A 55,493-nucleotide genomic window follows, 5' to 3' on the forward strand; every position below is an offset into this window, starting at 1 on the left:
CGTGATACATCCTCACAGCCCGCTCACGCGTCTCTGGATCAAACTTCCTCAGTGCACCCATACCGGCATTCTCCTGGTGAGATCACGGTCTCCACCAGACCCAGGACGGTTCAGTAGAACCTGGCGTGCGGCCCGGTCGGTTATGGCCGTACCACAGGTCGTTGACCCTTTCGATCAAACGCTCATGCACGACCAGGGCGAGTTGACGACGGGCGCCCGCTCACTGTCTCAGGCACTTCTCGCGGTCGCCCGCAGCGACAATCCCTGGTCGAAGGGGCCCCACTCTAAGTCGGGTTCGGCGTTCAGGCCATCGTCCTCGGAGCCGCGGGACAGGGTGTCGATCTTGATGATCGCTGGGCTGGGGGCGTCGACCAGGTACACCATGATGTCGCCGGCAGCATACGTTCGTGGGGTCAGCCAGACGAGATCGTCAACATCCGGGTCGTCGTCGTCGCCAGGGAAGAAGCTATTTACGGCTTGCCGCCACGGCTGAAGCAGGCATAACTGCACTCGTCGGCCGTCCGCATTGCCGGTGCCGGCGACCCGTGGGGTTCTCCTGCGGGCTACGATTCGGCCCATTCAGCGAATTCCTTCCACGAGATCGGAATACGCTTCTGCCCGTGCTTGGGTCGCCACTGCAGATTGCCCTCAGAAACGTAAAGGGTGCCGAGAGTTCTCCCGTCGATCGCGACATCGAACTCGAAGTCGATGCCAGCAACGCGCACCCTACTGGCGCTGAATCGCACGTCGTGATCAGCCACGATGATCCTCCCAACAACGGCACAGTCTGGTGTCGATCCCTCTCGCGAACGTAGCGAACGACCATGTCTCGGGCAATGATCTGCCCGGAACCGATGCCAGCTCACCGGGCCAGCGATCGCCGGTTGCTTCCAGACCTGACCAGACCCCCCGGGGCGGATTGCTCATGTAAAAGGAGTGCGGTGAGGGCTGTCAGCGGCCGAACAGTGCTCGTTCGATCACATCCGGGGTGGTGTCGAAGTCGTGGGCCCAGTCCGCAGCCAAATCAAGGTAACGGCCGTACATGTCAGCCGGGCCGTCGATCTCCCACTCTTCGGTGGTCACTCGACGCAGACTGTCTACAACCCTGCTGTCATAGATCAGTGGGCGGCCTGTCAACGCATTGGCGTCGTACCCGCCGAAGTAGAGGAACTTGGTGAAGAAGCCCGCCGCCAGTCCGGTGATTTTCAACCGGTTGCGCCCGCTGAGGGCTTTGTAGGCGCTGACCGGCCCCTCGGTCCGCACGACAGCCAGAGCCTTGGCGAGCTTCTCCGCGGCGTCGGGCTGGCTGAGGGGACGCAGCGCCCGCACCATCGTCAGGCCCGGACTCGTACCCCACACCACACACGCCACGTGCAGTTGCGCCGCTACGATCGGCGACCCGTCCTGCACCGCTCGGGCTGCGACCTCAAAGACATCGCGGCGCGAAACCACTCGATAGCGACCACTGCCCGCCGACACACTGTCGAGCTCGTCAGGCCACATCGCAGCATCCGGCAAGCGTGCGCGCACCGCAGCCGGATCGAACCGAATTGACTGGCCCAAGACCCATTCGCGATCGGGAACAGAACCGTCGGGAAACAAGGTAGTCAACGCGATCGGCATTCCTTCACGCTACCGGCAGATAACCGGAGGTACGCGAACGATGTGTGACATAAGGTCACTTCACCCTTCGCGCGCCGTCGGTGGCGGCGGACTAGGTTTGGATGGCGTTGAGATAGCCGTGATCATGTAGTCGGTCGGGACCGGGTCACTCAGCAAGTCGTGTGACCCCCTTCCGTGAAAGTGAGAGTCACCGTGCAGCCAGACAACCCCGATGCCGTGTTCGTTGACGACAGCGGAGACACCGCCGGCCGGGCATTGATGACCATCGTCTCCGCGCAGCACGAAGAACTGGTGATCCTGACCGTCCAAGGCAGCATCGACGTTCTCACCGCACCACAACTGTCCGAGGAGGTGACGAACGCGCTGCACGGACAACCACGAGGCCTGATCATCGATCTGACCACCACCGACTTCCTGGCCTCGGCCGGCATGGCCGCACTCGTCGCCGCCCACGAGGCGATCGCACCGACCGGACTGTTCGGAGTCGTGGCCGCCGCACCCGCAACGTCGCGGCCGCTGACGCTCATGGGCCTGGACCAGACAATCGTCCTCTACCCCACCCTCGCCCACGCCGTCACCGCCATGACCAGACCCACCGGAATGAGCGGCAGCCCGACTGGGTAAACACGACGGCGTGGACTCATCACAGCACCTCGATGGCGACTCCACCGGTGACTTCGAACGATCGGTCGAGGCCACCGCCGAGGCCGCCCACAGACTGCGCGAACTGTTCACCGTGTGGGTGACAGCAACCGTCGAGGCCGACACCGAACGCCGCGCCGACATCGTCTTGGCCGTCTACGAAGCGATTGCCAACGCCACCGAACACGCCTACAAAGACGCTCGAGAGCCAGGCGCGGTCACCGTGCGCAGCCGCCGCCGCCCCAGCGGCACCCTCGAAATCACTGTCACCGACACCGGCACCTGGGACCTCAGCCCCGCACAGCGCTTCCGCGGCCGCGGACTCGCACTCATCACTGCGCTCAGCGACACCCATGCGCTTACCACCGGACCCGACGGCACCACCGTCACCATGTGCTGGCAGCCGACGCCCGTCCTGACGACATGATATCTAGTATCAGATTTCGAAACTACCTGCGGCAGAATCGAATTAGACGATACTCGCCCGGCAGCACTCACGTGCGGTCTTTCCAGCGCTCGTTGGCTGATTGTCGGGTCATGCCGGTCGCCGCGCCGATGTCGGCCCACGAGCGACCCAGCCGGCGGGCCTTGGCCACCGCGGCGTCGAGCAGTGCGTCGGCGTCCCTGCGGGCCTCCACGGCCGCCCGGATCTCGTCGTCGATGTCGATCGAATCGAGATGCTCACGCCGCCACAATGCTTGGGCGGCCGCCGCGACATCGGGCCGCACGTTGACGTCGAGGTCGATGTCGGGGGCGAACACCTGGTGGCGGGCCAGGTCCTCGAGGGACGCTGAGGGCACCCGCGTCCACTGGACGGGATCGGTCCAGGTCGACACATCAGAGCTGGTTCGCCGGGCGCAATTGCAGGACAACAGCCAGCCGACGATCTCGGCCGACGGCCGCCGACGATCCTCGTCCGGGTGCCGGCCGGTCCCGACGATCTCGTAGTCAACGCCGTCGACCATGGTCGACCCGTGGCTCTCGGCCCCGTCCTCGAAGAACGGCACCAACGCCGCCTCGTGCAAGTGCGTGGCGCTCTCGTGTACCCAGCCCATGCCGATAGGGTAGACCCGCTGTGTCAGGATAACCAGACACAAGAGTCGGGTCGCGTCAGGAGTACCTGACATAACGCAACATTATCGGCGTTAACATGACGGAAGTATCAGTAGCTGCGGTTACTGCCGTTTACCTGCGATAATTCCGCGGGTGTGGCGCGACGGTGAGGTCGTCCTGCTCCGCGCTGAGGACCTGGCGGCTATTCGGGGCGGGCGATGGGTTTGTCGTCCTGATTAGGTGGTGTCGAAGTCGACCTCGACTCGGAACACGTCGGCTCGAAGCCAGGAGATCGTGAGTTCCACGGGGCGGTGGTTGCGTGCGGCGGCATCGGTGCGGGACCGGATAGAGATGACCGGTGGGCGGCCGCTCAGTTCGAGGTGCTCGGCGACGTGGGGTGGCGCGGGGTCGATGGAGACGCCGAACCATCCGCGCTCGGGTTCCAGTTTGTAGTGGGTGGCCAGGGTGTCGTGCAATGAGTCGGCTGGGCCGAGGATCTGGGGTAGGTCGGGGACGAGTTGGGGGTCGAGGTAGGTGTCTGCGTAGCCGACGAGCTCGTGGTTGATGTATCGGTTCCGGGAGAGTGCGAGCAGTTGTCTGCGTGCTCCGACTTTCATGCGGCCACGGATCTCGGTTGGGGGGGTCTCGAGTCGCCATCCGGTGGTGCGAACGTCTGGGGTGAATCCGGCTTTGCGGACGCTTGCGCTCCAGGACGGTGGGATGTGTCGACTGATGGTGTAGTCGATGCGTTGGGACACGAAGGTGCCGCTGCCCTGTCGGCGGCGCACCAGGTAGCGCCTCTCCAGCTCGGTCAGTACTGCTCGGGCGGTGAGCCGGCTGACGCCCAGGATGCGGGCTAGTTCGTCTTCTGAGGGGAGCCGAGTGCCGACGGGCTGGTTGGCAATTGTCTCGGCGAGCGCGTCGGCGGCGGAAAGGTACACCGGTACCCGAGGACTGGTTTTGGTGGGTGCGGCGTCGCTGATGGGCGTGATCATACTGCGGGAACGGAGGAGGTCGACGGTTTCCGCGGGTCGTTGACGGCTCCGTCGGGCATTTTGCCTGCGAGTGATTGCAGGATGGATCTCGCCGCGTGTTCCTCGATCGCCAAGCGTGCCGTCGCGACCGCAGATCCGAGGTGCGGGGTGAAGAGGGTATGGCTCGTCAGTTCCATCAGGTCCGGGTGCAGGCCGCTGGGGCGGTCGGGTCGGGAGAGGTCCTCGAACTCGAACACGTCTGCGGCATATCCGCCGAGGTGTCCGCTGCGCAGGAGCTCGGCCACTGCGCCTTCGTTCACCACTGAGCCTCGTCCGACGTTGACCAGCAGCGCTCCGGGTCGCATCGATGTCATCGCCTCGTGGTCGAGCAGGTGCAGTGTGTCCGCCGTCAGGGGGGCGCAGACCACCACGGAGTCGCTGTGCTGCAGAAGCTCGGCGAGTTCCACCCGTTCCATACCGATCGACGCCGCGGTTGCGGACGGCACCGGATCGGGGTCGTGGTAGAGAAGTCGGGGATTGAATCCGGAGAGCATTTGCGCCACGGCCCGGCCGAGTACGCCGGCGCCCACGATGCCAATCGTGGAGCCGACGAGTGTGCGTCCGTAGAGCACCGGCCGCCAGCCGCGGAAACCGGCTCGCACGGTGCGGTCACCGGTCGCGACGTGTCGAGCGAGGCCGATCAGCAGCCCGACTGCCAATTCCGCGGTGGGTTCGGTGAGTAAGTCCTCGACTCGGGTGAGCCAGATGCCGCGCTCGGTGCAGGCGCGAACGTCGATGTTGTCGTAGCCCTTGAGTGCGCCGGCGACCACCTGCAGTCGCGGGCAACCGTCGAGGAACTGCGCGGTGATCTGGTCGGGCATGAACGCCATCAGCCCGTCGGCGTGTGCCACTCGGCGTTTCAGTTCGGATGCCGGGAGGCTGTCGTCTTGCTGGTTCGGCACCACGTCGCACTCGCGGCCGAGCATGTCGAGGATCTGGGGATGCACCCGGTGGGTGAGAACGACCACCGGGCGCGCGGACGCGTTTGTCATTGGAACCTTCTTCGTAATGCTCCGCCGAGGGCGTCGACCACGGTGACGGTGGCGAGGATGACGAGCAGGATTGCGGAGACTTCCTGGTACTGGAGGGTGCGGAGGGCGGCGATCAGCTCGAATCCGATGCCGCCGGCGCCGACGACGCCGACGACTACCGAGGCGCGGAAGTTGAGCTCCCACCGGTAGACGGTGACGTCGGCCATTTGGGGCAGCACCTGCGGCAGGATGCCGTGCAGGATCACTTGTGCCCGGGTGGCTCCGGCGGCGCGGGCGACCTCGACGGATGCTTGATCGGCGCGTTCGATCGAGTCGGCGAAGAACTTTCCGACCATGCCGGCGGAGTGGATACCCAGCGCCAGTGCGCCGGGAAGGGCGCCGAAGCCGACGGCGGCGACGAACACGATCGCCATGATCAGCTCGGGCACCGATCGCAGGGTGTTGAGGACCAGGCGCGCGACCGCGTAGACGGTGGGGTGCGGGGAGGTGTTACGGGCCCCGAGCAGCGCGAGTGGGACCGACAGCAGGACCGCCAGTGCGGTGGCCGCGATACTCATCGACATCGAATCCCACAGTGGGCCCCACCACCGGTTGATGTGGGTGAAGTCCGGGGGCCACATGTCGCCCAGGAGGTCGGCGATGTCGGCCAGCCCGGTGATCATCCGTTCGCCGTCGAGTAGTCCCACCGCCCAGACGCACACCAGCACCAGGACGCCGACGACGCCCATGGCGGCGCTGTTGCGCCCCCAGCCAATCCACACCCGACGGGAGATGTCCCGGTACTGTTCTTCCCGCCGTTCCTCGACGGGGTCCGGCAAAGTGTCGGCGGTCACTGGTAGTCCGCCAGGTCGATGTCCAGCAGGGGCGCGAGGTCGCGCACCGCGTCGTAGTCTTTATCGGTCACAGGTCCGAAACCGGCGGCCTCGAACGCCTCGAGCACGGCGTCGTCGTCGAGTTCTAAAAACGCCGCCCGCACCTTGTCCTTGAAGTCCTCGGGCAGATTCGTCTGCATAGTCCACGGGTAGTTGTAGTAGGGCTCGGACTCCTGGACGGTCACGACCACCTCAGGGTCAATGGTCCCGTCTCGGACCATGCGCTCGTAGATGGGCAGGCTCATGCCGCCCGCGTCGGCGTTGCCGTTCTGCACTGCCAGCGCCACCGCGTCGTGGGCGCCGACGTGCTGTTCTTCGTAGTCGCCGTCGTCGACGCGCAGGTCCGCTTCCTCGGCGAGCATGGCCTTGGGTATCAGGTGGCTGGAGGTGCTGGCCGGGTCTCCCCACGCGACGGTCTTGCCAGCGACGTCGTCGAGTGTGGTGATGCCGGAGTCGGCATTGGCGAGAAACACCCCTTGGTAGGTGGGGGCAGCGCCTTCTTCCTCCTGCAGCGCGGCGAAGGGCTCGATGTCGGCCTGCTCCTGGGCGAGCACGTAGGACAATGGCCCGAAGTAGGCCAGGTCCAACCGGCCGCGGGTCATCGCCTCGATCATCGAGGAGTAGTCGGTGGTGACGATGAGTTCGACCTCGACGCCCAACTCGTCCTCTAGGTATTCCTTGAGCGGTTCGTTGTCCTGGATCACTTGAGACGCGTTCTCGTCGGGCAGCAGGGCCACGCGGAGGGTCTCAGGCACCTCGCCGGCGGCAGGCTCGGAGGTGGAGCCGGAGCCGCAGCCGGTGAGAACAAGCGCGAAAGAGATCAGCGCCGCCAGGGCGGCAACTGTGGAACGGGCTGGTCTGGTCATTGTGAAGAACTCCAGGATCTGGTGAATGTGATTCGGGTGATGCGAACAGCTTCCGGTCAGCGGACACCAGCAGCGAGGTGGCCGGTGACAGTACTGGTGACGGCGTCGCCGTCGGATTCCCCGTTGGGTTCCTCAGTGACGCCTTCGTAGATGAGTCGGATGGCGTCATCGGTGACATCGGACGCGGGGCTGTCATGCACGATCTCGCCGTGTGCGAGGCCGACGATGCGGTCGGCGTGCTCAAGGGCCAGGTCGACCTGGTGGAGGCTGGCGACGAGTGTGATGCCGTTGTCGTGACAGACACGGCGCAACAGCGCCATCACTCGGCCTGCGGTGGCCGGGTCGAGGCTGGCAACCGGTTCGTCGGCGAGGATCAGCTGCGGCTGTTGGGCGAGTGCGCGGGCGATGCCGACGCGCTGCTGCATGCCGCCGCTGAGATTGTCGACCCGGGTGAGCGCGTTGTCGAGCAGACCCACCTGGTCGAGCGCCTCGAGGGCGATGCGCTCGTCGGCGCGACCAGCGGGCAGGAGACCGTGCCAGAAACTGTGGTAGCCGACTCGGCCGAGCAGCACGTTGCGCAGCGCGGTGTACCGCGGGACCAAATGGTGGTGCTGGAAAACCATGCCAGTGCGCCGGCGATGCCGTCGTAATGCACGGCGCGAGTCCAGTGCCGGGAGACCGGCGGCACGCACAGTCCCGGTGGTGGGCTGCACGAGCAAATTTATGCACCGCAGCAGCGTCGACTTGCCGGCTCCCGAAGGACCGAGCAGCACGGTCACCTGCCCGGCCTCGATCGTCAGGTCGGTTCGGCGCAGCGCCTGCACGCCCCCCTTGTAGGTCTTGCTCACCTCGACGAGCTCGATCATGGAAACCCCTCTATAGGACTTGGTCGAACACCCCGAAACCTATAGAGGACTTACGAACGGGCGATTAGGGTTGAGAGAACGGTGAGTGAACCCCGTCCGACCATCCGATGCCGGTGAACGGCCGATGGCTTCCGCGTTCATGCGACGGCCATAGGGCCCTGTCAGAATGTGTCGTCATGACCTTTGGGAACTCGTGTTGGACGCCGACAGATTTTGTGATCGGCCACGTCACAGCGGTGCTGCCCCATCGGGTGGTGGATAACGCAAGAGTGGTGGTGCGCGAGGGTCGGATCGCCGAGGTGGGCCCACACCCGCCGGGTGCCGGCTGCACCCTGGACGCCCACGGCGCCCACTTGCTGCCGGGCCTGGTCGATGTCCACACCGACATCCTCGCGCGGGAGACCCGGCCGCGACCGGGCGTCGTCCTAGACCCTGCCTTCGCACTGATGTCGGCGGGCGGCCGTCTACGCGCGGCAGGTATCACGACCGCCTTCCATGGCCTTGCGTTCCAGGAGCGCTCCATCGTGGGAACGACGATCGGTTCCCCCGCTGCGGCAGAATTGTCCGATTCGCTGCGTCACGCTGACGACACCCAGGTCGACCACCAAGTCTTGCACCGGTTGGACGCCCGCTGCGAGTACGGCCGGACGCTGCTCGCAACGGAGCTGGCCGCATTCGACGACTCCGCGGATTCTGAAACGCGTCGGAGCATCACCACACCGAATGATCCCCCACACGCACGGGTACCGATCGTCTCTCACGAGGACCACACACCGGGGCAGGGGCAGTTCGCCGACCCCACGACCATGCAGCGGTGGCTGATCACCAACGAGGGCATGGCCGAGGCTGCTGCGGTCGACCACGTCGACCGGTGGCGTTGCACCCGCGCCGAACGTCTCGCCGTGCGCGACCGCACCCTCACGTGGCTGGGCGACCTGGCCCGGACCGGACACATCCGGCTCTTCGGCCACGACCTGGCCACCCCGGAAGACGTCGCGGCTGCCGCCGACCGCGGCTGCACCGTGGCGGAGTTCCCAACGACCCTGGACGCCGCCCGTGCCGCCCGCGACCGAGGCATGCTCGTCGTTGCTGGCGCCCCGAACGTCGTCCGTGGCGGCTCCCACACCGGGAACGTCTCGGCAGCCGAGCTCGTCGTCGCCGGTGTGGCCGACTCCCTGGCCAGCGACTACCTTCCCTCCTCGATGCTCCCAGCCGCAGTGCGACTTGTGCGCGACGGTGTCCTCTCACTCCCGCACGCCGTGCGGCTGATCACCTCAGGCCCGGCCGCCTGTGTCGGTCTCAACGACCGTGGCGTGCTGACCGAAGGCTTCCGAGCCGACCTGGTCCTGACCGACCTCAGCAAGACGTGGCCCGTCGCCCACGTCATTTCGACTCAGTCGCATACCGCTGCCCGCGAGTAGCTCGGATTCAGCGGCAGTAGGCCACGAGGACTGTCACCGCTTCGGCTGTCTCACACCAGTCCGACGGAGGTGAGCACCGATGACCTGATGCAACTCCCCGCCTGACCGCAAGCGAAGGATCAGAAACGAGTTACACCACCACACGGGGCTTGACCGGACTCTCGACTGACCACGGCGTCGAGGGGAGCGAACCTTCCTCGGACGTCACACCGAAAATGACCGCACACGCAGTCCGCGCTGTCAGCGGCAATCGGTCGCCCACTGACCAGCAAGCATGACGGAATATGACATTATCGGCGGAAGTGGACTACTGGACCATGAAGGGTCCAGCTAGCGGGTCTTGAAGGTCATATGTTCCTGCCCTAACGGAAGCGCCAGCGGTTTCTAGTCGATACTTGAGATCGAGCCGACTGTCCCACTTTCCGTCGAGCTTGATCCAGTTGAACCCGGCGATATCTGAAATTTCCCTGGACGGCCCGCTCTTGACAAATATCGTGCGCTCGGGGGCCATGGCGAATGACATTCCAGCTTCCAGAAGTACGTTCGGTCGAGCTTGACCTTGAGGGGTTCGATCCGGATCTCCGGTCTCGGAGAATTCGTCCTTAACTCGGGCGAGGTCGTCTGGGGAGAAAATTACGATCGTGGCTGAGGCATGCAGCATTCCGGCACGGACAATATCGTAAGTGTGCGGTTGGGGTTCCCCGGTCAGTTTTACTGCCTCTGACCACGAGATGTCATGAAGCCCCAGAAACAATAGATATGTTCTAAGGGCAACAAGCGGACGTGCGTCTCGGCCGTGAACTATAAATATCTTGGCGGGATCTCTATTCTCAATTGGCGTGTCAGGGGACTGTATGGCTGTAACCGGCTTAGAGACTGCGGAGCGCTCATTTTCAAGGGCGCCGTTGGATGCACGAAGGTCGTCAACGTCCCGACCATCTGGCAGGGTGTACCCGCTCTCGGTGAGCGATATGCCTCGAGGGTCCAGTACGCGCTTGCGCAAGTTGGCGTATGAAGGATTGCTGTCGGATGTGTCAGCGTAGCTGTTTTCTACGTATAGGAAGTTTAGAAGCTCAATAAGGAGTAGATCAGTGTTCGGACCGTTAAAGATGTGCTGCACTATCTTGTTGCTTCGTTCTCCTTTATTTCCCTCGGTTGTAATGCCAAGTGGCCCCTCGAACGTGTCAATTCCAGAATGGGTTGTGCCCTCGCTTAGGCTGGAAGCGAAGTAGCGGGAATCGGCGCGTTTAAATGTCGCGGAAGGCATCGAGCGATGTTACCGCAGTGGGAGGGGTGAGGCAGGCAGGTGATCCGGCCGTGAACGGGCAACGTCCTGGTGGGGTACACCCGTGCGGGACGATGCGCCGCCGGCAGTCGCTGCTGTGTCACAGGGTCTAGTTTGATACTTATGAAACGTTCTCCCGGGGGGTCTAGGATCTATTGATACAGATTCCGGGCGAAAGGGTCCCCTCATGGCTGATCGGATCGGGACGTTGCTGAATCGTTCGGGTGGCGAGGAGGTGCTCATCGTCAGCCGCGGGAAGGTGCGGACTCGGTTCCGTCGTCGGGATGAGTTGGGTTGGAACTTTCGGGTGGAGTCGACGGACTCGGAGAACGTCATCGAGGTAACGCCAAAGCCGAAGCCAGATCCGAAGCCGGCTCGCCGATCTTCGCATGCGCGTGGGCAGCGGGTGGCGTACGTGCGGGTGTCAGCCGCGGATCAGAACGAGGCGCGTCAGCTCGAGGCGGTGGGGGAGTGCGACCGGGTCTATATCGAGAAACAGTCGGCACGCTCGCGCGCTGATCGCGTAAAGCTCGAAGAGTGCATCAGGTATCTGCGGGACGGTGATGAGCTGGTTGTCGCGTCGATGGACCGACTCGCTCGTTCCCTGGTTGATCTCAAGCAGATCGTCGGCGAGGTCACCGCGAAGGGTGCGAGTGTGCGGTTCGTCCACGAGCGGGCCACCTACGCTGCCGGTGCCCAGGATCCTCGAGCCGACCTGATGCTCTCGCTGCTCGGGGCGTTCGCAGAGTTCGAGCGGGCCATCATTCGCGAACGCCAGGCCGAGGGTATCGCCATCGCCAAGGCGAAGGGCAAGTACAAGGGACGCAAACGCGTCCTGACTGAGGAGCAGATCGACAAGGCCCTTGCCCGTATCGAGGCGGGGGAGGGGCCGTCAGCTATCGCCCGGGATCTCGGGGTGGGTCGATCCACGCTCTACCGCGCACTCCAGCGAGTAAGGAAGTAGGCGCCGCCGACACGTCGCGTTAGCCCGCCCACTGCGCGACGAAGCTGGTGCGACACCCTTACATGACACCGAAGTCGTAGCCCTTGCGTCGAGATGCCGCGTTCGGAGATCCCCGCTACGGCATGGACGACGAGGGTTCGAGCACGCGTCAGTGAGTTCCGGTTGGAATGAGCTCCACCGTCTCGTTCGGCGCGACCTAGTGCGCGCCCGGGTGACCACCACTCGCCAGTGAGACCGCCGCGAAACGTCCGTAGACCACCGCCACCGCCACTTACCCGCGAAAGTCACAATCACAACCCTGCATAGCCACAGGATTTCACGCCAGCCACCACACCGGGCTCCTGCCACGAGGATTGTGCAGCAGTCTCCTAGTAAGCGGGGTGGTCCAGCTCGTCGAGCACGCGCTGGGCGATGCGGTAGGCCGCGTTGGCATCGGGCACGCCGCAGTAGATCGCCGTCTGGAGCAGCAACTCTTTGATCTCGTCGTTGGTCAGCCCATTGGTACGCGCGGCCCGCACGTGCATGGCCAGCTCCTCGTGATGGCCGCGGGCCACCAGGGCGGTCAGCGTGATGAGTGAGCGGCTGCGCCGGTCAAGACCCGGACGCGTCCACACCGACCCCCAGGCGTACTGGGTGATGAAATCCTGGAAGTCGGCGGTCAGATCGGTGATCGCCGCGGTCGCGCGGTCGACATGGGCGTCGCCCAGGACCGCCCGGCGCACCGCCATGCCGGCGTCGCGCACCCCGGCGACGGTCGTGGGAGCGGCAACCGCCTGCCCCGCGTTCGCGTGATCGCGGATGAGTTGGCCGACCTCGGACGGTTGCTCGGCCGGGGGCAGGTGCGCGACGCCGTCGAGGACGACGAGCCGCCCGTTCCGGACTCCGGAGGCGATAGCCGCGAGATCGGCCGGCGGAGTGGGGACGTCGAGCAGACCCGACACCGCCAGCACTCGCGGTTCGATCTCGCCGAGGCGGTCACGGACGTCGAAGCCCGCCAGCGCCTCGCACACCAGCGCATAGCCCTCGTCGTCGGCGTCCCGCAGGTCGTGCAGCAGGGCTGCGCCGATCTCCGGCTCCCGCTCCAGGAATCCGGGTGCGAACCAACGCTGGGCCGACCCTTCGATCATCGACGGGGTGCCCGACGCGCGCACGGACGTGGCCCGTGTCCGCCAGGCATCCGGCTCGCCGATCCGTGCGCCCGTCGACAGCAGGACAGCGGAGTCGATGCGCGCGGGTGCGTCCAGCAGCAGCTGCAGCCCGACGGCGCCTCCCACCGAGTCGCCCGCGTAGGTGAAAGTGCTGGCGAACGTGTCGCGCTGGGCCACCACGTCGTCGACCATCTCGAGGACACCGGCGGCCAGCTCGGCCATCGTGAACGGCTCGGCCGAACCGACATTGGATCCGTGCCCGGGCAGGTCCCACGCGAGGACCTCGAAGCGATCGGTGAGGCCGGCGGCGCAGCGCGCCCACAGTGACTGAGCCGACGTGCCCAACGAGGGCCCGAGGACGAGCAGGGGCATGGCGGGTGAACCGCCGAGCTGGACGGCTGTGATGCGAGGGACGGTCACTCGTTCTCCTCCAAGAAGGTCTGGGCCCGCTCCACGGCGCCCACGATGAGGTCCTCGGAGAACCCGCGGTAGGTGGTCGGGTCGGAATCGGCGGTCTTGTCCAGCAGCCCGGCGATCGTGCGGCGCTCGGCCAGCACGCTGTCGGTCGACCGGTCGAGCGTCGCGCGCATGCGCTCGGCGTCCACGTGCAGACCTTGCAGCAGCTCGGTGGTCTGGGACGCGGCGACGACGCTGCGTCGACCGAGCATGTGCAGGGTCGACCACTCGACGTGCCACGCGCCGTCCGGGCGCTGGTCGCCCGCGGTGGCGGAGGCGAGGTGCATCGTCGCGGCCAGAGCGGGGGCTCCCAGGGCTGCGCGGCGCACCAGTACGGAAAGAATCGGGTTGTTCTTGTGCGGCATCGTCGACGAGCCACCGCGGCCCTCGGCCGTCGGCTCGGCCAGCTCGCCGATCTCGGTCCGCGCCAGCGTCGCGACATCGGTCGCGACGTGTCCCCAGGCGTCCGTGCACGAGACCAGCGCGTCGGACGTCCGGGTGACCGTCGCCCGCGAGGTGTGCCACGGGCGGAGTTCCCGTAGCCCCAGGGCCGCGGCGGTGCTGGCGACCAGGTCGGCGCTGGTCCCCTGGGGATCCTCGTGCCCCCGCAGGTTCGCCAGCTCGGTGGCCGCCGACAGAGTGCCGACCGCCCCGCCGAGCTGCACCGGCAGGAGGGAGCGGGCGTCCTGGACCAGATCGGCGGCGTCGACCAGGCCGTCGAGCCAGCCTGCGGCGACGGCGCCGAACGTCGTGGGGACGGCGTGCTGGGTCAGGGTGCGACCGACCATCGGCGTGTCGGCGTGCTGCGCGGCGAGGCGTGAGAGCGCGGTCACCTGGGCGCGCAGCTCGTCGATCAGGCGATCGAGCGCATCGCGCAGCGCGAGCATGAGGGCGGTATCGAGGACGTCCTGGCTGGTGAGCCCGCGGTGCAGCCAGGTGGCGGCGGGCTGCGGCGCCCGCGAGCGGAGCAGGCCGACGAGCGGGACGACGGGGTTGCCGCTGCCCTCGGCTGCCGCCGCGATGTGCGGCAGGTCGTCGACGGTGACGAGCGGGGCGAGGTCGGTGGCGGCGGCGGACGGCGCGAGCCCGGAGGCCACGAGAGCGTCCAGCCACGCGGACTCCACCCTGACCATGGCGGCGAGCAACGCCTCAGCACTCATCAGGTCGCCGGCGCGCTCGTCGCCGGGCCAGAACAGGTCGGTCATGGCGTTCAGTGTGCCGCCCCGTGGCCCGGGAACGTCAGGAAGACGGTCTCGCCCTGGCCCTGCAGACGGATGTCGAACGCATGTCCCTGCGCATCGGCCTCCGCGACCAGCGTCGCGCGACGGTCCGGCTCGAGGCTGCTGAGAAGGGGGTCCGCAGCGAGGGCGGCCTCGTGTCCCGGCAGATATGCGCGTGTGAAGAGCCGATCGAGCAGGCCACGCGCGAACACCGTGAGCGCGAAGAACGGTGCGCCCCCGTCGACCCCACCCGGCGCGATCGTCGAGAACGAGTAGTGGCCGGCGTTGTCGGTCGACGACCGGCCCCAGCCCGTGAACGTCCAACCGTCGCGGCGCAACGAGCCCGGCTGCTGGACGATCGCGCCGGACGCGTCCGCCTGCCAGAGCTCGACCAGCGCGTCGGGGACCGGCGCACCAGAACCGTCGAGCACGCGGCCGTGGAACCGGATCGCACCCGGGCTGCTCGCAGGCACCAGTTCGGAGTCGCCGTCATAGGGGAGTGCGTAGTGGAAGAACGGGCCCACCGTCTGGCCGGGCGTGGGGTGCAGGCGGGGGCTCATGCGTGGTCCTTGTCGTCGTTGTTCTCGGTCCAGGTGCGGTGGGCTCCGGTGAGCACGATGTCCCACCGGTAGCCGGTCGACCACTCGGGTCGCGTCAGGTCATGGTCGTAGCGGGCGACGAGGCGGTCACGGGAGCCCTGGTCGGTGATCGACTGGTAGATCGGGTCCAGCGCGAACAGGGGATCGCCCGGGAAGTACATCTGCGTGACGATGCGCTGCGTGAACTCGGTGCCAAACAGGGAGAAGTGCACGTGGGCGGGACGCCACGCATTGCGGTGGTTCCGCCACGGGTACGGACCCGGTTTGATCGTCTGGAATGAGTAGCTACCGTCCGCACCGGTCAGGCACCGCCCGGCGCCGGTGAAGTTCGGGTCGAGCGGCGCAGGGTGCTGATCACGCTGGTGGATGTAGCGTCCTCCGGCGTTGGCCTGCCAGATCTCGACCAGCTGGCCCGCGACCGGGCGTCCGTCGCCGTCCACGACCCGGCCGGAGATCGTGATGCGCTCGCCGATCGGCTCGCCCGAGCGCTGAATCGTCAGATCGGCCTCGAGTGGATCGACGTCCCGGTGGCTGAAGCACGGAGACCACAACTCGACGCCTTCCGGATCGACCTGGTGCAGATCCTTGGTCGGATGCCGCAGGAGGCTGCTGCGGTACGGGGAGTAGTCGAGGCGGGGCCTGATAGCGGACGGGTCGGTGCCGGCGGACAGGTCGGCGATCTCGGCGCTGATCTCGGCTTGGGTCGATAGGTCAGGAGTGCTCACCAGCCCGACGGTAGGTGGCCGGGGCGTACGCTTCGAGCTATATCGTTCACTGAGTGAAAGAGGGCGACGATGGCCGGCAACACCTCCGACCCGGGAGCCAGTGTCGCCTCGCGCCTGCTGACCGTTCTCGGCGCCTTTGACGATGAGCACCGGGCGATGACGCTGAGCCAGATTGCGCGTCGGGCGGGTCTACCGCTGCCGACCACTCACCGATTGGTGGCCGAACTGGCCACCTGGGGCGGCTTGGTGCGGCGGCCGACCGGCGAGTACGTGGTGGGTCGCCGGATCTGGGAGCTCGCACTACTGGCGCCGACCCAGACCGGCCTGCGCCAGATCGCTGAGCCGTTCCTCCACGACGTGTACGGCGCGACGCTGGCCACCGTGCACCTCGCGGTGCGCGAGGGCGCCGAGGTGTTGTACCTCGACCGGCTGTCCGGCACGGCGTCCGTCCCGATCGTCAGCACCGTCGGCTCCCGACTGCCGCTGCACTGCACGGCGGTTGGGAAGGTGCTGCTCGCGCACGCGCCCGACGACGTGCTCGCCGAGACGCTCGGCTCGTTGACCCGGATGACGCCGTTCACGGTGACCCAGCCCGGGCTCCTGCGACAGCAGCTGGCTCGGGTGCGGCGCCATGGGTATGCGACAACGGTCGAGGAGATGTCCCTCGGGGCGTGCTCGGTGGCCGTCCCCGTGCTTCGAGACACCGCGGTCGTCGCATCCCTGGGTCTTGTGGTTCCCCGCTTGACGAGGGACAGGACCCGCCTCGCCGGAGTCCTCCAGGCCGCGGCGTTCGGTATCGGCCGGGAACTGGCGTCAGGCGGGTGATGGGAAGGAGATCTGACGCGGGCTAGAGGGACACAGGGGCCGACGCTGACCCATCTAGACCGATGTCCGGCGAAGTCGTACTTGAGGCATGAGAATTCAAAAAATCGAACCCCACGGAATCCGGGGCACACCAATGTGCCCATCAAACCCGGGGCACACCAATGTGCCCATCAAACCCGGGGCACTTCAGAAGCGGTATTGCTCGCACCACAGCCTTGACCTGGAAGGGCAGGAATGCCAGCCATGAACTTTTTACCGCCCTGCCCACGGGTGCGTAAGCGCAGCGTGCCGGAGATGGATGCGGCATCGGATGCCCCGGTGGCAGGTCACAGCGCGTGAGACATCCGGGCCGTGGATTCGCCGCTTTGGCTGTGGCCGTACTGGTGACTGTCTTAACAAACATGCCGGTGTTTCTCCTTGGGGCGCTGGCCACGGAGATCACCGCAACAATCCGCGTCCCGGCCTACGGGATCGGCCTGGCGGTAGGGGTCTACTGGGCTGCGGCCGCCCTCACCTCCGCGTGCACCGGTGTGATTGGTCGTGTGCTCAGCGAGAAAGGCATGGGCATCGCCGCCTTGCTTCTGGCGGTCGTGAGCCTGACCGGCAGCGCGTCCTGGATCTCTGCGTGGCCGTGGCTAATTGTATGGGCATCCCTGGGGGGACTCGGGAACGGTCTCGGGCACCCTTCCTCCAACCACTTGCTCGTCACGCACATCCCAGCCGCCTCGTGCGGGCTGGCCTTCGGGGTGAAACAGGCCGCGGTCCCTGTGACGGGGTTGGTCGCCGGCGTTTCGATCCCGTTGGTTGCGTTGACTCTGGGATGGTCCATGGCCTTCCTGCTGATGGCTGTACTGGGCATGCTCGTACTGGTCCCCGTGGCCCGGACCCGGACCATGCCGGTCGTTATGGGTACGCGCTCAACCAGGCCTGGCTCGTCGCGGTGATGATCGCAGCGGACCTCGTTGCCTGGACGCGGATGCTCGCTTGCACCGGCGAGGCCGCAGTCCTGGCGTTGTGCGAGCCCAAGGCACTGCGCTACCGCTTCCTTCACGTGGCAGCCCGGCTGGTCCGCAGCGGCCGACGGCGAAAAGTGAAGATCCCGGAAACATGGCCCTGGGCCGTCGCGATCGTCGCTGTGTTCAACACGATCGCCGGCCGGCGGGGCAATGGGATACCCAGATGCGTTCGGCGTTGGTGCTGATGGCCGCGATGACGATGTTCGCGGGCGGTGCCGTTACGTCCGCCGTGGCCTTTGCCGTGATCGGCGCGCTGGAGCGGGGGATTGCAGTCGGCCCGGCTGGTGTGATTCTGGCCGTCGGCAGCGCCTTAGGAGCCGCGACCCGTATCGTCATTGGCGGAGTCGTCGATCGAGGCGGCGTGTCAGCACTTTCTCTGATCCAGACAGCACTCATCGTCTGCGCCGTCGGGCTTTCACTCATGGCGATCCCCACCACCTGGAGCTACGTGGTAGGTGTCCTGCTAGCGGTGGGCCTGGGGTGGGGGTGGCCAGGTCTGGTGCACTTCCTCATCTCGCACATGGCGCCTGGGGCCACCGCAGCGGCCACCGGCATTGTCCAGACCGGCACGTACATCGGCAATACCATCGGCCCCGTGCTCACCGGGGTGGCCCTTAGCCCCGCTGATTCACGGGCCGGTGTGACTGCTGCTGTCGGGTGACGGCGGGATCGATTTCGTGGGTGGGCGTGCGTGTGTGCCGGCTGGCGCTGCCGGTGGGCGGGTCCCCGGGTGGTGATGTCGTGGGCGGGCATGTGAGGTCAGGCTGGTTTGGGTCAACAGCGCGAACCCCCGCGAAGGTAGCCGCCCGAGCCCGGTGTCCTTGGCGTGGCGTATCCGGTCCTCGACCCGGGCGTGAGCCCGATGCCTGGCCTCGAGGAATTGCAGCTGACCCGTGGCGGTGGTGTTGGTGACAAAAGCCTGGTAGCGCCATCCATCGATCTCCTCGAACATCGACAACTGAGCACCCGGATGGGGCCGCTCGCGGCGCACGATCACCCGCATCCCGTCTGGCCACTTGGCGAGCATCCGTTGGGAGAGGAATCCGGTCAGCTCCGCGATGTCGGCCCCGTCACGAATGTCCCCGTTGGGGTTGAGCGCTGGTCCCCACGCGGCTTCGGGGCAGGTCGCGATGGCCCGGCGAATCGGGGCAGTGATGGAGAAGCCGACCGAGTACTCCACCTGTCGACCACGGACGCGGTTCTGCTCGGTGATCCAGTCGATCAGGTCGTGGGAGGCGCCGGCACCGTCGGAGCGGATCAGCAGATCACGCCGATGACTGGCGGGGATCTGCGCGATTGCCTGGCCCAGGACGTCGATGTGGTCGGCGGCGGTGTTGGACCCGGCGTTGCCTGGGCGCAAGCTCGCGGCGAGGAACTCTTCTGTGTTGTCGCACCACACGCCGATCGGGTGGTACCCGAACGTGCGCTTATACGTCGGCGCAGCAAGCTCCTTCTCGCTGTGAGTGACCACAATGGTGGCGTCCACATCGAGCACGACCGTCGATCCCAGATCCCGCCCCGCACACGCCGATGCGGGCACTCCGCCGGGCAGGTGGGACCACACGTGCCGCCGCGTGCGAGCCCGCGCCACCTGGATCTTCTTGCGCTTGCCGGCAGTGACCTCATCGAGCGTGCGCCACACCGTCGGCGCCGACGCCACTGGGCCCAGGGCGCCGGACTGGTGGCGCAGGACGCCGATGTCGGAGATGGACTCGCCGCCATCGGCGAGCATCACCGCGGTATCGATCAACACCCGGCCGCGATCGTGGATCGGGATGAACCGGCGGCGAGCCATGGCCCCTGACAGCTCGGCGGTCAGACCGACCTGATCAGCCAGAAGTCGAGGCACGATAGCCCCGGCATGCGAGACCACCCCGACACCATCTGCAGTAACGGACAGACCGGCCGACCACGAAGTACGCTTCACCTACCGAGTGCTTTCTGCTGGAGAACATGGAACCTTAGACAAGTCCCAGTTTCCCCTGTTCAGGAAGCACTTCGGTCTATTTTCGCCCAGCGATCCGCAGATTCCCATGAATCACCCGGGTTAGCCTCGGTAACTCGACACTGACCTGGGCGATGCTCGTCACTATGGCAACCGTCGCCGTGGTCATTTCCTTCTTCTTCGGGCTCCGACTGCGGAGAATCGACTCTCTGGAATCGCCGCTGGCCTGAGGTGGTCCTGTCCACAGCACCACCGTCACCGGCCGTCGAGATCCTTAAACGAGCAAGTTCTGGATTTCTTTGGCGGCTGTCTGGAGCATAGCTCCGAGTTCTGTGCGGAGTTGTTCAGTCATGCGGTGAGCGGGCACGGATACATTGATCCCGTAGTATCCTCCGCTCGGGCTGGTGATGGGAACAGCGACTGACATGACGCCGTCTTCGCTTTCTTCCTGGCTCGTTGAGTACCCGGTTTGCCGAATCGTTTCGAGGGCACGCTCCAGATCGGAACGGGAAATGATAGATCCCTTGGTGAGACCCGGGAGCTCCTCATACGGGTACAGGGCATGCAGTTGTTCCGTGGTGAGTAGGCTCAGCATTGCTTTGCCCGTTGCAGTGCAGTTGGCAGGAAGCATCGCACCTTGACGTGAGGCAACGCGGACGGCACGTTGGCTTTCGATGGCCTCCAGAAAGTGTGCGTTCGAGCCTTTGAGCTCGGCAAAGTGCACCGTCTCTCCGGTTGCCTCGAATACCCTTTCCATTGCTGGACGAATTAGCGTTCCGATGTCGACGTGGCGCCGTATGGCGAAGGCGATGGAGCTGAGTGCTTGTCCGGGTTCGTACGCTTTGGTCTGAGGGTTCTGCCGTACGAAACCTCGGTAGAGGAGCATCCCCATGAGGCGATGGGCCGTAGATGACGCCACTCCGAGGTACTTGCTGGCATCGGTGAGCCGGATGCTCGGCCGAGTCTCGAAGAGCAGCAACAATCGGAGTGCGTTGTCGACGGATTCGATGGGGTACTGCGGAGGAGGGCCGTATCTGGAGTCGTCCTCCGCCCGTGATGCGGACATGAGCTTCATGTTACTGACCGGGGGTTCAGTCTCTGTCCGGCTAGGGCGCAGGCCATCAACGAGGCTCACCAAGTCGTGCGAGTTCATGTCTCCAAGCAGTCTCTGTGTTGAATGCTCCTCCGAGGTCGGGCAGTTCGGCCATATCGGCGTCGGGCAGATCGACGAGGTGCCCACCAGCCGAAGTCACTTGCAGTGCCAACCCGGACAGGCCGTCCACGCTGATGGCCTGGAGAACTGCTTGCTCGACGGTTTCGGCCGCGCTGGTGAGGCCGTGGCCCCGCAGCACAACAACGGGCCTTGTTCCCATAGCATCGGCCATTTCGGTGGCGAGCCGACGGTCGCGGATGAGTACTCCGCGGGGATAGACGGGCACCCCGTTGGCGGCGAGGCGGGCTCCGGGAATGTCGTACGCCCCTACGATGGGGCGTACTGCAAGCCCTGCCAGGTCGGCGGCAACCACTCGCGGGGGATGGGCGTGAACGACAGCCCGGATGTCTGGGCGGCGCCGGAAGAGCTCGGTGTGCAGCGGCAGTTCGTTGGGGACCGTGTATCCGCCCGCGAGCTCGCCGTCGGCGGCGGGATTGCCGTCGAGGTCCACCATGCGGATGTCTTCGGCTTGCGTATACGCCAGTCCGCGTTCGTACGGGCCGCGACAGCGCACCAGCAATGTGCTGTCGGTAATTTTCAGGCTGATGTGACCCAAGATTCCATCTGCAAGGCCCCGATGGGCCAAGACCCGGCAGGCGAGGGCGATACGTTCCCGGCTGACGCTCTCGGTCTGGGGCAGCAAGTTTCCGGGTGTCATGACGCCCTCCTCGGCGGTGGCTCCAACTGGGGTTCGAGCTTGGCGCGCAGATCCTGCACCGTGATGCCCCTGGCCATGCCCAGACGGCAGGCAATGAGGGCTTTGGGCCAGTTCACGATGGCTGCGCCCCGGACGGTGGTGCCGTCGATGGTGTAGAGGGCGGCGAACTTGCCGTGGACCTGCGGGTGTCCGATGAGGACGTGGTCGACATTGCCTCCGACGCGTCCCACGACCTGGATCTTCCAGTCGTGCTGGTCGCTCCACACGTATTCAATGGGCGTGTAGGCGCGCGGCTGTTCCGGATGGATGATGTTGTAGGCCACGCAGGCGGCCTGTTCCACCGCGTTAGTCCAGTGCTCGGTCCTGACGTCCTCGCCGTGCTTCTGGTGGCGCCAGCGGGCTACGTCGCCGACGGCGTACACGTTCGCAGCGTCGAGGGCTTGACAGTACTCGTTGAGCACGACCCCGTTGTCCACCAGCAGGCCGGATGCGCTAAGCCAGGAGTCATTGGGGATGACGCCAATACCGATCAGCACGGTGGCCGCCTGAACGCTCTCACCGTTGGTCAGGTGGAGGGAGAAGTTGCCCTCCTCGCCTTCGATAGCTTCCACTCCGGTGCCGAACATGGTGTCGACCCCGTTGTCCTGGTGAAGGTCTGCGAACCACTGGCCGATCTCAGGGTTAAAGAGGCGGCTCATGGGCACGGGCACCGGGTCGATGACGGTGACCTCCAATCCCAGGCCGCGGGCGGTGGCTGCCGCTTCGGCGCCGATGAACCCTGCCCCGATAACGGCCAGCGCCCCACCCCGGAGAAGGTCCCCACGTAGTTCGCGGGCGTCCTCAAGGGTGCGCAGCACGTGAATCCCTGGAGACTGGCCCCAGGGAGAGGGCCGGGGTGATGCTCCGGTGGCAATGACGAGGTTGTCGTAGCGAAGGGGGTCATGCCCTTCAAGCTTCAGCAGGTTCTCGGCGACGTCCAGATCGACAGCGCGGTGCCCCAGCAAGAGTTGGATGTCCTCGGCATCGGCCTGCTCCTGTGTCAGCAGCCGGATAGAGTCCTCGTCGGCGGATCCCGCAAGAACGGATTTCGACAATGGCGGCTTATCGTAGGGAAGTTCGGTCTCTTCTCCCACGAGGATGATCTCCCCCTTATAGCCTTCCAGCCGGAGGGACTGCGCGGTGCGCACCCCGGCAATGGAGGACCCGACGACGACGACGGTGCCCGGGCTCATGCGTCCTCTACCACCAGTGCGGAGACCGGGCAGCTGCGCGCGGCTTCGGTGACGCGGGCGCGGTCGGCTTCGGGGACTTCGGTCTGGAGCAGCACGACGATCCCGTCGTCGTCCAGGTCGAAGTAGTCAGAGGCTCCGACGACGCAGTTCGCGTATCCCTGACAGGCCTGCAGATCGGCTTTTACAACGGGCATGGTCGAACTCCTTAGCTTGAGACGGTGGTGCTCTGGCGGTTGGGGTGTTTATTCGTCTTCGGCCACGAGCGGCCCGAAAGGGTGTCCGATCATGGCCGAGAACGTGGCCGGGGCCTGCCAGGTCAGGGACTCCAGTTCCAGCGGACAGAGCGTTACCCACTGGCCCGAACGAGGAGATTGAATCATCAGCCGCGAACCGTTGCGGGTCTCGATGCGGGTGACCTGGACCTCCGAGAACTCGTTAGCGATCACGATCGGCTTGCCGGTGACGTGCTCTTCGAGCCGGCGGCGTTCCTCGGTGGCCTGGATCGCCGCGAGGCGGTCTTCCTCCTCGCCTTCCCATTCCAGTTTCACAGGAAGATCGCCAGGTTCTGCATGCGGATGACCGACTCGTCGACCATGATGGTGCGACGGGCCAGCTCCCACCCGGACCCGGATGAGGTACGGCGGAGGAGATCCTCGCGTCCTGCCGAGACAGTGGAGGACTCCCCGACGTCACCACGGCTGCGGAAGAGAAGAACCGCCGAGTCCACGATGATCTCTTGCGGGTCGGGGGTGCGGAAGGTGCGCACGTTGGTGATGTAGTGGCGCAGCCGTGATGGGGGGTCTTCGGTCCACGCGTGCTCGGTGGCGAAGCGTGCCACGCGGCGACTGAGCGAGTACTTGTTCTCGTCCCAGTGCGCCATCCCCGGTGAGGTGGAGTATCCGGCGCCCAGGGCAGTGGTGACGCGGACGGGCATGAGATAGTGCACGTCATCGGCGATCCGGGAGAGCCACTCGTCGTAGTCCTGGGCGTCCAACAGGTACGCCTCATCGACCAGCCAACGATGCGCCTCCAGGTGAAGTTCATCGTTGAAAGGCAGGGTCTGCCCCGTCCGCTGAGTACGCGGGGCGTGGGCTCCCAGCGCCGATTGTTCGGACAGCGTCAAGTTCTCGTTCTCGTGTGCCGTTCCAACACTCATGATCAGACCTCCTCGTGAAGGGTTGCTGCGGGCGCGGTCTCTGCGCTGCCGCAGGCCGGGCGGGCGGGCCCCGATCCGGCGGCCGGTGGCGCTTGCACCGGGTCCGAGCCCACGTGCACCTGCGCTGCGGCTTCTACCGGACGTTCGAGGTGATCGGCCCACCGGCGCAACAACTCCCGCTGGTTGTACTCGCTGTAGCCGACACGGGTGGCGCCGGGTCCCGAGTATTCCTCGGGGGACAGGGCCTCGACGACGTTCTCGCCGTTCTCGAGCATGCCCATCCGGCTGTTGAGCAGCAGACGCCGTGCCATGGAGCCGGCGGCAGTATTGGTGAGGGACACCCAGTTCTCGACGTCGTCCTGCTCGAACATGCCGCCACTGCCGAAGCACATGAGATACGCCTTGTAGGAAAGCGCTTTGTACTCCTCCGGCGCGTTCTTGTCGACGGCGAACCACGAGAGGACTTCCGTCTCGTTCTCGCTGATCGGCTGCCACACGCGGATAGAGATGAAGGGGAGCACCTCGTCAGAGCCCTCTTCGACCCGCGGCCAGTTATGGACGAAGCTCATGTTCGGGAACAGTGAGGCCGCCGAGATCATGAACCCGTCCTTGCCGACCACGTCGAGCTGCTCCTGGGTCCACTGCTCCTTCATCCGGGCGATCATCTCGTCCGGGTAGCCCACGTAGCGCAGGCGCTCCTCCAGGCCACCTTCGGGCAGCTTGTAAGTGGTGCCGCCACCGTTGCCAGCCCAGTACGTGGTGCCGTCCTTGCGCTTCTCCGCCTTGGGCTCGCGGAAGAGGCCGATCTCCACCACCGAGGTGTGGGTCTGGGGCGTGTGGTACATGTCCCCGGCGAAGTTCTCGGCCCCGATCTTCCAGTTCGCCTTGACCCGCCAACGCTGAGGGCCACGCAGCTCGATGCCGTCCGCGCTCTGCTTCGTGTAGTAGTCCAGGTAGAACTTGAAGTCCCCCAGGAACTCCTCCAGGGGCTCGGCATCCGGGTCCATGCTGATGAAGATCAGACCGTTGTACGTGGCCAGCGAGGGAGCAGGCAACAAGGTCTGGCCCTTCTTCTTGAAGCCTTCCTCCCCGCCGTATGCCTCCTTGTGAAACGGCAGGCCAACGAGGCGCCCGTCATTGCGGTAAGACCAACCGTGGTACGGGCAACGGAAGTGGGAGGCATTGCCCATCTCCGCCCGGCACACCTGCATGCCCCGGTGGAGGCACATGTTGAACAGGGCCCGGACCTGGCCCTGTTCGTCCCGAGAGATAATGAACGAGTCCTCGAGGACCCTGCGGACCACGTAGTCACCAGCCTCGGGGACCTCCGACTCGTGGGCGACGAACAGCCAGCTGCGGCTGAAGAGACGTTCCTTCTCGAGTTCGAAGAGCTCTTTGTCGTTGTAGATATGTGCAGGGATCATGCCCCGCCGTACGTCCTCGAGGACGCCGTGATGGTCTGCCATGGGAGAGCTCCTTCTCGATCATCGATCAGTCAGTCTGTAGAGCAGAGGTCCACTCTGTCGTGAAGAGGTTTCCGCATTTTGTGATCTACGTCAACCCCTCCCACTCTTCGTGCCAGGTACGGGTGGGTGCGGCAAGGGTCAGTGGCCGTTTTCGGGGGAGTCGGAGTCGCGGGCGGCGTTCTCTCCGCGGTCCAGCCTCGCCAGGGCGGCCATTTCCTCGGCAGTCAGGGAGAAATCGAACACCGAGATGTTCTCGACCAGCCATGCGGGTTTGGCGGCCTGCGGGATCGGGACGATTCCTTGCTGGACGTGCCAGCGGAGCAGAACCTGCGCCGGACTCTTTGCTGTCCGTTGCGCGATCTGCACCACGATGGGGTGGTCACGCAGTCCCGATTCGCGACCAATAGGGCTCCAGGCCTCGGTAATGATGCCCAGGTCCTGGTGCACTGCCCGCGGGGGTAGCCGTGCGAGATCGGGGCTGAGCTGGATCTGGTTCACGTCAGGAACCACGCCGGTCGCGGCAATGACCTTCTCCAAATGGTCCGGCTTGAAATTGGAGACACCGATCGCTTTGACACGGCCTTCGTCCAAGAGCTTGACGAGGCCTCTCCATGCCTCGGTGTACTGGTCCAAGGCCGGCACGGGCCAGTGGCACATGAACATGTCCAGGTAGTCCAGGCCCAAGGCTTGGAGACTGCGGTCGTAGGCCCTCTGCACACCGTCGACGCTGTGGGACTCCTTGTTGAACTTGCTGGAGACGAACAGCTCTTCACGCGCAACGCCGGCAGTGCGGACACCGCGTCCCACCGCGTCTTCATTGCGGTACTGGAACGCGGTGTCGACGAGCCGGTAGCCGCTTTGAATGGCGTAGCGGACGGCCGTCTCGCACTCTTCCCCCACCAGTGGCCAGGTGCCCAGGCCCAGATGCGGAATGCTATGCCCGTGCCGCAGTCGGAGCCTCGGGACCGTTGCGGGGTCATCGCTCGGATGGGTTTTCGTCGTCATGGACAGCCTCTCGTCGAAACGTCTTGCTTTCTTGTCACCGGAGGCAAATAGCGCGAGCCTCGGGGTCTGTGTCGGTCAGTCGACATCTTTGTTGGATCTCCAGGTGGTTGCAGCTGGGGTGATGATGAGCAGGCCCGCGGCCAGCAGGGCCGCGGTCACCGGAACGAGGGTGACCAGCCCGGCCATGCCCAGCGGTGAGAGGAAGAGCGCCGTGGCGCGGAAAGTGCCCGTCAATGCGAGGGCGTCTCCGCGTTCTTCTGGGTGCACCTTCTCCGCTGCGATGGCCGGACCGACGGTCTGCAGGACCCCGGCACCGATGCCGGAGATGGCCAGGGCAATGGCCACCGGGGCGGTCAGACCGGCGAACGGTCCCACTGCGGCCAGTCCCAGCCCTGTAGCTATCATCCCGATGACCAGAGACGCCCTGACGCCCCGGCGCCGGACCCACCCGCTGGCGGTACTACCGACGAGAACGGTGGCGTTGGCGATGGAGAGCAGGATACCGATGACTGCAGCCGGTTGGCCTGCCAGGGACAGGGCCAAAGGGACGTAGGAGTCCAGAAGGCTTTTCCAAACCCCTGCGCCCGTGTTCATCCAGCAGGCAGCGTTGACACCGGGTCGTCGCCACAGACGGACATCCCTGCCAGTGGGTGAAGAAGGCCTGGCCGCGAACGGGGGAAACCTGATCAACAAGGCCGCGGGGACGACGGCGACGGAACCTGCGACGATCCCCATCATGAGTGGCAGTTGCACCGAGGCCTCCCAGAGGTATCCGGCCACCGTGGGGCCGAGAAGCGCACCGATCCCCGCCGCCAGATTGACGTCCCGGAGGCCACTGACCACGAAAGATCGACCAAAGGTTCTACTAAAGCGAGATGAACGCACCAACCGCGGCGTTGAACTTTTCGCGCTGGTCACTGAACACGTGATGACCAGCGTTGTTGATGAGATAGAGCGAGCTATCCAGGGTGTTGGCAGCGATCAGATCGAAGAGCCCCTTACCCATCGACACCGGCGCCGATCGATCATTGACTCCCCACACAACCAGCGTCGGCACCGGGATTCCTGCGTCGGCAAGCCGTTCCTGAACCCAGCGCCTGCCCTCGCTGAGGCTAGGCAACCAGTGCTCCTCCGCATTGCGTGCATATCCGGCGACAGCGTCGAGCTGCTTTTCGCTCTCGAGCCACTTTGTGGCGATCCCGATGTAGTCCTCGGGCAGATCTCCCTCATTAACCGCCTGGGCAGCATGATAGTGACGGATCAACTCGGCCGAACCTCCGGGGGCAGTCCTTTCGAGTCGCTCGTAGAAGTCCATGTCGGTTCCGACGGGCGGCGCCGGTGCCGCAGTCGCACTGCTGATGATGACCAGCTTCTTTACCATCTCAGGGTACTTCAACGCGAGAAGGACCGCCGTCATGCCGCCGCGCGAGTGACCCACCAGGGTCAGGTTCTTGAGCCCCAACTGAGTTGCAAAGTTCGCAACGTGTTCGGCGACCGCGTCGACAGTCCAGTCTTCGTCATTCAGCGGGAGACCAGTCTCGCCCTGACCGAGTTTGTCGACCGCGAGGACACGGCCGTACTCGCCGAAATCCTCTAGAACGTTGCCCCAGGATTCGATTCCGACCGGTATGAAGAACCCGAAATGCCCCCCATGGATGAGGAGGATCGGATCCTTGTCCTGGCCGTCGTCGAAATAACGCGTCTGAACCCCTTTCACATCGACGGTATGGAACTTCTGGGTGATTGAAGAGCTTGGCAAGGGTAACGCCTTTCTGTGCACTGTAACGATTGAACAATTCATCGCAGTTCGACCCCTACCGACGTGGTAGTTCTGGCCAGTAGAAATCTCTTCTGCGTGTGCCTGAAAGCTACGCGCCTCCGCATCGACTGTCAATAGAAAGGGCCCTTCCGGATTCAGAGTGCATTGATCCGATCCTGAAGCTGTCCGGAGTGGATCAGTGACCGCAAGATGTAGTGCTTGAGGTTGCGGAAGCCCAGGGCGATTCCGCGGAGGTGTTCGAGCCTGCCGTTGATGGCCTCGACGGGGCCGTTGGAGGCACCCACGTCGAAGTAGGCGAGGATCTCGCGGTGCCGCTTCCATAGCGACCGGCCGAGCTGGGCGAGCTCGGGCAGCTCGGTGGGCACCCCGGTCCGGATCGAGCGCAGGAGCTTGTACATCGCGATCTTGCCCTCCCGCTTGCCCGAGGCCTCGTAGGCGGCGATGAGTCGCTGGTAGACGCCGTAGGTGACCTCCACCGCCGCGTGCGCATCGTTGGCGGTGAACGCCTTGAACAAGCGCACTTTCTGTTTGTCGGTCAGCAGCCCTGCCCGGGTGTTGAGCGTCCTGCGGATGCCGTACAGCGGATCGCCGGTGCGGCCCCGGTGCCCGGTGGTGGCCTGCTGGATGCGTTGGCGGCACACGGTGAGCTTGTCGGCGGCAAGATGCACGACGTGGAACGGGTCCATCACCGTGCGTGCTGCGGGCACGGCCTTGGCTGCGGCGGAGTGGTAGCCGGCGAACCCGTCCATCGTGACCACCTTGACTCGGTCTCGAAATGCCTGGTCGCGGGCGTTGAGCCACTCGGTGAGGACCTTCGCCGAACGGCCCGGGACCATCCTTTGGCGCGGCCGAGGAACTTGTGCCCGCCGCCGTCGGGGATGCGTCCGAGCTTCTTGATGTCCACGTGCACCAGATCGCCCGGTGCGGCGTGCTCATAGCGCTGCGGGCGTCGCTTGGTGGCGCGCACCGGGGCGCCGGTGGCCGGGTCGGTGAACGCCAGGCGCACGCACCCGAAGCGGGACAGGATCTTGTGCACCGTCGAGGGGTGCATTCCCAGGTGGTAAGCGATTCGGGCTGGCCCCCACCGGCGCGATACGCGCAGGCCGATCACCCGGCGCTCCCGACGACGCGGGGTGCGGTGGGGGCAGGTGTGCGGCCGGCTGGAGCGGTCAACCATGCCGGCCTTGCCCTGCTCGCGATACCGGCTGGCCCAGCGTCGGGCCGTGGTGACCGAGACACCGAACCGTTCCGCAGCTCGGGCCGGGGGCCAGCCGTCTTCGACGACACACCGGGCCAGGCGCAGTCTTCCCGTGGGCGTCAAGGTCGCGTTAGCGTGGGACACGAAGACCTCCGTTGTGGGTGTGGTTGCTTGGTCGCTTTCACACCTCACACGGAGGTCTTCCTCATTTCATCTCGCCATGCCGACCGGAGACACAACCTCCGTGGTCAGTACATCTAGCCGACTGGGCCAGTGCCCGAGGTGCGGCAGGAAGGCAGGCCGGTATCCTCTTGGGCGTCAACGATATGCCCGCCGCGGCGACCAAATGCTGTACGCGTGGCAGCCCGGGATGCTGGCATCGAGCCCCGGATCGCGAGTCGCCCGGTCTGACAACGTGGTCGTTGACCCGCTCAGCGATCGGCCATTGCGGCTGCCACCCCTCCAACCGAGAGCGCGAGCGGAGAGAACCTGCTGAACGGCGCAGCCGGCCGCTAACGTCGGTGGTAGCACGTTCACGAACCGGGGCACAGGGCGTACCGGCCACCGCCGCCCGACGGGGTTCGTTCTCGACCGCGGTTGCCACCGCGTCCGGCGAAACTCCGTCGGTCACCGGCCGCGCCGCGGCAGCGATGGTTCGTCCACCAGGGGGTCGGAGACGGTGATGGCCCGCATCGGGCAGCTCGCGGCGGCCTCGAGCGCTAAGGCGCGGGTGCGGGGGCCACCGTCAACAGGCTCCAGAACGACGGCGACGCTTCGCTCGTCATCGAGGTCGAAGAGCTCGGGCGCGGTCACAACGCACGAGGCGAAGCCCTCACACCGCTCGAGGTCCACCGTAATGTTCATCATGTTCATCGTCCCTCCGTGGTTAAGTCATGGGCAGTCTGTTCGGCGGCGAAGCGCCGCATCGGATCGATCCTGAGCGCGCCGGCCAGCTGCATGATCAGCAGTGGGTGGGCGCCCCTTTGCTGGAGGGTGACCAGGTCGCCCTCCAGGACGGCCGCAAGATCGGCCAGCCGTACGCCTGCGAGGTCGGCCGCGAGCTGGCCCGACTCTTCCGCAATAGAACGAAACTCCGGATCCCGGACGACCCGGCGGATGACCTGGTCCAGGGGTAAGTTCACGGTTCCTCCTCGGGGGCCAACCGAGCCAGCGCGATCCCGGTCGCCCAGTCCGGGACGGACTCGTATGCCAGGACGACCCCTCTCGGCCCACGGGCCGTCCGCTCAGGCTCCGACACTCCCCAGCCCTCCTGACGGGACGCGGCGGCCATCGCGGTGACCCAGTTGCAGATCTCCGGGGCACCATTGCCGGCCTCAGCGAGGACGTCGGCGGTCTTCATGGCGAGGATCGCGCCGAGGTCCCCTGCGCGCACGTGCTGCAGGAATCGCTCGTCGAAGGCGGAGTTGATCTGGCCCATCTCCGGCGTGCCGACCCAGTGGGAGAGCCCGCCGGTCCCGAGCACGACCACTGTTTCGGCTGCGGGCCGCCGCGTAATGACGTCGCGCAGCAGTTCCCCCAGTTGGGCGCTGCGCCACAGGGGTGGCAGAGGCTCGGTGTTGGCGTTCTGGAACACCGGGACCACCGGGATGTCCATCTCTGGTCGGATCAGGGTCAATGGTGCCATGAACGCATGGTCGATCTTCGGGTTGGCGGAGAACGCGAGGTCGAATCCGGCGGCCACCCCTTCGGAGAGCAGCTGGGCAGCGAAGGCGCCAGCAAGTGGGACCTCGGCGCTGGCCACTCCTCCATCGCCCCAACCGGTGGCTATCTCTCCGATTCCGACGCATATCTGCGGAAAGCTGTCGTAGCTGAAGGATGCTAGGTGCTCGCTGCTGACGACGACGAGCACGTCAGGGGACAGCCGGTCAATTTCCGCACGCACCTGAGCGAAGGCCTGATGGACTGCGGCGTGCACGTCGTTGTCCGGTTGGAGCTTTCGGATCATCATCGCCGTGTGGGACGTCGCGTACGCACCTACCAGCCTGCCCATCAGCGGGCCGCCCGTTGCCGGTTGGTGGCCGGATCCGTGGGGCCGCCGTCGCCGTCGCCGTCGGTGCGCCCACCTCGGCGCCCCGCGGTGACCGAACGCACGAAACCGCCGACGACAGCGTGGAATTCCGCCGGCTTCTCGAACTGCGGCCAGTGACCGGCGTCCTCCATCAGACGGAACGTTGCATCGGGAATGATCCGGCTGGCCGCCTCCCCCACCGTCCACGGCATGGTCGGGTTCTGCCGGGTCCACAGCACGAGCGTCGGGCAGTTGATCGTCGCGAGCCGCTCGGCGGTCAGCAGTTCCTCCGGCCGGGGCCGGGAGGTGAATGCGGCGACCATGTCACCGGCGGTGGCGGCGAAGTCCGGGCTGGCGTAGATCCGGTACCGGGTCTCCACCAGTTCGTCGGTGACCACGGACGGGTCATGGACCAGCCATTCCAGCCGAGTCCGGACCTTCTCCCGGGTCGGGGTGTCCAGAGCCTTGGTGGTAGCCTCCGCGACCTGCCGGCCGACGTTCTCGGTCAGCGTGGCACCGTCGGCGTCCACCTGCAGCCCCGCCCCGGTGACGCTGACGAGCGAGGCGACCCGCTCGGGGTGGTGGACGGCGAGAAACGCCGCGACCCAGCCACCGAGAGACTGCCCGACCAGGTGGGCTCGCGAGGCGCCGATCTCGTCGAGGAAGCCGAGCACGTGCTCGGCGAGCGCGCGGATCGAGTACTCGATCTGCGGCTTGTCGGTGAAGCCATGACCCAGCATGTCAATGGCATGCACGCGGAAGTCCCGGCCGAGGACGGCGACGTTGCGCACCCAGGTCTCGGCGTGCCCGCTCACGCCGTGCAGCAGGACTACCGGCTCACCGGCGCCTGCCTCGATGCTGCGGGTGCGGTAAGAGCTCGCCTGGCGGTACCGGACCTCGGTTCCCAGCAGGTCCACCCAGAACGAGTTCCCCTGGGGCTGGGCCATTCCCCCTTCAGTGCTCGTCACGTTGAAGCTCCTCTCTGTTCGGCCGTGCGGCCGGTGCGGGATGGTCGGTCACTCCGGTCCGAACGGCTCGGAGAGCAATGTCGTGTAGGCCCTCTCGTCGAGCCAGGTGAGGCTCTCCAGCTGCAGCGCGTCAAGGAAGACCTCGCGGCCGGTGCGCAGGCTACGGATGGCCAGGCGAAGGTCGTTGCCGTCTCGGTCGGCGCGTACCCGCACCCGGGCGAACTCGTTGCGGACTACGAGCTCGCCGTCGGCAGAGCCGATGCGCAGCCAAGAACTCGGCTCTGGTGCGCCATCAGCCCCGACGTCCCGACTGCCGTCGAGGTCAGCCGCCTGGGCCTCAGAAGAAGATGGAGATGGCACGGGGCAACACCCGGTGGTCGAGGAGCACGGTCCGTTCGGCGATCTTCCAGCTCTCACCGGAGGTCACGATCCGGTCGCGACGGGAGCCGACGAAGAACTGCTCGGAGTTGGCTCGCCGGGACTGGAAGATGATGAAGTTGCACTCCGCTACCAGGTCGCCGTCCGGCCCGGGGGTGACCAGGACGTTGCTGATGAACCGGCGCGTCCGCGACCGCGGCTGCTCCGCGTGGGCAAGGCCACCGGCCAAGCGCTCCATCCGCTTGGCGAGGAAACGGGCGTCCTCCTCCATGAGCGACCACTCGCCGGGGACGTGGTCCCGGTGCTGCCGCACCTCACGGGTCTCCGTGATCGGCATCCAGTAATGGACATCCTCAGTGAACAGGTCGAGCCACTCGTCGTAGCGTTGCTCGTCGAGCATCTTGGCCTCGCTGTAGAGGAAGTCCTCGACGTCGCGGCGCAGATCGGTGAGGGAATTGGTCATTTCTGCTCTCCCGGGGTGGTCATGAGTTCGAGCCAGTAGCGATAGAAGTTGCGGTGGTTCTGCTCCGAATAGTGGGGCCCCAAATGGCCGGGGTATCCCTCCTCGTGGATCTCGCCCTCGTGCCCCAGGCCCATCGCGTAGTTGAAATCCCGGGTCTGGGAGACCACCCCTCGGGCGGACTCGGTGATTTGCTCGAAGTTCTCGCCATCGTCCTGGCCAAAGATCCCGGCCGCGGCGTTCTCCTGGGACATCTGGGTGCGGGCGAAGTCCTTGACCGACTGCGGCGCGTCGCGGTCGAAGAGCGCCGTCTGCCAGACCTCGATCTCACCCGGTCCCCTCGGGTGCCATTGGAAGAGCCCGAAGACGTGGAAGACGCCGAACTTGATCCATGACAGGTTCGGGAAGATATTGCCCTGACCGAGCCCGTGCATCTCCGCCTGCAGCGGGGAGACCCGGGCCTTGAGCCGCTCGTGCACGGCGTTGACGTACTCGATCGCCTCCGGCCCGAGGAGCTGAGCCATCCCGACGTCGTTCTGATAGGCCCGGCCGGGCTTGCTGATGTCGCCCATCCCGTGGCCGTGGTCGAAGTATGCGATGTAGTCGCCGAGCGTGTCGTAATCGGGGAGGAAGCCGATCTGGAAGGCCGACCCATGTGTGTAGAGCACGTGGTAGTCGTCGCCGGCGAAGTTCTCCGCCGCCAGCTTCCAGTTGGCCTTGATCCGGAACTTCATCGTGGGGCCGATCACCTCGAGCCCGCCGAGCGGCGCCTCGAAGGCCAGGTCCAGATACCAGAGCTGGTCAGCGCCGAGGTAGTCTACCAGCGGGATGGCGTCCTCGTCCCAATTGGCGAAGATGAAGCCCTTGTAGTTCTCCACCCGCGGAACGGCCTTCAGACCTAGGCGCGGCTTGTCCAGCTCGCCATGGTAGACGGTATCTGCGCGCGGTGCACCGATCAGATCGCCGTTGTTGCTGTAGGTCCAGCCGTGGTAGGGGCAGCGGAAGAACTTCGAGGACCCGGCGTCGGTGCTACACACGGCCATGCCCCGGTGGGCGCAGGAGTTGAGCATCACCCGGATCACTCCGTCCGCACCGCGAGTGGCGATCACAGGGTCCTCGCCCATGAAGTTCGTCAGGTAGTCGCCCGGCTCACTCAACTGGGACTCGTGGCCGATGAACAACCACGTCTTGGTGAATACCCGGTCCAATTCCTTGCGGTAGGTTGCCTCGTCGACGAAGACTGTTCTGCTGACGGCACCCTCGTCGGGCTTCACCAGGTCGTGCAGTCTTGCGGCGGCCACGTCAACGGGGCGTTCGCTAATGCTGGTCATGATCGGGTCCTCTCGGGGTCTGACGGGTTGCGTGAGGTGAGATGGGAGGGCGGACCCGAACGGCCCACCTGTAGGCGGATCGTCTGGGCGTCTGCGGTATCACTGAGCGCTGTCATTGCTGGTCCAACTGTTCTGGGCCCCGAGGTTTGCCATGCCCGCGGCGTACAGGGCACCCTGCGCGTCGAAGGGGAGGTGGGCCACGCCGGCCCGCTCGTATGACGGGGTCGCGGCTTCCAGCCGGCTGTAGATCTCCTCCATGTCCGGAGGCAGCTCATGGTCCTGCCAGGCGGCGTAGTCCCCGTAGCCGTGGTCGTAGTTCCACTCCGGCACGTAGTAGAGGCGCCCGGACGTCCCCGCGCTGTCCTGGGCGGCGAGGAAGAGCGAGATCGGCAGCAGGTGCTCGGGAATCGCCGGGCGCATGAAGTAGGCAATGCCCTGCTCGTTGAAGGCCCGGGCGGTGGCGTCGAACCACGACGCTCGGGTGTGCCCCGGCATGATCGCGTTAACCGCGACCCCGTCGCCGCGCACTTCCTCGGCGAGGTAGAAGGTCAGCGCCATCACGGCGGCCTTGGTGGCCTGGTAAGGCATCTCGACCGTCCACGGGCGCAGCCCGTGGTAGCCGCCGCCGGCGGCGACGGCCAGGACGCCACTGCTGACGACGTTGACGATGCTGCCCCGCTGCTGGGCCCGCATCGGCTCGATGAACCGGCGGATGGCCTTCAGCGTGCCGAACACGTTGACGCCGAACATCACCTCCCAGTCGCGGTCGGTCGTGTCAAGGGTGTTCCGGTGGCCTGTGGGCGGGAAGAGGGTTTCGGAGACCAGAGACGCGTTGTTCACTAGGACGTCGACGGTCCCGAACCTGTCGATTACAGCGTCTCGGGCGGCGTCGAGGGCGTCGTCGTCGGTGATGTCCATGTCGACGGCCATGCCGCTGCCGTCCGACTCCAGCTGCTTGCGGAAGTCGTCAGCGTCGTCCCACGTCAGGTCCGCTGCAACGACCTTGGCGCCGGCGCGCAACAGTCCCTCGCAGAGGGAACGGCCGATGCCGCGGGCTCCACCGGTGACAACGATGACTCGACCCGCCGCCTCGCCCTGCCACTCACCGAGTGCCCGCTCGACCAGCTGACGCTGCCGCGCAGTGGCCACGGTTTCTCCACCAGACTCCGACATCCAATTCTCCTCAAGTTAGGACGGCTTTCTGCATTGCAGTACACATAAAAGAGTATGACCTTCATCACAGGCTGTCTATGGGCTATTTTGGTATCGAGCTATTCACTGGTGAAACTAGGAGCCGTGCGTGGAGCTGCGTCAACTCAGGTATCTCGTTGCGGTGGCCCGCGAGGGGTCGTTCCTCCGCGCCGCCGCCACCCTCGATGTGCCGCAGCCCTCGCTGTGGCGTTCGATCAAGGCGCTGGAGGCGGAGCTGGGCATCGCCCTCTTCGAGAGGTCCGGCCGCGGAGTACAGCTCACCGGTGCCGGGAATCAATTGCTGCCCCGCGCCCATTACCTGCTGAATCGAGCGGAGTCGGTCTCCCAGTTTGCCCACGAACTCGCTCGCGGTCGAGCGGGCGTCGTCACGGTGGCCTGCGCATATCCGCACGTGTCACGGTTCCTCGCGCCCCTGATCGGCACCTTCCGGTCGGCGCATCCCGCTATCCACGTCGCCGTCCACGAGTACTCGGGCCTGCCCGCGATCGAACAGGTGCTTAACGGGGACGTCGATCTCGTGACGGGCCTCGGGCAGGCCGACCAGCGTCTTGCGGGCCACCAGCTCGGCGACGTGCGGCTGGCGGTGGTGACCTCCGACGACCACCCGTGGCGGGGCCGGAGCCACGTCTTGGTCGCTGAATTGCGTGGCCAGCCGGTGCTCACCGGGCACGCCGATAGCCTCACCCGGCGCCTGCTGGAGCCGGCGCTGCGGGCAGGGGGCTTCGGGCTCGACATCACGTCGGAGAGCGTCAACGCCACCACCATCGTTGCGCTCGCCCGGGCAGGGCTGGGCGTGGCCGTCATCGCCGACGACAACCTCAGTGCCGACGACTCGGCCAGATGGCCAGTGCTGGTCGACGAGCACACCCCGATGAGCGCCCCGCTGTGGATCTACTGGTCACGCGAAGGAGGCATCGCCCCGGCGGTACGGTCCTTCGTGCGCCACGTCCAGGGGACCGGCAACCGGCTGGACCGGGACGGCGGGCAGCCCAGTCCAGCCTGAGGCCCAGCCGACTTCGGCCTGACCACGCCGATCAGAGCAGGAGATGGTCGATCTCCTCCGCCGCAGCTACCAGCCGAGTGAGGATGTCCTGCTCGGTCGCCGAGCTCATGCGACTGAGCGGCAGCGAGGCCTTGACAGCCAACCGCGGAGAGCGGGTCGAGGCCAGTGCGACGGCGAGGGAGGCGACATCCTCCTCGCTCTCCTCCTTGCTCGACGCGAACCCCCGGGAACGGATCGTGCGCACCGCGTCGAGAAGTTCGGTCCGGGTGCCTAGCGAATGGGCTTTACCGCCTGGTGGACGCCGCCTACGAGAAACGTGCCATCGCGATCAGCTCGAACCTGCACCCGGCCGGTTTCGACGAACTCATGCCCAAGACCATCGCCACCGCGACAGTGGATCGGCTACTGCACCGCGCCCACGTCTGCCAGACCAGCGGCGACTCCGTCCGCCTCTCCGAAGCACTCGCAGGCCAGGGAGTGAAGCCCTTGTCCTGACAACCCGAAAACCCGAGATGGCCAACTTCTGGGCAGATCCCATTGAAGTGCCCCGGGTAATCGATGTCTCCATCAAACCCGGGGCACTTCAGCGGTCAGGTCGTCGGTGAGGCAGCATCGTGCGCACAGTCCTCGGCGGTGGGGTTCGTCCTGGTCTCCGCAGCGGGTGCAGGTCAGTCGGGGGTCGTCGATTCCGGCACAGTCAGTGCAGATGGGCTGGTCGTTGGCGAGGCCAGGCAGCAGTCGATCCGGGCGTTGGCAGCGGGGGCAGGTGCCGCGTCGGCGGGTGGCCTGTTGGTAGCAGCGGCGGCAGACGAAGCCCTCGGGCCAGCGCACTCCGCGATGCTGCTGCTCGTCGTTGCACCGTGTGCAGTGGTACTTCGATGTGTCAGCCATGTGTCCGCCGCCTGCCTGGGGGTCTACGCCGTCGGTCCGGGTCGGTGGATGTGTGCCCGCTTCGGTCGCAGTGGCACGTCGGTTGCGGGGGAGGCGTCGGTGGCTGTGGCGGTGCGTCTGGAGGGGGAGGTGTCGACGTGGAAGACGCAGAGGTCTTCGACGGTGCAGTCCAGGACGTGGCACAGCGCTCCGAGTAGGGCCAGGGGCAGTCGCTCAGGGGTGCGTCCCAGGAGGCGGTAGAGCTGGGAGGCGGAGAGTTCGATTCCCACGTCGTGCAATGGCGTGATCAGGTCGGACAGGGTGTGCATATCTCGGTCGGTCATGACCTGGCGTAGTCGCCACTGGTAGGCGATCCGGTGTTTCATTGCTGGTCGGTCCTTTCGGGCAGGCGTTTGGCCGCGGCGCGAAGTGCGGCGGCCACGACACGGCTGCGGTAGTCGGGGGAGACGAAGGTGTAGAGCGAGGTGGTTGAGGCGTACTTGTGTCCGACTTGTTCCTGGATGAAGCGGGTGTCGTATCCGGACTCGACCAGCAGCGTGACGTAGCTGCGGCGCAGGGAGTGAAAATCCAGTCCGGGATCGGTCAGGCCGGCGGTGTCGCAGAGGTCGGCGAAGCTATGGGACAACGCGCCGTTCGAGATGCGCTCGGATCGCTCGGTCGGGAACAATGCGGTCCCGACCGGGTGGTCAAAGGTGGTGCGGCCCTGGTCGATCCATCGTTTGAGGCAGTCGATCGCCCAGGCGGTCTCCGGGACCGTCAGGACGCCACGCCGCTTGGCCGCAGATCCCTTGCCGGGTTTGCCGTGGCGGACGTAGCAGAACCCGAACTGGCCGAACTGTGGTGCTCGAGGGTTCGGTCCGAAGTCTGTCAGATCCAGCATGCGGACTTCGTTGCGACGCAGGCCCCACGCGTAGGCGACCTTGATGATCGTCGCGGTCCGCAGGGCCACCATCGCGCCCTTCGAGCCAGCCTCGAAACGGTGGTTGACCTGATCGTCCGCGAAATCGCAAAGGTCCTGCAGTTCATCGGTGGTGTAGGCCCGTTTGAGTGGATTGTCGGGGCCCTCGTAGGTGTGGCGGGCCGAGTTGGCCTCGGTGATGATCTGTATCGGATGCGTGTCGAATCGGTCCTGGCATTGCTGGGTCCACTCGTAGGCCGGATCGAGCAGGTAGTCCATGAAATGCCGCAGTGCACCCTGGTAGCTCAGCACCGTGCCCAGGGCCAGGCCGTGGACCCCGCGCAGTTCGGTGAACCAGTCATCGACCATCGGGGCGTCCAGTGCCAGGGGCCGGCGACACCGCAGAAGTCCTGGAACCGCCGGATCGTGGCGACCTGGGCCGCGATCGTGCCAACGGACAGGTTCCGGGCCATCTGCTGGTGCGACCACCCGGTGACCATCGCCTCGAACACCGCGGCTTCCGGCCGCAGGACAGCGATGCCGTCGGCCAATTGCAGCCGCGCCGACCCCGGCGGAGGATCCTGATCTGCCATCTCGCACCACCCAAACATGGTTCGCGATATATGCGAAAGTATCGCACTTTGCGCGAATCAACACAAGAGGTCGCAGGTAGCGGCATTGCCAGTCAGTCCGCGGAGGTTGGGCCACTGCACTCAGAGGCGGCCCCGGGAAGCGGTCCGTCACGTGACGACGTGCAGGTCAGTCGGGGTGCCGGACAGGGCGGGCGAGAGAATGTCCGGGAGGTGTCGAGTTCGCAGAACTTACAACTCAGCACCCGCTACTTGTCATAACGTCTGGTTACCGGTGCTCGATGTGGGTGGCAAGGCGACACGAGTTTTCGGACACTGCTGCCCTGCGGAAACGACTGGTTCTGTGAGTGTCGCGAAATCGATCGCTAGCTAGCGGACGCGCTCGGACGGGGGTTTGACTACCTTGAGCCACCGTCGTGAGGTGGGGTCGTCACGTCCCACGCTGACTTGCGGATACGAGATGAAGGTCGCTTCGTCGATGTAGGGCGGGACCGTGGCTCTTTCTGGTGACGTCCTGCCGTGTGTCAGTTGAAGCCTCCGGACGGTGTCGTGGCCTGCTCTCTTTGCCACATGACGATGGTCAGTTCGGCGTAGAGGACGGTGTGGTCGTCCTGATCGGTCAGCCGCATCTCCATCTTCACTCGCCCGCGTGTTCCGTCGAGAGTGACCTCGGCAATCCGGACGGTTCCGGTGAGAACGTTCCCGGGTCGGACGGGCACCGGGAACCGGACCCGGTCGAATCCGAGCCCGGCGATCACTGCCCATTGGTTGAGCACTGTTTGTGTGAGCAGCCGTTGAGCGATGGCGATGGTGTGTACCCCGCTGGCGATGAGTCCGCGGAAGTGTCCCTGATCGGCCGCTTCCTCATCGATGTGAAACCACTGTGCGTCCCAGCGTGTGGCGAAATCCACCAGTTCGGCCTTGGAGACGGTGTGATCGCCCAGTTCGAGGATCTGGCCCGGGGTGAAGTCTTCGGCGTAGACGGACGGACTTGGGGGAGTGGCGTTCACAGCGACCTGGCTACGAGCAGCTTCATGATCTCGTTGGTGCCGCCGTAGATCCGCTGCACGCGGGAGGCGGTGTACATCTGGGCGATGGGGTACTCCATCATGTAGCCGTAGCCACCGAACAGCTGTAGGCACTTGTCCACCACGCGGCACTGCATGTCGGTGGCCCACAGCTTGATCATCGAGGCGCCGGCGGCGTCGAGGGTGCCGTCGATCTGGCGGCGGATGCCGTCGTCGATCAGCGCCTTGCCGGCGTAGACGTCGGCCTTGCACTCGGCTAGTACGAACTGGGTGTTCTGGAAGTCCAGGAGTTTCTTGCCGAACGCATCGCGCTCTTTGACGTACCGGATGGTCTCGATCACCGCGGCCTCGGCCACTGCCACGCCGGCGACTCCGATGATGAGTCGCTCCCGCGGCAACTGGGTCATGAGTTCGGCGAAGCCGGAGCCCTCCTCGCCAAGGATGTTCTCCACCGGTACCCGCATGTCGTCAAAGAAGAGTTCGCGGGTGTCCCATCCGTGCATGCCGATCTTCTCGAGGACGGCGCCGCGGGAGAAGCCCGCGACGTTATTGTCGACCTCGGCGACTAGTAGGGAGATGCCCTTGCCGCCGGCCGCTGGATCGGTCTTGGCCACGATGACAACCAAGTCGCAGTGGGTGCCGTTGGAGATGAAGGTCTTGGCGCCGTTGACCACGTAGTGGTCGCCGTCGCGGATCGCTGTGGTCTTGACGTTCTGCAGGTCTGAGCCGGTACCAGGCTCGGTCATGGCGACGGCCACCACTTTCTCGCCGGAGGCGAGCCCGGGTAGCCAGCGGCGCTTTTGCTCCTCGGTCCCGTAGGCGTTGATGTAGTGGCTGACGATCGTGGAGTGCACGGTGAAGCCGAACGCGCTGTCGTGCGCGTACGCCAGTTCCTGGGCCACTACAGCCTCGTGGCCGAAGTCGCCTCCCCCGCCGCCGTCCTTTTCGGCGATGTCGGTGAGCAGTAGGCCTGCCGCTCCGGCTCTGTTCCAGAGTTCGCGGTCGACGTGGCCCTGCCGGGCCCAGTCCGCCTGGCGGGGGGTGACTTCTCTGGCGAAGAAGGCGCGGGCGTGGTCCCGTAGCAACTCGTGGGACTCGGTTTGCCAGGTGGGGCGGTGGTCGGGGAACAGGGTGGTGGTCATGATCTTGTCCTTGTCGGGCCGGGTCAGCGGCCGGTGAAGTTCGGCGAACGCTTGGCCACGAAGGCGGCCTGGCCCTCGTGGCTGTCGTCTGAGGCGAGTGAATAGACGAAGTTGCGCTTTTCGTGCTCGAGCCCTGCGGCTATCGACCCGGTCTGCGCGGCCAGGGCGGCGTCTTTGGCCAGGGCCACGGCCAGCGGGGAATTAGCCGAGATCCGCTGCGCCAGGGCGATCGCCTGTTCGACGACCTCGTCGTCGTCGACCACCTTTCCCACCAGGCCGAGGGTGGCGGCCTCGGTCCCGGTGACCAGGTCGCCGCTGAGCAGCAGTGCCATGGCGCGAGGTTTGCCGAGCGCCCGGATGAGTCGTTGGGTGCCGCCGCCGCCGGGGATGACGCCGAGCTTGACCTCGGGTAATCCAAGGCGGGCACCCTGGCCGACGATGCTGGTGTCGCAGGCCAGGACGAGTTCGAGCCCGCCCCCCAGGGCCAGGCCCTCGACGGCTGCGATCACCGGTTTGGGGAAGTTCTCCAGGTCGGCCCATAGAGTCCCCCCGGAGGCCCGCCGCTGCCCGATCAACGGATCGGCCCGCAGGGCGTCGAACGCGGTGATGTCTGCTCCAGCGCAGAACACGCCGCTCGCGCCGGCCAAAACTATGGCGCGCACGGAGTCATCGGTCCGCAGCTCGGCTAGGTGCCCGTTCAAGGCTGCGAACACCGCGGCGTTCAGTGCATTCCGGGCCTCGGGTCGGTTGATGCGCAGGATCGCGACGGCTCCGCGTCGTTCGCTGCGCACCACATCATCGTGTCCGCTCCGGTTGTTCATTCCTCGGCTCCCCGGTAGAGATCGGCGTGGTCGGTGCGTAGCGTCTTTTTGTCCAACTTGCCGACGCTGGTGCGCGGCAGCGCGTCGGCGAAGATGACGATGTCGGGCAGTTGCCACTTGGCGAACTTGTCTTCCAACACGGCGTGGATGTCGTCGACGTCAAGATCGGCACCGTCTTCTTGGACGACGATCGCAACCGGGCGCTCTTGCCACTTGGGATGCTCGATCCCCACCACGGCGGCTTCGCGGACCTGTGGGTGGGCGACGATCGCGTTTTCCATGTCGATCGAGGAGATCCATTCGCCGCCGCTTTTGACCACGTCCTTGATGCGGTCGGTCAGCTTGAGGTAGCCGTCGGGGCGGATCGTGCCGGCATCGCCGCTGCGCCACCACCCATCGGCGAACGCGCCGCCTTTGTCTTCCATCTTGTGGTAGCGCTCGATGATCCACGGGCCGCGCATGAGCACCTCGCCCTGGGAGACACCGTCGTGGGGTAGTTCGGTTCCGTCCGGTCCGACGACCTTGATGTCGATCCCGTTGACCAGCAGACCCTGGGCCCGCTTGAGATCCCACTTCTCCTTCTCACTGAGCACGTCCCGCAGCGTGTGCTTCAGGCCTGCGTTGACGGTGACCAGCGGAGTGGTCTCCGTGGCGCCGTAGGCGTGGATGATGTCGGCGCCGGTGAGGTCATGGAAGCCGCGCATGAGCGTCAACGACGGTTCGGTCGCCCCGGACAGCAGACGGGCGCGGCTGAAGTCCGGGCGCGTCTTGAGTGTGCGGATGTAGTCGAGCATCGGCTCGAAGATCGCGGGGGCACCGTTGGCTACGGTGACGGACTCGGAGATCATCGCGTCAACCAGCACAGAGGTGTCCTCGGCCGTATACCGTCCGGGCAGCACGACCTTGGCGGCCGAGTAGATGGCCGACTGCGGCAGTCCCCAGCCCTGGCCGTGGAACATCGGGGTGATGACCATGACGGTGTCGTCGTCGCCCATCTTCAACTGCGCTGCCTCGGCAAGAGTGTGGAGGTAGATCCCGCGATGGGAGTAGTACACGCCCTTGGGGCGGCCGGTGGTGCCGGTGGTGTAGCACGCGCTGTACGCCGAGGTTTCGTCGATCATCGGCCAGTCGAAGGTCGATTCCGCGGCCGTCAGCGCGTCTTCCCAGTGGACGACCCCGGGCAGGGTGGTGGAGATCTCCGAGAGTGGCTTGTCCGTCATGACCACCCAGGTCTTCACCCCGACGCCCTGCTCGACCAGCGCCTCGGCCACGGGCAGCAGGGACTCGTCGACCAGCACGATCGAGGCTTCGGCGTGGTCGGTGACATAGGCCAGGTCCACCGGGGCGAGCCGCAGGTTCATCTGCAGCATCACCGATGCGATACCGGGAATCGCCCAGTACAGCTCCATATGGCGTTTGGAGTTCCAATCCAGGATTCCCACCACCGTTCCGGGGCCGGCCCCCAGCCCGGTGAGCGCGTGGGCTGACTTCCCGACCCGCTCGAACATGTCTGCGTAGGTGTAGCGGTCCCAGCCCCCGTCGATGGTGCGGAATACGATCTCCTGCTCGGGGTAGGTCCGGGCGGAGTGCCGCAGCAGGGTGGTGGTGTTGAGCTGGTAACTGTCACCGTGTGTCGACGGCAGACCGGTGACGATGGGGTGGGACGTCATGTTGGTGCTCCTGAAGTGGGGTTGGGACGGTGGCTGGGACGGAGGGGGCTCGTCAGAGGCGTTCGATGATGGTGGTGTTAGCGGTGCCGTGGGCTTCGCAGATGGTCTGTAGCCCGTATCGGCTGCCGGTGCGTTCGAGCTCGGTCAGCAGGTCCGTCATCATGCGGGCGCCGGTGGATCCGAGGGGATGGCCCACGGCCACCGAGCCGCCGTTGACGTTGAGTTTGTCGTCGGGGACGCCGAACTCTTTTTGGAACATCAGCGGTACTCCCGCGAACGCTTCGTTGACCTCGAACAGGTCGATATCGTCCACCGTGAGCCCCGACCGGACCAGGGCCTTGCGGGTGGACTCGAGGATCGCGGTGAACTGGATGATCGGATCGGCCGCGGCGACCGCGTGGACCACGAAGCGGGCGCGGGGGGTGAGCCCGTGGGCCTCGGCGAACTCACGGTCGGCGATGAGTAGTGCGGCGGCACCGTCGCTGAGCTGGGAGGAGTTGGCTGCGGTGGTCTTGCCGTCCTCGGCGAACACCGCCCGCAGGGACGCCATCTTCTCCGGGTCGAGCTCGGCCCGGATCCCCTCATCCGCGGTCACGGGCTCGCTGGAGTCATCGAGCGGGTCGCGGCGCAACGGAACCAGCTGGGTCTCGAAGCGGCCGTCGCGGGTGGCAGCCAGCGCCCGCTCATGGCTCCGGCGGCTGAACGCGTCGAGTTCCTCCCGGCTGAGGTCGAAGCGGGTGTTCATCAGCTCACTGGACGGGCCCTGCACCAGCAGTCCGCCGTCGTAGCGGGCCAGCTCCCGGGGGGAGTACTGCGGGCCGAGCGGGGCGCCGGGTTGTAGTGAGGATGGCAGCGCCACCTGTGACATCGACTCCACGCCGCATGCGATGGCGAGGTCGTAGGACCCCGCCTCCACACCGTGGGCGGCAAATGCGACAGCTTGCTGCCCCGAGCCGCACTGTCGGTCCACGGTCACGGCCGGCACCGAATCGGGCAGGCCGGAGGAGAGTACAGCATGGCGGGCGATGTTGGAGCTCTGCTGGTCGTGCGTCATCACACAGCCAGCGATCACGTCGTCGATTTTCTCCGGCGCCACATCACTGCGGCGAACCAGTTCACTGAGGGTGGCCCCCAGCAGATCGGCGGGATGCCAGGCGGCCAGCGCCCCGCCGCGCTTGCCGACCGGGGTCCGGACGGCATCGACGATCACCGCCTCGCGGGTGGCTCGGGAACTACGGGGCTGGGGGGAGTCGGTCATGACTGGGTCCTTCCTCAAGGTGGTCAGGCGGTAGTCGCCGTGAGCGCGTGAGTGGTCTGCGCTGTGGCCGGGTGGGCATCGCGAACGGCGCTGAGCGGGATGTCGTGGCGCGCGGCCAGATCCTCCCAGTGGGCCGTGGTGCGCGCGGCGAAGGCGCGGGTGTAGGCGGCGGATGTGCCGTCGCAATCGAGTACCTCTCTGGTGCGGGCCTCGAAGTGCGGCTCGAGTGCCCCCAGGGCGATATGGCCGTCGGCGGTGGCATAGATGTTGTAGGAGGGCAGAGCCCCGCCCAGTGGTGCTCCATTGCCAAACAGGCCGTGCCGGAGGGCAGCCGCGGAGTCGTACGCGGCCGCGTCGAGAGTGATGCGTTGATGTCCACCGGAGTCGTGCTGTCCCCGCGCCAGCAGCAGTGCCAGGGCGGCCGAGATGGCCCGCTCCCCACCGACGGTGTCGGCGACCGGGACCAGCGGCAGGTGCGGCGGCCGGATGGTGCCGTATCTCGCCTGATAGGTCAGGTCGTGGCCCGCGACCTCCTCGTCGGCGCCGTCGTAGCCCACGATCTCCACATGGCACAACCGCGGGTAGCGGTCGCTGAGATCGCCGAGGCCGAGTCGGCAGAACGCTGACGGGCGCATGGCGGTCACCAACACGTCCGCCGTATCGAGCAGCCTGGTCAGCTCCTCCAGGCCGCTACGACTCTTGAGGTCGGCCCGACGAACCTCCACCCCCTGTGTCAGTTCTGCGTACCAGGAGGGCGCGGCCACGGCCAAGGCGTCACCCACCGGCGGCTCCACTTTGATCACCGCTGCGCCGAGGTCACGAAGGCCTGCCACGGCCAGCGGACCGGGCAGGTTGGTAGCCAAAGAGACGACCTGTATGCCGGCCAGGGGTCGGAGCGATCGAAGACTCATTCCAGCGACTATACAAGTAGTCAGTAAACTTAGCCACTGTATAGCTTTAGCGATTGGCGCGTCCCCGTAGACTCGTTTGTCGACCGAAGGGAGACCGCGTGGACCGCCCCGCCCAGCACTCCGGCGACCAAGATCTCACCGCCAAAGCGCGAATCCGCAACGCCGCTCTCGAGCTTTACGCGGCCAACGGCGAGGACCGCACACCGATGCGGGCGGTCGCGGCCGCCGCCGGGGTGACTGTCGGGCTGGTGGTCCATCACTACGGGTCCAAAGACGGCCTCCGCGAGGCCGTGGAGCAGATCGTCGTGGAGCGTTTTGCGTCGGCCCTTGCTTCGGCGCCGACCGACGGGGCCGGCGAAGAAATCGCTCGCGTCCGGAATGAATCCGTCGCGGAAATGCTGTTCAGAAACCCGGAGGTGGTCAACTACCTCCGCCGGGCGCTACTCGAACCCGGCGGCCAGCGGGGGCAACTGCTGGAGCGGCTCACCGAACTCACCCACCGGGAGGTCGTTGCGATGCGCGAGACCGGCGCGGCCTCGCGAGGTCGCGCCGACTCCGTCCAGGTGGTCGACGTGATCATCAACCAGATGGGCCGACTGTTCCTGCAGCCGCTGGTGGATGCCGTCTGGACCCACCTCGGGACCTTCACCCACACCGAGGGGCACAGCAAGCCCGAACTCGGCGTGAGCGTGTCCGGGGGAGGAGCTGTCGATCGTTCCCACGGGTCAGCCACCTGACCCGAGTTTCACTTTCACTGAACATCTGTACAAGCATCACGCTGGCGGTTACTGTTCCTGCTGTGTCCGGGGTCACATACCCGATCCCGGAGTCATCGACACCTCAGGAGTCACCATGGCCACTCTCGGAGGCGCCCTCGCGCTCAATGCCCGCCGGCACCCGGACAAGACCGCACTGATCTTCGGCGAGAGCACCTACTCGTACGAGCAGCTCGCGGCCCGGATCAATCAGTATGCGCACGCGTTGGCGTCGCTCGGAGTCGGCAAGGGCGACAGGGTGGCACTGCTGAGTCCGAACTCCGACGCGTACATCCTGGGCCTGTACGGAGCGTTCCGACTGGGGGCCGTCGCCGTGCCTCTCAACCCTCGCGTGCCGGCCCGCGAACTTCGCTACCTGCTCGAGGACTCCGGTGCGACGGTGCTGCTGTACTCCGAGGGGCTCGCGGTGGTGGTGGCCGGCCTCGACGAACTCGATCCGCTGCCGTCCGCGCCGCAAAGTCTGGTGCTGGACGAGCCCGCCGCGCAGGGCATCGCGCGGCTCGCAGACACCATGCCGACCACCGCGCCGGAAGTGGAGGTCATCGAGGACGACGACTGCATTATCCTCTACACCTCGGGCACGACCGGGCGTCCCAAGGGAGCGTTGTTCGACCATCACCGCATGCTGTGGGTGGGGAACTCGGTTTCCGCACTCGGTATGAATATCTTCGACCGGAATCTGCACGTCGCGCCGATGTACCACTGCGCGGAGCTGGTCCTGTTCGTTATGTCAGGGTTCAGCCTGGGCACCACTCACGTGGTGCTGCCAGCGTTCGAGCCCAAGGCGGTCCTGGATGCGCTGGAGAAGCACCGCATCACCGTGTTCCTGGGCGTGCCCACCATGTACCAGATACTGCTGCAGCACCCCGAGCTCGGCACGCGCGATCTGTCCGCGTGGCGGCTGGGCTTCTTCGGCGCCGCACCAATGCCGCCGAGCGCGGCGACCAGCTTGCTCGCCACCCTGCCGCACGTGCAGTTCTTCCAGCTGTGCGGCCAAACCGAAGGCGGCCCGACCGGCATCTTCCTCACTCCGGACGAAGTACGCGCCCGCCCAGATGCCACCGGACGGGCGTCCATCACTAACGCCGAGACGCGGATCGTCGACGACGAGGGCAACGACACCGCGGTCGGCGAGCCCGGGGAGATCATTTACCGAGGCGAGACCATCATGAAGGGCTACTGGAACAAGCCCGAGGCCACCGCCGATGCGCTCCGCGACGGCTGGCTGCACAGCGGCGACGTGGCGGTCCGGGACGCCGACGGGTTTATCACGATCGTTGATCGGATGAAGGACATGATCATCACGGGCGGGCGCAACGTGTACTCGGTGGAGGTCGAACAGGCCCTCGCCGGCCACCCGGACGTGGCCGATGTGGCGGTCGTCGGGCGGCCGGACGAGATGCTCGGGGAGAGCCTCATCGCCGTCGTCACCCCGGTCGAGGGCCGCGAGGTCACCTTGGAGTCGCTCCGCGAGTACGGATCCCAGTTCATTGCGGGTTACAAGCTTCCGCGCGAGCTCATCACCCGGCCCATTCCCCGTAACCCCTCGGGGAAGATTCTCAAGCACGTGCTGCGTGATGCAATCACGGAAGGCACAGTCGCCACCAGCTAACAATCGGATAGCTCGTTAGGCTCCTCTACCAAGCCACCTGCCATTTGGCCCGCTCTGGGAGAGGTCGAGTTCGCGGGATACTCGGCATCGCCTACTTTACATAACGTAAGTTATCGGCACATTAAAACAGCTGGGGGACAGGAACTTTTGCTAGAAAGTGACATAACTTGGACTGAGGTCGGGCACGCACTGGGGCTGTTCCACACCTGCTCCAACGACCTGATGGCAGATAATGACGGGGCCCGCGAAACGTCCTACACACCCACCGGCTCACCCGCGACCTGTACCACAACAAGTGGGGATTCTGATGACCCACCACCGAGCAACACGACCGGCGGCCCTCACGCTCGGCATCGCCGGCATCCTCGCCGCTGCCACCCTGGCCGCGTGCGGCGAACAAACCGTCAATGAGGGCATCCCACCCCTCGAATCGGCCACGGCCACCTCGACCGCCCATGCGGACTCGATCACCGACACCTCTGACTTACGTAATCTGATGGCGATCTCCACACACGTCTTCACCGGCCGTGTCGAATCAGCTGCTGGCGCCAAGGCGCTCGGGCGGCTCCCCGAAACTCAGTACAGCGTGCTCACCAAAACAGCGATCAAGGGCGAAGTCTTCGAGAGCGTGGTAGTCAACCAGCAAGGCGGAGTCAAAGACGGTGTCTACATTTCCGTCAACGGCGACACACCCCTCAAGGTCGGCCAGTGGTACCTGTTCGCCACCCGCTACCTCGAGTCCGAAGAGTGGTACACCCTCATCCCGGTTGACGGCCGCAAACCGGTGACCGAACAACAAGCCCGCGACAGAGCCTCCGCGCCCCTGGCCGGGGCTGAGGCCGCGGTGCGCGCCAACCCCCAAAGCCGGCTCGCACCACCGGACCCACCGAGCCCGTCGATGACCTTCCCGATACCCCAACCCGGCGACCGCAACCCACCTCCACCCTCACCGGCGCCACCCGGCTGAATCATGAAGTAGCGAGTGGCGGCATATGGAAAGCGTTGGGGGAGATATCTTGCCAGGCTCGATCGAGTTGACATAAGGCTGTCGGTCACGAACCGAGGTGTTCCGATGGTTCGAGATTACTCGGGGACGTCATCCTTCGCTGAGCCGGATGCTCGCGAGTACCCCGTGATGATCGGAGCCCGGCAGATCGATCCGCCGGAACGATGTCGGTGTCGGGCCATTGCGTGTCAGCACCCGGTCGAGCGCAAGCAGCGACGGGTAGGGCCGGCCGGCAGGATAGGTCGCGACGACGCCCGATCCGAGATGCTCGGCGGCGTCGGTCAGCTGGGGCGAATCCGGCGGTCCCGACAGTAGCTGCCGGAAGGAGCGGTGATCGTAGGTCGAGTTCGCATCGGCGCCGATGATCAGTGGATCTGTGTCGGCGAAGAGGATCGAGCGCAACTCGCGGAGCTCGGCATCCCAGCGCCACGACGGTTCGGGATACGGCGGCAATGGGTGCAGTGCATAGATCGAGATGGGCGTGCGGTTCGGAAGAAGCAGTCGCGCACGAAGATTCGACAATTCGAACCCACGCAAGAGTTGCCCGTCGGTCAGCGGGGCCCGCGCATAGATGCCAGCTCCACCTCCACCGTCTCGGGGACGAAGAAACACGAACGGCAAGGCTTGGCGCAACCCGGCGCGCTCGAGGGCTCCCACCGCCTCAGACGTCAGCTCGACCACCGTCAGGACGTCAACGCCTGAGTCGCGCACCCGCGACACTAGCGCGTCCGGATCAGCCTGCCCGAGATAGATATTGGCCTGCATCACGGTCAGGTCCGAGTCCGAGACCTGTTCGTCCGCCCCCCGATACAGCGGGGCCTGCGCCGTCACGCCCACGGCGATGACGAGCACAGCTCCTGCCGCGGAGAGCCAGGCGCGCGCAGCGAGCAACAGCAGCAGACCGACGACGCCGACGATGATCAGCACCGGCGTGAACGCCGCCAGCCGGGACGCGAGATTGCTGACCAGGCCAGAATAGTGGGCAGCAATCCCGGCAGTAGCGGCGAGGACCGCACCCCACCCGAGCGCTCGTAGCAGTCCACGCATGCGGCCGATCATGCCAGGACCGCCGTCACGCTCTCTGGCGGGTGATCGTCGAGTGCAGGCTGTCGGCGACAGGGGCTGTCAGCCTAGCCCCCAGTCGTTTCGATCTATGGTGACCGTTACGAGCCGGACGCTTCGTTGCCGACGCAGTTGCCCAGGCGGGAACTGGCGAACGCATGGACGCCGACCCGTAGTCGGCCACAACGTACCCGCTGGTCAACCAAACGCACCATCGGAGCTTCGCAGAGCCCGAAGGATCGATCCTGGGGCCAACGGGGAGAAACTAACCGGGATAGTAGTAACCTGTCTGTGGCTCGTTCGATATCGAACTGTTTCCATCCGGACTGACGCTTGGACTGAAGGACTCCCCTTGGCACGGCATCGCAAAGCTGATCCCAGCCCGCCCTCCGCTGGTATCTCTGCGTTCCGGCGCGACGCATCAGCGAGCCTCACCCCTGGACTCGCACGGCCCGAGCATGCACACGTCGTGCATGCGGCCGGGCGACACCGAATGCCTCTCCAACCCGAGGTGCCGGCCGGGTTCACTCGGCCCATCATCTCGGGCGCCCCGGTGCCCTCCTACTCGCCGCATGCTCGATCGACGACGGCGCCCGGGGCGGCGCCGCCATACCCACCTCGCAGTGGCCGTCCATACACCGCGCGCTCGCGCACCGCCCTACCCCGCCAAGCCGGGCGTGCCCATCGATCTTTCGGGCCGCCTCGCTCGCAGCGCCCGCTCGACCTCGGCAGGCATTCATCGGCAGCACCTACCGCACCGTGGGAGCGGGCGTTGTGTGTCGTTGAACCTCAGTCCAGCGAGCAAGCTCAGTCAGGCTTCTTCGAGGTTCTTGACGGCGAAGAGGTCTCGGACACCTCCACTCGGTCGGCGGCCGCTGCCGGGTTGAGTGGATCACTCATGGCCGCGGTGGTTCTATGCGCTGCCGGCGGGACCGCGGCCACCGCGCTCGCCGATCAACACAACCCAACGATCACTCCCCTGACCCAGACTGGCGTGCCCGTCGACGTCCAGTCCGCAGCAGCCCCACGATCTGTAACCGTCGGATCGGTGGACGCACAGCGAAACCGCACGTCGGCAGGGGCATCGTCACGCGATGAGCTGACCTCGGTTATGCGAGAACTGGCACAGCCAGATCGCGCGCGGCCCTCTGAACCCCCGGTGCCACAACGGCCACGGTCGGCGGCACCGACCTACGGCACCGTGACCTCGAGTTACGGAGCGCGCTGGAGTACCACGCACTATGGCCTCGATATCGCCAACACGATTGGCACACCGGTGGTCTCGACCAGCGACGGGCAGGTTATCGAATCCGGTCCGGCTGATGGGTTCGGGCTGTGGATACGAGTGCTGCAAGACGACGGCACGATCGGCGTGTATGGGCACATCAACGAGACACTGGTGAGCGTCGGGCAGCGAGTCCAGGCCGGCGAGCAAATCGCAACGGTAGGAAACCGCGGCTACTCCACCGGCCCACACCTGCACTACGAGGTCTGGCAGCAAGATGGACCCAAACTCGATCCTGCACAGTGGCTGAGAACCCGGGGCGTCTACGTCGTCGGATGACCCGCCGTATCGGCGCGGGAGGTATGAGGACGAGTTGGTCCCGCTCAGGTGTCGCGAGCTCTCGAGACGAGACTAGGTCGGGCCAAATCCGCGCGGGCCAGTGATCGGTTCGACGGCCACACAGTTGACGCCTAGCCCGATCGATTGAGAGGAACGGTGCGGGTCGGTGGTCATCGAGGGTGAACTGCGCTGGTTTCACCGATCCGGCAGACCGCACTGCATGTTCGGCAGGACAGTCGGGCCTGGCTGATCATGTTTGCTGGCCTGATGCCAACTCATGTCGCGTCCGGTCTGGCGAGTCCCTTCTTGGTTGCTCGGCGGGAGTCCATTGCTTCGGCCCGGTAATTGATACGAGTTCGTAGGGGTTTGAGGGCGATCATCGAGACTGGACTACTGAGAATCACGGCGAGCACGACGGTTACGAAGAACGGGACGTCCACGTCAATTAGGTAGGCGACCAGCAGAATTAGTCCAGTTAGCGCAGCAGCGAGTGCTAGGCGCGCGATGTTGTACAGCAGCGCGATGGCGATGAGGGATCTGGCCGAAGAGGCCGGCGTGGTGGCGGCGCCGTGAGAAGTGTTTCTGCGCATGGTCTATGGGCCTCCGTGTGGCGTGAATGCGATCGGGATGGATTGTGACGTGACAGTTGGTTCGGTGCCGCGTCCTGCAGGGGGGGGCGGTTCAATGAGATGAGATCTGTACGGATGTGAGATCTCATGGCTGATGTGCGCGCCGTGGTCGGCGGTTTGTCGGCCCTGGCTGGGTCAGCCATCGCCGCGCCTGCTGGTCGAAGTCTTCGCCCCACCCGGCCTGATCGGTGCGGGCCAGACCTGCGATTGTTACTGCGGTGCGTTGGCCGTCGACTCCGACGGGCACTAGCCGCACCCAGATTCGGCGACGCCGGATAAATAGAGACACAAGTAACCCAGACAGCATCACGGTCGCCGACAACAGAACCCAGTTCTGTGCCGGCCCGTGTGATACCTGCATGGACACGAAGCGTTCATACCCATCAAAGCGCACCACGGTGCCATCGGCGATGGTGTGAGTCTGTCCCGGGCTGAGATTGACCTGTGCCCGCTGCTGGAGCCGACCCTGCTCGATGAGCGCTCGGTTCAAGGAGTACGCATTCTGCGGGCGACCGGTATCCAGTCCGGTGTCGCCTTGGTAGATCCTGATCGCCACATACGGATCATTCGGCACGGGAAACGATGAGGTGAGCAGGGTTCCTTGGAATGCTGCGGTGGGCGCGAATAGGCCCTCGATCGCGATCTGTCGATTGCGACGTTCGTCTGGGTCGGGGTAGAGGCCGGCTGGGGTATCGAAACGGGCCGCGCCGGAGGACAGCATCGTCTGCAAGTTGTCGGGAATGAACAGTACTGTCTGAGTGCGTTGCTCACCGTTGGGGAACGTCACAGTGAACGTCGGTGCGAAGCCGTTGCCGAGGACATAGACGCGGTCGCCTGCTACTCGCAGCGGTTCGTTCACTCGGACGCGTGCGGTGCTCCACGTATCGGGATCGGACTGTCGCACGTCCCCGGTGTAGGTGACGTCGGCTTCGTACATGTCGGGCTGACCGCTCGGCAGGAACCGGGCATCGAAGCCCTCGACGCGGACACAGAATGGTGAGAGATCGGTGCCATCGACGAGGCTGCCTGCGCGGAATGAGTCATAAACCGCGGTCGAGGTGTTGCACAACCCTTGTGTGCCATCGGCGACGAGACTGCGGGTGCCTTCGTAGCCGTAAAGTTTGTCGGCCGCGATCGATATCAGCAAGGCGAGTAGGGCGAAGTGGAACACGAGGTTGCCCCACTCGCGGAGGTAACCCTTTTCCGCGGAGATCTCTACGGCTGCGGTGGGTCGGTGCGTAGTCGCTGGTCGTGTGGTGGTGGCTCGGCGCCAGCCCCGGAGGTTGGCGTTGATGAGGGCAACAACCTCTTCGGGTGTTCCTTCTACGGTGTCCTCGAGGTGCCGCGGCAGGCGGGTGAGGTTGCGCGGCGCGGGAACTGGACGGGCTCGGACCGCGCGCAGATGCTCGAGGATTCGGGGAGTGAGGCATCCCACAAGTGACACGAACAGCAGGACGTAGATCGCGGTGAACCACGAGCTGGCGAAGACGTCGAAGAGCTGCAGTCTGTCCATCCACGTGCCGAGGGCGCCGCGGTCGACAATGTACTGGGTTGTTTTCTGTTCGTTGAGTGGGCGCTGCGGCAGCAGAGCGCCCGGGATTGCCGCCGCGGCCAACAGGAACAGCAGCATGAGTGCTGTTTTCATCGACGTCAGCGAGCGCCACAATCTGGGTAGGGGGCTAAGCCGGCGGCGTGGTCGTCGCGGCGTCGGCGCTTCGATGGTGTCGGTGTGCATCATCGTCGTCGTATGGGTAACGCCGCACCCGGGAGGTCGTCATCCCTCGCGAGAGAACAGAGTGCGCGGTCGGCGACGTGATCCTGAGCTGTCTGCCAGTCGACTCCCAGCACCATCGGCCGCCGGGACTTCCTCGCCCGCATCGCCATCCGGGTCCCACCTGCTCTTCCTGCCCACATTGAAATACTACGTAGCGTAGTATTTCGGCACGCAGATGACAAGCAGTGATGCGCCCCGCTGCGGCGCACTCGCACTTACAGGCCGTCGAAGACCTCGCCCCACCAACCAAGCTCCCCAAGTCTCGTCATGTGCCGACCCATGAACTACGGTGTATCGAATAGTTTTATTCGGTAGACCGAACTTTGTGATTGAGGGGCGGCAATGCGAGAGGTCATGGCTTCGGCTCGTCCGCGGCTCGCGCGAGCTCGGTCTGGGTCCCTACTGCTTGGTCCGGCCTTCGTCGCAGCCATCGCCTATGTTGATCCCGGCAATGTCGCGTCCAATATCAGCGCCGGCGCCCAGTTCGGCTACCTCCTCGTGTGGGTGATCGTGGTTGCGAACGTGATGGCGGGGTTGGTGCAGTTCCTTTCTGCCAAGCTCGGGGTGGTCACGGGCAGGTCATTGCCGGAGACGGTGCGTCTGCGCGCGTCGCGGACCGCCAGGCTCTCCTACTGGGTGCAGGCTGAGATTGTCGCTATGGCAACCGATCTCGCCGAAGTGGTCGGCGGAGCTATCGCGCTGAATCTGCTCTTCGACCTGCCGTTGCTCATCGGTGGCGTCATCACAGGTTCGGTGTCGATGGTCTTGCTTCTTGTCCAAGACCGCAGAGGGCAGCAACCGTTCGAGCGGGTGATCATTGGCTTGCTGGCTGTCATTGCCATCGGTTTTCTGACAAGCACCGTGGTGGCACCACCTCCCCCCGGGGCTGTCGTGGGGGGCCTCTTGCCGCGGTTCGATGGCACGGAAAGCGTGCTGATCGCGGCCGCCATGTTGGGTGCGACGGTGATGCCTCACGCGGTGTATCTGCATTCAGGTCTGGTGCGGGATCGACACGGCCATCAACCGGAGGGGCCGATCCGGTCGCGGCTGTTGCGTGTGACGAAGATCGATGTCGGTCTGGCGATGCTGCTGGCGGGCGCGGTCAACCTGTCCATGCTGCTGGTGGCAGCAACCACTTTGCGTGGCCGTGAAGGGGTCGATTCGATCGACGGAGCGCATGCGGCGGTCGCCGACACCTTGGGGCAAGTGGTGGCGTTGCT

General features: G+C 65.6%; 60 protein-coding genes and 3 pseudogenes (1 of these 63 running past the window's edge). 15 read left to right on the forward strand and 48 right to left on the reverse strand.

The annotated features are described in order from the left end of the window. Positions 1-228: 228 nt before the first annotated feature. From FFS52_RS07995 to FFS52_RS08005, 3 genes are all read right to left on the reverse strand, one after another. Positions 229-579, reverse strand: a complete 351-nt coding sequence (locus tag FFS52_RS07995; protein WP_223258969.1) for a hypothetical protein — start codon at positions 577-579, stop codon at positions 229-231. After that, positions 564-761 (reverse strand): hypothetical protein, encoded by a 198-nt coding sequence (locus FFS52_RS08000; protein WP_055476435.1) that lies wholly within the window; start codon positions 759-761, stop codon positions 564-566. The genes FFS52_RS07995 and FFS52_RS08000 overlap by 16 nt, the downstream gene beginning before the upstream one ends. A 190-nt stretch (positions 762-951) precedes the next feature. Beyond that, positions 952-1,623 carry a hypothetical protein gene (locus FFS52_RS08005; protein ID WP_068971513.1) on the reverse strand — a complete coding sequence of 224 codons (672 nt, stop codon included), beginning with the start codon at positions 1,621-1,623 and terminating at the stop codon, positions 952-954. 192 nt (positions 1,624-1,815) lie between these two features. Here FFS52_RS08005 and FFS52_RS08010 point away from each other — a divergent pair, with 192 nt between their 5' ends. Both FFS52_RS08010 and FFS52_RS08015 read left to right on the forward strand, forming a co-directional pair. Continuing rightward, on the forward strand, positions 1,816-2,247 hold the full coding sequence (locus FFS52_RS08010) for an STAS domain-containing protein (RefSeq protein ID WP_055476437.1): 432 nt from the start codon (positions 1,816-1,818) through the stop codon (positions 2,245-2,247). Positions 2,248-2,257: 10 nt separating this feature from the next. Further along, positions 2,258-2,692 carry an ATP-binding protein gene (locus tag FFS52_RS08015; RefSeq protein ID WP_055476438.1) on the forward strand — a complete coding sequence of 145 codons (435 nt, stop codon included), beginning with the start codon at positions 2,258-2,260 and terminating at the stop codon, positions 2,690-2,692. Positions 2,693-2,759: 67 nt separating this feature from the next. On the opposite strand, the gene FFS52_RS23645 is transcribed toward FFS52_RS08015, so the two are convergent. From FFS52_RS23645 to phnC, 6 genes are all read right to left on the reverse strand, one after another. After that, complete coding sequence (locus FFS52_RS23645) at positions 2,760-3,320, reverse strand: hypothetical protein (RefSeq protein ID WP_171011585.1); 561 nt, start codon at positions 3,318-3,320, stop codon at positions 2,760-2,762. Positions 3,321-3,554: 234 nt separating this feature from the next. Beyond that, positions 3,555-4,313, reverse strand: coding sequence for a GntR family transcriptional regulator (locus tag FFS52_RS08025; protein WP_137809377.1), 759 nt, complete (start codon positions 4,311-4,313; stop codon positions 3,555-3,557). After that, positions 4,310-5,344 carry a phosphonate dehydrogenase gene (locus FFS52_RS08030; protein ID WP_055476440.1) on the reverse strand — a complete coding sequence of 345 codons (1,035 nt, stop codon included), beginning with the start codon at positions 5,342-5,344 and terminating at the stop codon, positions 4,310-4,312. Before FFS52_RS08030 ends, FFS52_RS08025 begins: the two co-directional genes overlap by 4 nt. Continuing rightward, positions 5,341-6,117: a phosphonate ABC transporter, permease protein PhnE gene (gene phnE / locus FFS52_RS08035; RefSeq protein WP_277244579.1), complete on the reverse strand. Its 777-nt coding sequence runs from the start codon at positions 6,115-6,117 to the stop codon at positions 5,341-5,343. Before phnE ends, FFS52_RS08030 begins: the two co-directional genes overlap by 4 nt. Positions 6,118-6,173: 56 nt before the next feature. Next, on the reverse strand, positions 6,174-7,082 hold the full coding sequence (phnD, locus tag FFS52_RS08040; RefSeq protein ID WP_055476442.1) for a phosphate/phosphite/phosphonate ABC transporter substrate-binding protein: 909 nt from the start codon (positions 7,080-7,082) through the stop codon (positions 6,174-6,176). A gap of 56 nt (positions 7,083-7,138) precedes the next feature. Then, on the reverse strand, positions 7,139-7,948 hold the full coding sequence (gene phnC, locus FFS52_RS08045) for a phosphonate ABC transporter ATP-binding protein (protein WP_055476443.1): 810 nt from the start codon (positions 7,946-7,948) through the stop codon (positions 7,139-7,141). 176 nt (positions 7,949-8,124) lie between these two features. Here phnC and FFS52_RS08050 point away from each other — a divergent pair, with 176 nt between their 5' ends. After that, entirely contained in the window at positions 8,125-9,369 is a 1,245-nt protein-coding gene (locus FFS52_RS08050; protein ID WP_055476444.1) for an alpha-D-ribose 1-methylphosphonate 5-triphosphate diphosphatase, read from the forward strand. A gap of 307 nt (positions 9,370-9,676) precedes the next feature. Here the strand turns inward: FFS52_RS08050 and FFS52_RS08055 are convergent, their stop codons facing one another. Further along, complete coding sequence (locus tag FFS52_RS08055; protein ID WP_083229418.1) at positions 9,677-10,636, reverse strand: TIR domain-containing protein; 960 nt, start codon at positions 10,634-10,636, stop codon at positions 9,677-9,679. A gap of 205 nt (positions 10,637-10,841) precedes the next feature. Between FFS52_RS08055 and FFS52_RS08060 the strand changes: the two genes are divergently transcribed. Continuing rightward, positions 10,842-11,618, forward strand: coding sequence for a recombinase family protein (locus tag FFS52_RS08060; RefSeq protein WP_020171242.1), 777 nt, complete (start codon positions 10,842-10,844; stop codon positions 11,616-11,618). A 368-nt stretch (positions 11,619-11,986) separates the two neighbouring features. On the opposite strand, the gene pcaC is transcribed toward FFS52_RS08060, so the two are convergent. Genes pcaC through pcaH form a run of 4 tightly spaced genes read right to left on the reverse strand, consistent with a single transcriptional unit; the run spans position 11,987 to position 15,766 of the window. Further along, entirely contained in the window at positions 11,987-13,186 is a 1,200-nt protein-coding gene (gene pcaC / locus FFS52_RS08065) for a 4-carboxymuconolactone decarboxylase (protein ID WP_016895384.1), read from the reverse strand. Then, positions 13,183-14,427 carry a lyase family protein gene (locus tag FFS52_RS08070; protein WP_016895385.1) on the reverse strand — a complete coding sequence of 415 codons (1,245 nt, stop codon included), beginning with the start codon at positions 14,425-14,427 and terminating at the stop codon, positions 13,183-13,185. The genes pcaC and FFS52_RS08070 overlap by 4 nt, the downstream gene beginning before the upstream one ends. A gap of 5 nt (positions 14,428-14,432) precedes the next feature. Further along, complete coding sequence (gene pcaG, locus FFS52_RS08075) at positions 14,433-15,002, reverse strand: protocatechuate 3,4-dioxygenase subunit alpha (protein WP_006898355.1); 570 nt, start codon at positions 15,000-15,002, stop codon at positions 14,433-14,435. Further along, positions 14,999-15,766 (reverse strand): protocatechuate 3,4-dioxygenase subunit beta, encoded by a 768-nt coding sequence (gene pcaH / locus FFS52_RS08080; protein ID WP_006898356.1) that lies wholly within the window; start codon positions 15,764-15,766, stop codon positions 14,999-15,001. The genes pcaG and pcaH overlap by 4 nt, the downstream gene beginning before the upstream one ends. Before the next feature lie 69 nt (positions 15,767-15,835). Between pcaH and FFS52_RS08085 the strand changes: the two genes are divergently transcribed. From FFS52_RS08085 to FFS52_RS08095, 4 genes are all read left to right on the forward strand, one after another. After that, the gene (locus FFS52_RS08085) at positions 15,836-16,591 is read left to right on the forward strand and encodes an IclR family transcriptional regulator (protein WP_016895386.1); all 756 of its coding nucleotides are present in this window, start codon (positions 15,836-15,838) and stop codon (positions 16,589-16,591) included. Between the two features lie 383 nt (positions 16,592-16,974). After that, complete coding sequence (locus tag FFS52_RS23650; RefSeq protein WP_349291574.1) at positions 16,975-17,535, forward strand: MFS transporter; 561 nt, start codon at positions 16,975-16,977, stop codon at positions 17,533-17,535. Then, positions 17,535-17,792 carry a transposase gene (locus FFS52_RS08090; protein WP_249356584.1) on the forward strand — a complete coding sequence of 86 codons (258 nt, stop codon included), beginning with the start codon at positions 17,535-17,537 and terminating at the stop codon, positions 17,790-17,792. Before FFS52_RS23650 ends, FFS52_RS08090 begins: the two co-directional genes overlap by 1 nt. Next, the gene (locus tag FFS52_RS08095; protein ID WP_349291722.1) at positions 17,771-18,268 is read left to right on the forward strand and encodes an MFS transporter; all 498 of its coding nucleotides are present in this window, start codon (positions 17,771-17,773) and stop codon (positions 18,266-18,268) included. Before FFS52_RS08090 ends, FFS52_RS08095 begins: the two co-directional genes overlap by 22 nt. Here FFS52_RS08095 and FFS52_RS08100 read toward each other — a convergent pair. The 21 genes and pseudogenes from FFS52_RS08100 to FFS52_RS08200 all read right to left on the reverse strand — a co-directional run bounded on the left by FFS52_RS08100 (position 18,236) and on the right by FFS52_RS08200 (position 35,575). Then, on the reverse strand, positions 18,236-19,534 hold the full coding sequence (locus FFS52_RS08100; protein WP_283205435.1) for an IS1380 family transposase: 1,299 nt from the start codon (positions 19,532-19,534) through the stop codon (positions 18,236-18,238). The genes FFS52_RS08095 and FFS52_RS08100 overlap by 33 nt on opposite strands. 292 nt (positions 19,535-19,826) lie before the next feature. Continuing rightward, positions 19,827-20,618: an IclR family transcriptional regulator gene (locus FFS52_RS08105; RefSeq protein WP_223258967.1), complete on the reverse strand. Its 792-nt coding sequence runs from the start codon at positions 20,616-20,618 to the stop codon at positions 19,827-19,829. A gap of 55 nt (positions 20,619-20,673) precedes the next feature. Then, on the reverse strand, positions 20,674-21,423 hold the full coding sequence (locus tag FFS52_RS08110) for a class II aldolase/adducin family protein (protein ID WP_006897053.1): 750 nt from the start codon (positions 21,421-21,423) through the stop codon (positions 20,674-20,676). Next, positions 21,420-22,655 (reverse strand): FAD/NAD(P)-binding oxidoreductase, encoded by a 1,236-nt coding sequence (locus FFS52_RS08115; RefSeq protein ID WP_006897054.1) that lies wholly within the window; start codon positions 22,653-22,655, stop codon positions 21,420-21,422. Before FFS52_RS08115 ends, FFS52_RS08110 begins: the two co-directional genes overlap by 4 nt. Further along, positions 22,652-22,849 carry a ferredoxin gene (locus tag FFS52_RS08120; RefSeq protein WP_006897055.1) on the reverse strand — a complete coding sequence of 66 codons (198 nt, stop codon included), beginning with the start codon at positions 22,847-22,849 and terminating at the stop codon, positions 22,652-22,654. Before FFS52_RS08120 ends, FFS52_RS08115 begins: the two co-directional genes overlap by 4 nt. Before the next feature lie 48 nt (positions 22,850-22,897). Continuing rightward, positions 22,898-23,203, reverse strand: a complete 306-nt coding sequence (locus FFS52_RS08125; RefSeq protein WP_006897056.1) for a hypothetical protein — start codon at positions 23,201-23,203, stop codon at positions 22,898-22,900. Then, positions 23,200-23,811, reverse strand: coding sequence for a 3-phenylpropionate/cinnamic acid dioxygenase subunit beta (locus FFS52_RS08130; RefSeq protein WP_006897057.1), 612 nt, complete (start codon positions 23,809-23,811; stop codon positions 23,200-23,202). The genes FFS52_RS08125 and FFS52_RS08130 overlap by 4 nt, the downstream gene beginning before the upstream one ends. Positions 23,812-23,813: 2 nt before the next feature. Further along, the gene (locus FFS52_RS08135; RefSeq protein WP_006897058.1) at positions 23,814-25,277 is read right to left on the reverse strand and encodes an aromatic-ring-hydroxylating dioxygenase subunit alpha; all 1,464 of its coding nucleotides are present in this window, start codon (positions 25,275-25,277) and stop codon (positions 23,814-23,816) included. A gap of 138 nt (positions 25,278-25,415) precedes the next feature. Further along, on the reverse strand, positions 25,416-26,282 hold the full coding sequence (locus FFS52_RS08140; protein ID WP_006897059.1) for an aldo/keto reductase: 867 nt from the start codon (positions 26,280-26,282) through the stop codon (positions 25,416-25,418). 75 nt (positions 26,283-26,357) lie between these two features. Continuing rightward, a complete protein-coding gene (locus FFS52_RS08145) occupies positions 26,358-27,125 on the reverse strand; it encodes an MFS transporter (protein ID WP_249356263.1) in 768 nt (255 codons plus the stop codon). A gap of 22 nt (positions 27,126-27,147) precedes the next feature. Further along, positions 27,148-28,062 (reverse strand): alpha/beta hydrolase, encoded by a 915-nt coding sequence (locus tag FFS52_RS08150; protein WP_249356261.1) that lies wholly within the window; start codon positions 28,060-28,062, stop codon positions 27,148-27,150. Positions 28,063-28,196: 134 nt separating this feature from the next. Beyond that, positions 28,197-28,898: pseudogene (locus tag FFS52_RS08155) on the reverse strand (ISL3 family transposase); the annotation flags it as partial. Then, positions 28,898-29,404 (reverse strand): annotated as a pseudogene (locus FFS52_RS08160) (leucine zipper domain-containing protein); the annotation flags it as partial. The pseudogenes FFS52_RS08160 and FFS52_RS08155, both read right to left, overlap by 1 nt. Before the next feature lie 483 nt (positions 29,405-29,887). After that, positions 29,888-30,133, reverse strand: a complete 246-nt coding sequence (locus FFS52_RS08165; protein ID WP_006897064.1) for a ferredoxin — start codon at positions 30,131-30,133, stop codon at positions 29,888-29,890. After that, entirely contained in the window at positions 30,130-30,402 is a 273-nt protein-coding gene (locus tag FFS52_RS08170) for a hypothetical protein (protein WP_006897065.1), read from the reverse strand. The genes FFS52_RS08165 and FFS52_RS08170 overlap by 4 nt, the downstream gene beginning before the upstream one ends. Next, the gene (locus FFS52_RS08175) at positions 30,399-31,271 is read right to left on the reverse strand and encodes an extradiol dioxygenase (RefSeq protein ID WP_006897066.1); all 873 of its coding nucleotides are present in this window, start codon (positions 31,269-31,271) and stop codon (positions 30,399-30,401) included. The genes FFS52_RS08170 and FFS52_RS08175 overlap by 4 nt, the downstream gene beginning before the upstream one ends. Next, entirely contained in the window at positions 31,271-32,257 is a 987-nt protein-coding gene (locus tag FFS52_RS08180) for an alpha/beta fold hydrolase (protein ID WP_137809379.1), read from the reverse strand. The genes FFS52_RS08175 and FFS52_RS08180 overlap by 1 nt, the downstream gene beginning before the upstream one ends. 48 nt (positions 32,258-32,305) lie before the next feature. Then, a complete protein-coding gene (locus tag FFS52_RS08185) occupies positions 32,306-32,617 on the reverse strand; it encodes a hypothetical protein (RefSeq protein ID WP_006897068.1) in 312 nt (103 codons plus the stop codon). Continuing rightward, the gene (locus FFS52_RS08190; protein WP_006897069.1) at positions 32,595-33,098 is read right to left on the reverse strand and encodes an aromatic-ring-hydroxylating dioxygenase subunit beta; all 504 of its coding nucleotides are present in this window, start codon (positions 33,096-33,098) and stop codon (positions 32,595-32,597) included. The genes FFS52_RS08185 and FFS52_RS08190 overlap by 23 nt, the downstream gene beginning before the upstream one ends. After that, positions 33,095-34,426, reverse strand: coding sequence for an aromatic ring-hydroxylating dioxygenase subunit alpha (locus tag FFS52_RS08195; RefSeq protein ID WP_006897070.1), 1,332 nt, complete (start codon positions 34,424-34,426; stop codon positions 33,095-33,097). The genes FFS52_RS08190 and FFS52_RS08195 overlap by 4 nt, the downstream gene beginning before the upstream one ends. A gap of 99 nt (positions 34,427-34,525) precedes the next feature. After that, complete coding sequence (locus FFS52_RS08200; protein WP_101841495.1) at positions 34,526-35,575, reverse strand: SDR family oxidoreductase; 1,050 nt, start codon at positions 35,573-35,575, stop codon at positions 34,526-34,528. Positions 35,576-35,726: 151 nt separating this feature from the next. Between FFS52_RS08200 and FFS52_RS08205 the strand changes: the two genes are divergently transcribed. Further along, positions 35,727-36,641 (forward strand): LysR family transcriptional regulator, encoded by a 915-nt coding sequence (locus FFS52_RS08205; RefSeq protein WP_006897072.1) that lies wholly within the window; start codon positions 35,727-35,729, stop codon positions 36,639-36,641. A 31-nt stretch (positions 36,642-36,672) separates the two neighbouring features. Here FFS52_RS08205 and FFS52_RS08210 read toward each other — a convergent pair whose 3' ends face one another. Next, positions 36,673-36,885, reverse strand: a complete 213-nt coding sequence (locus tag FFS52_RS08210) for an IclR family transcriptional regulator C-terminal domain-containing protein (RefSeq protein ID WP_006897073.1) — start codon at positions 36,883-36,885, stop codon at positions 36,673-36,675. 35 nt (positions 36,886-36,920) lie between these two features. Between FFS52_RS08210 and FFS52_RS08215 the strand changes: the two are divergent. Then, positions 36,921-37,136, forward strand: a pseudogene (locus FFS52_RS08215) (ATP-binding protein); the annotation flags it as partial. A gap of 419 nt (positions 37,137-37,555) precedes the next feature. On the opposite strand, the gene FFS52_RS08220 reads toward FFS52_RS08215, so the two are convergent. The 9 genes from FFS52_RS08220 to FFS52_RS08260 form a co-directional block, all read right to left on the reverse strand. After that, the gene (locus tag FFS52_RS08220) at positions 37,556-37,897 is read right to left on the reverse strand and encodes a helix-turn-helix transcriptional regulator (protein WP_006897076.1); all 342 of its coding nucleotides are present in this window, start codon (positions 37,895-37,897) and stop codon (positions 37,556-37,558) included. Next, positions 37,894-38,799 carry a tyrosine-type recombinase/integrase gene (locus FFS52_RS08225; RefSeq protein WP_006897077.1) on the reverse strand — a complete coding sequence of 302 codons (906 nt, stop codon included), beginning with the start codon at positions 38,797-38,799 and terminating at the stop codon, positions 37,894-37,896. Before FFS52_RS08225 ends, FFS52_RS08220 begins: the two co-directional genes overlap by 4 nt. Beyond that, on the reverse strand, positions 38,736-39,023 hold the full coding sequence (locus FFS52_RS08230; protein ID WP_006897078.1) for a hypothetical protein: 288 nt from the start codon (positions 39,021-39,023) through the stop codon (positions 38,736-38,738). Before FFS52_RS08230 ends, FFS52_RS08225 begins: the two co-directional genes overlap by 64 nt. Positions 39,024-39,544: 521 nt before the next feature. Next, complete coding sequence (locus FFS52_RS08235; protein WP_055476448.1) at positions 39,545-40,030, reverse strand: MaoC/PaaZ C-terminal domain-containing protein; 486 nt, start codon at positions 40,028-40,030, stop codon at positions 39,545-39,547. Next, positions 40,027-41,190, reverse strand: coding sequence for an acyl-CoA dehydrogenase family protein (locus tag FFS52_RS08240; protein ID WP_008382198.1), 1,164 nt, complete (start codon positions 41,188-41,190; stop codon positions 40,027-40,029). The genes FFS52_RS08235 and FFS52_RS08240 overlap by 4 nt, the downstream gene beginning before the upstream one ends. 23 nt (positions 41,191-41,213) lie before the next feature. Beyond that, entirely contained in the window at positions 41,214-42,011 is a 798-nt protein-coding gene (locus FFS52_RS08245; RefSeq protein WP_008382197.1) for an enoyl-CoA hydratase-related protein, read from the reverse strand. Next, positions 42,008-43,681 carry a long-chain-fatty-acid--CoA ligase gene (locus FFS52_RS08250; RefSeq protein WP_006897082.1) on the reverse strand — a complete coding sequence of 558 codons (1,674 nt, stop codon included), beginning with the start codon at positions 43,679-43,681 and terminating at the stop codon, positions 42,008-42,010. The genes FFS52_RS08245 and FFS52_RS08250 overlap by 4 nt, the downstream gene beginning before the upstream one ends. Before the next feature lie 52 nt (positions 43,682-43,733). Continuing rightward, on the reverse strand, positions 43,734-44,939 hold the full coding sequence (locus FFS52_RS08255; RefSeq protein WP_055476449.1) for a thiolase family protein: 1,206 nt from the start codon (positions 44,937-44,939) through the stop codon (positions 43,734-43,736). A 23-nt stretch (positions 44,940-44,962) separates the two neighbouring features. Then, positions 44,963-45,850, reverse strand: coding sequence for a CoA transferase (locus FFS52_RS08260; RefSeq protein WP_055476450.1), 888 nt, complete (start codon positions 45,848-45,850; stop codon positions 44,963-44,965). 98 nt (positions 45,851-45,948) lie between these two features. On the opposite strand from FFS52_RS08260, the gene FFS52_RS08265 reads away from it, so the two are divergent. The 3 genes from FFS52_RS08265 to FFS52_RS08275 all read left to right on the forward strand — a co-directional run bounded on the left by FFS52_RS08265 (position 45,949) and on the right by FFS52_RS08275 (position 49,205). Further along, positions 45,949-46,587, forward strand: a complete 639-nt coding sequence (locus FFS52_RS08265; protein ID WP_055476451.1) for a TetR/AcrR family transcriptional regulator — start codon at positions 45,949-45,951, stop codon at positions 46,585-46,587. A 115-nt stretch (positions 46,588-46,702) separates the two neighbouring features. Beyond that, on the forward strand, positions 46,703-48,238 hold the full coding sequence (locus FFS52_RS08270; RefSeq protein WP_055476452.1) for a long-chain fatty acid--CoA ligase: 1,536 nt from the start codon (positions 46,703-46,705) through the stop codon (positions 48,236-48,238). A 307-nt stretch (positions 48,239-48,545) separates the two neighbouring features. After that, complete coding sequence (locus FFS52_RS08275; protein ID WP_011161119.1) at positions 48,546-49,205, forward strand: hypothetical protein; 660 nt, start codon at positions 48,546-48,548, stop codon at positions 49,203-49,205. Positions 49,206-49,334: 129 nt separating this feature from the next. Here FFS52_RS08275 and FFS52_RS08280 read toward each other — a convergent pair whose 3' ends face one another. Beyond that, a complete protein-coding gene (locus FFS52_RS08280; RefSeq protein ID WP_011161120.1) occupies positions 49,335-50,303 on the reverse strand; it encodes an endonuclease/exonuclease/phosphatase family protein in 969 nt (322 codons plus the stop codon). A gap of 901 nt (positions 50,304-51,204) precedes the next feature. Here FFS52_RS08280 and FFS52_RS08285 point away from each other — a divergent pair. After that, positions 51,205-51,870 (forward strand): M23 family metallopeptidase, encoded by a 666-nt coding sequence (locus FFS52_RS08285; RefSeq protein ID WP_099047831.1) that lies wholly within the window; start codon positions 51,205-51,207, stop codon positions 51,868-51,870. A 275-nt stretch (positions 51,871-52,145) separates the two neighbouring features. Here FFS52_RS08285 and FFS52_RS08290 read toward each other — a convergent pair whose 3' ends face one another. Both FFS52_RS08290 and FFS52_RS08295 read right to left on the reverse strand, forming a co-directional pair. Beyond that, on the reverse strand, positions 52,146-52,460 hold the full coding sequence (locus FFS52_RS08290; protein WP_011161122.1) for a DUF4229 domain-containing protein: 315 nt from the start codon (positions 52,458-52,460) through the stop codon (positions 52,146-52,148). A gap of 124 nt (positions 52,461-52,584) precedes the next feature. Next, the gene (locus tag FFS52_RS08295; RefSeq protein WP_074848417.1) at positions 52,585-54,234 is read right to left on the reverse strand and encodes a cytochrome c biogenesis protein ResB; all 1,650 of its coding nucleotides are present in this window, start codon (positions 54,232-54,234) and stop codon (positions 52,585-52,587) included. A gap of 393 nt (positions 54,235-54,627) precedes the next feature. Here FFS52_RS08295 and FFS52_RS08300 point away from each other — a divergent pair, with 393 nt between their 5' ends. Next, positions 54,628-55,493, forward strand: the 5' portion of a protein-coding gene (locus FFS52_RS08300; protein WP_137809380.1) for an Nramp family divalent metal transporter. 367 nt of this gene lie beyond the right edge of the window; the window shows 866 of its 1,233 coding nt (coding positions 1-866); the start codon lies at positions 54,628-54,630; its stop codon lies beyond the right edge, outside the window.

Origin of the sequence: Gordonia sp. ALPHA1B1 (assembly GCF_005502615.1) — a bacterium.
Taxonomy (GTDB): Bacteria; Actinomycetota; Actinomycetes; order Mycobacteriales; family Mycobacteriaceae; genus Gordonia; species Gordonia hongkongensis.

Coding starts and splice junctions, on each gene's coding strand:
- FFS52_RS08225 (WP_006897077.1), bottom strand. CDS start 38,799: ATGGTCGATGACTGGTTCACCGAACTGCGCGGGGTCCACGGCCTGGCC.
- FFS52_RS08240 (WP_008382198.1), bottom strand. CDS start 41,190: ATGACCACCACCCTGTTCCCCGACCACCGCCCCACCTGGCAAACCGAG.
- FFS52_RS08110 (WP_006897053.1), bottom strand. CDS start 21,423: ATGACACCCGGAAACTTGCTGCCCCAGACCGAGAGCGTCAGCCGGGAA.
- FFS52_RS08005 (WP_068971513.1), bottom strand. CDS start 1,623: ATGCCGATCGCGTTGACTACCTTGTTTCCCGACGGTTCTGTTCCCGAT.
- FFS52_RS07995 (WP_223258969.1), bottom strand. CDS start 579: ATGGGCCGAATCGTAGCCCGCAGGAGAACCCCACGGGTCGCCGGCACC.
- FFS52_RS08050 (WP_055476444.1), top strand. CDS start 8,125: ATGACCTTTGGGAACTCGTGTTGGACGCCGACAGATTTTGTGATCGGC.
- FFS52_RS08030 (WP_055476440.1), bottom strand. CDS start 5,344: ATGACAAACGCGTCCGCGCGCCCGGTGGTCGTTCTCACCCACCGGGTG.
- FFS52_RS08135 (WP_006897058.1), bottom strand. CDS start 25,277: ATGGCAGACCATCACGGCGTCCTCGAGGACGTACGGCGGGGCATGATC.
- FFS52_RS08025 (WP_137809377.1), bottom strand. CDS start 4,313: ATGATCACGCCCATCAGCGACGCCGCACCCACCAAAACCAGTCCTCGG.
- FFS52_RS08140 (WP_006897059.1), bottom strand. CDS start 26,282: ATGACGACGAAAACCCATCCGAGCGATGACCCCGCAACGGTCCCGAGG.
- FFS52_RS08195 (WP_006897070.1), bottom strand. CDS start 34,426: ATGACCAGCATTAGCGAACGCCCCGTTGACGTGGCCGCCGCAAGACTG.
- FFS52_RS08120 (WP_006897055.1), bottom strand. CDS start 22,849: ATGCCCGTTGTAAAAGCCGATCTGCAGGCCTGTCAGGGATACGCGAAC.
- FFS52_RS08275 (WP_011161119.1), top strand. CDS start 48,546: ATGACCCACCACCGAGCAACACGACCGGCGGCCCTCACGCTCGGCATC.
- FFS52_RS08285 (WP_099047831.1), top strand. CDS start 51,205: ATGGCCGCGGTGGTTCTATGCGCTGCCGGCGGGACCGCGGCCACCGCG.
- FFS52_RS08115 (WP_006897054.1), bottom strand. CDS start 22,655: ATGAGCCCGGGCACCGTCGTCGTCGTCGGGTCCTCCATTGCCGGGGTG.
- FFS52_RS08260 (WP_055476450.1), bottom strand. CDS start 45,850: ATGAGTCTTCGATCGCTCCGACCCCTGGCCGGCATACAGGTCGTCTCT.
- FFS52_RS08095 (WP_349291722.1), top strand. CDS start 17,771: ATGCGTTCGGCGTTGGTGCTGATGGCCGCGATGACGATGTTCGCGGGC.
- FFS52_RS08290 (WP_011161122.1), bottom strand. CDS start 52,460: ATGCGCAGAAACACTTCTCACGGCGCCGCCACCACGCCGGCCTCTTCG.
- FFS52_RS08055 (WP_083229418.1), bottom strand. CDS start 10,636: ATGCCTTCCGCGACATTTAAACGCGCCGATTCCCGCTACTTCGCTTCC.
- FFS52_RS08270 (WP_055476452.1), top strand. CDS start 46,703: ATGGCCACTCTCGGAGGCGCCCTCGCGCTCAATGCCCGCCGGCACCCG.
- FFS52_RS08060 (WP_020171242.1), top strand. CDS start 10,842: ATGGCTGATCGGATCGGGACGTTGCTGAATCGTTCGGGTGGCGAGGAG.
- FFS52_RS23645 (WP_171011585.1), bottom strand. CDS start 3,320: ATGGGCTGGGTACACGAGAGCGCCACGCACTTGCACGAGGCGGCGTTG.
- FFS52_RS08175 (WP_006897066.1), bottom strand. CDS start 31,271: ATGGGCAGGCTGGTAGGTGCGTACGCGACGTCCCACACGGCGATGATG.
- FFS52_RS08165 (WP_006897064.1), bottom strand. CDS start 30,133: ATGAACATGATGAACATTACGGTGGACCTCGAGCGGTGTGAGGGCTTC.
- FFS52_RS08230 (WP_006897078.1), bottom strand. CDS start 39,023: ATGGCAGATCAGGATCCTCCGCCGGGGTCGGCGCGGCTGCAATTGGCC.
- FFS52_RS08085 (WP_016895386.1), top strand. CDS start 15,836: ATGGCCGGCAACACCTCCGACCCGGGAGCCAGTGTCGCCTCGCGCCTG.
- phnC (WP_055476443.1), bottom strand. CDS start 7,948: ATGATCGAGCTCGTCGAGGTGAGCAAGACCTACAAGGGGGGCGTGCAG.
- FFS52_RS08130 (WP_006897057.1), bottom strand. CDS start 23,811: ATGAGTGTTGGAACGGCACACGAGAACGAGAACTTGACGCTGTCCGAA.
- FFS52_RS08280 (WP_011161120.1), bottom strand. CDS start 50,303: ATGATCGGCCGCATGCGTGGACTGCTACGAGCGCTCGGGTGGGGTGCG.
- pcaG (WP_006898355.1), bottom strand. CDS start 15,002: ATGAGCCCCCGCCTGCACCCCACGCCCGGCCAGACGGTGGGCCCGTTC.
- FFS52_RS08105 (WP_223258967.1), bottom strand. CDS start 20,618: ATGTCCGCATCACGGGCGGAGGACGACTCCAGATACGGCCCTCCTCCG.
- FFS52_RS08295 (WP_074848417.1), bottom strand. CDS start 54,234: ATGCACACCGACACCATCGAAGCGCCGACGCCGCGACGACCACGCCGC.
- FFS52_RS08220 (WP_006897076.1), bottom strand. CDS start 37,897: ATGAAACACCGGATCGCCTACCAGTGGCGACTACGCCAGGTCATGACC.
- FFS52_RS08090 (WP_249356584.1), top strand. CDS start 17,535: ATGATCGCAGCGGACCTCGTTGCCTGGACGCGGATGCTCGCTTGCACC.
- FFS52_RS08255 (WP_055476449.1), bottom strand. CDS start 44,939: ATGACCGACTCCCCCCAGCCCCGTAGTTCCCGAGCCACCCGCGAGGCG.
- FFS52_RS08070 (WP_016895385.1), bottom strand. CDS start 14,427: ATGACCGACCTGTTCTGGCCCGGCGACGAGCGCGCCGGCGACCTGATG.
- phnD (WP_055476442.1), bottom strand. CDS start 7,082: ATGACCAGACCAGCCCGTTCCACAGTTGCCGCCCTGGCGGCGCTGATC.
- FFS52_RS08190 (WP_006897069.1), bottom strand. CDS start 33,098: ATGACCAATTCCCTCACCGATCTGCGCCGCGACGTCGAGGACTTCCTC.
- FFS52_RS08250 (WP_006897082.1), bottom strand. CDS start 43,681: ATGACGTCCCACCCCATCGTCACCGGTCTGCCGTCGACACACGGTGAC.
- FFS52_RS08245 (WP_008382197.1), bottom strand. CDS start 42,011: ATGAACAACCGGAGCGGACACGATGATGTGGTGCGCAGCGAACGACGC.